Below are 49919 nucleotides of genomic sequence, written 5' to 3' on the forward strand. Positions count from 1 at the left end.
CCCCGCGGCACCGGTGCTGTTCCTGCTTCTGCACATCCTGGCCAGCCTGCTGTTCTTCCCGCGCTCCGTCATGGCGATGGTCGCCGGGCTGGTCTTCGGCGTCTGGTGGGGCGGGGTGCTGGCGGCGGCGGGCAGCGTGATCGGCGCCTCCACCGGCTTTCTGCTGACCCGCTACGTCTGCGCCGGGCTGGTCCCCGCCCTGGATGGCGCGCGCTGGGGCGACGCCCTGCGCCGGCTGGAGACCGGCGGCTGGCGCGCCGTCGCCATGCTGCGGCTGGTTCCCGTGCTGCCGCACAGCGGGGTGAACTACGCGCTCGGGCTGACGCGGGTGCGGCTCGGCGCCTACGCCTTCGGGTCGCTGGTCGGGCAGTTGCCGATGACGGTCGCCTTCGTGCAGTTCGGTGCCGCGGGCGACCACGCCCTGGCCGGCAAGCCGGACTGGATCGCGCCGACCGTCATCGGGCTCAGCCTGCTCATCCTGTCGGTTCTGCTGCCCAAGGTCGGGCCGAAGCTGCGCGAGAAGTTCGGCGCCGGGCGCGCCTGACGGCCGGGTTTCACCAGAACGGTCCGGCGCGATCTCTTGCGGAGACACCATGAACATCGTCTTCATTCACCAGAACATGCCCGGCCAGTACAAGCATCTGGCTGCCCGTCTGGCCGCCGATCCGGTGAACCGCGTCGTCTTCATCACCAAGCGCACCGACCGGGACATTCCGAACGTCCGCCGGCTCTCCTACCAGCCCAGCCGCAAGCCGCGGGAGAACGCGCACCCCTATCTGGTGTCCACCGAGAACGCGGTGCTGCACGGCCAGGCCGCGGCCCGGCTGCTGATGGGCCTGCGCGAGGAGGGCTTCCGCCCCGATGTCATCGTCGGGCATCCTGGCTGGGGCGAGACGCTGTTCGTCAAGGACGTCTTCCCCAACACCCCCTACCTGAACTACTGCGAGTTCTTCTACCGCGCCCAGGGGCTGGACGTCGGCTTCGACCCGTCGGTCCCGGTCAACATGGACACGGTGCTGCGGCTGCGCATGCGCAGCACGCCGCTGCTGCTGGCCCTGGAGGCCTGCGACCGCGGCATTGCCCCGACCGCGTGGCAGCGCGACTCCCACCCGGCGGCGTTCCACCCGAAGATCGAGGTGATCCACGACGGGGTGGACACCGCACAGCTCCTTCCCGACCCGGGCATCCGAGTCACGCTGGGGAACGGGACGGTGCTGACGCGCGAGGACGAGGTGCTGACCTACGCCGTGCGCAACCTGGAGCCCTACCGGGGTTTCCCCAGCTTCATGCGCGCCCTGCCGCGCATCCTGGAGGCGCGGCCCAAGGCCCATGTGCTGATCGCCGGCGGCGACGAGGTCAGCTACGGCTCGGCGCCCCCTGGCGGGAAGAACTGGCGGGAAACCATGCTGGCCGAGGTGCCGCCGGACCCGGCGCGCGTCCATTTCCTGGGGCACCTTCCCTACGACCAGTACCTGTCGGTCCTGCGGCTGTCGCGGGCGCACATCTACCTGACCTATCCCTTCGTCCTCTCCTGGTCGATGGTGGAATCCATGGCGCTCGGCTGCGTGGTGATCGGCTCCGACACCGCCCCGGTGCGCGAGGTCATCCGTCACGGCGAGAACGGGCTGCTGGCCGATTTCTTCTCCCCCGAGGACATCGCCGCCAAGGCCATCGCGGTGCTGCAGGACCCTGGCGCCTTTGCCCCGCTGGCCCGCGCCGCGCGGGAGACGGCGGTCGAGCGGTTCGACCTGTCCCGTTGTTTGGAGCGCCAGATCGCGCTGATCCGCGCGATGGCCTGAGGACGGGCCTGAGGCGGAGAAACCACACTCCGTGCGGCAATATTTTCCGGGCGGCTGGGCAGAAGCCGCCGGCCATGGGGAGGATTTTGCCGGGTGACCGGCCCGGAAAGGCTTTTTTGCGCCCGCGAAACGCGGCACCCGCGCCGGGCGTGGCGGACGGACGGAATTCCCGTCATTGTTTTGATTTTGAGATAATTTCCAAACGAAGACATGGAATTGGCGTGGGCCCGCGCGGGGCGTGGCATGACCCTTGCGATGGTGGGGTTACCGATCCGGCGAACCCGAACACGAGTGCCTGCCATGTCCATGACCGCAGTCCAGCCGATGCCGGCTGCCTCGGCGACCGCCCTGGAGGCGGACGACGTTTCCAACATCCCGCGCCGCGGCGGTTTCGCTTGGGAAGCCGTGAAGACCCTGATCGCCGTCGCCGTCTTCGCCGCGATGCTGCTGCCCGTGGCCTTCCCGTCGAAGGCGAGCCCGCAGGGCCGGCTTCAGCAGGCCTCCTCGGAGGACATGGCGCCGCCCGCCGTGAAGGCCGTGGCGAAGGCCGACGCCCAGAAGGCCGTACGCAAGCCGGTGGCGAGCAACTGAGTTTCTGACGGCGTTTTCCCCACGACAAAGGCGTCCGGTGCCATCACCGGACGCCTTTGTCGTTCCTGCCGGACCGCTCAGAGCGGCCGGGCGCCGTTGCGGATGCCGGTGCGGATGATGGTGCCGACATGCTCGCCGCGCAGCGCGGCGGTCAGACGGCCCGGAACCAGCCCGTTGACGACCTGCACGCGCTCCAGATGGCGGGCGTTCGCCATCACCTCCAGCAGCGCGCCGTCCAGCGGCAGCGTGCCGCCCCGCTTGGCCAGTTCGGCGGCGGTGGTCTCGCGCAGCAGTTCCGCCGTTCCGCCCTCGGGGCCGTTCGGGTCGGTGGTGTGGATGCCGTCCACGTCCTCCACGATGGTCAGCCCGGCGGCGCCCAGGGCGTCGGCCAGCAGGAAGGCGCCGGTGTCGGCCCGGTGCTGCGGGATGCGCGAACCGGGGAACTCGTGGTGGTGGTAGGGCGGGAAGGCGCTGCCCACCACCGCGCGGGCGGCGGAGAGATGAACCGCGAGCTGGTTCGCGATGGTCCCGTGCTCGACATAGGACACGCCGTCCGGCGAGAGCAGGGCCGCCAGGATGTGGCCGTTCTGCCCGGCCTCGGTCGCGGCGAGCGGGGCGAGCGAGCCGACCGGCAGGCCGAGGTCCAGCCCGACGCTGTACAGATGGCGTGCGCGGATGCCGGCGCCGGTCAGGATCAGCAGCCGGTGCTCCGGCAGGACGCTGCGGATCTCCTCGACGATCGGCAGGATCGCCTCGTGGCCGCGGTCCATGATCGACCGCCCGCCGATCTTCACGACCTGCAGCCAGGGCAGCAGGCGGATCGGGCGGACGCCGGCGACCGGGGCGGTCAGGCTGCCGTCGAGCAGGGTCTGGCGGGCGAGCGGCGAGGCCACATGCTTGATGCTGTTGGTGATGTCAGACATGGGATGTGGTCCTTCAGCACGCGGTGATGATGGTGCCGACATGCTCGCCGGCGAGCGCACGGGTCAGGTTGCCGGGGACGAGGCCGTTGATGACCTGCACCTCGCGGACGTGGCGGGCGTTCTTCAGCAGGTCGAGCACCGGGAATTCCAGGATCGAATCCTGCAGCCCCTTCGCCTTCATCTCGTCCACCGAGATTTTCGGGATGAAGGTGGTGTTCTTGGAGGTCTTCGGGTTCCCGGTGTAGAGCCCGTTCTCGTCCTTCACGTAGATCATCGCCTTGCAGCCGAACTGCTCGGCCACCAGAAAGCAGCCGGCGTCGGTGCGGTAGGGCGGAATGACGCCCTCGGCGGCGGGGCGCATCCACAGCTTGTAGGGCGGCATGCCGCTGAAGACGACGGCGTTCACTTCGGCCAGGAATAACGGTACCGACGACAAGCCGGCGCCGTCCACCGCGGAGATGCCGTGCTTGGCGAGGAGCTGGCCGAGCATCGCCGCATTCTGGTCGGCGACCGAGCCGCCGAGTTGCGAGAGCAGGCCGGCCGGCAGGTTCAGCCCCGCCGCGATCGAGTAGATGTGGCGGGCGCGGGTGCCGGCGCCGGTCCCGATCAGCAGCTTGTGCTCCTTGCGGGCGGCGACGATCTCGTCGACCAGCGGGTAGACGGCGGCGCGGCCGCGGTCGATGACGCTCTGCCCGCCGATCTTGAGCACCGTCGCGTTCGGTAGGATGCGGAAGTCCGCCGCGGCGTCCGCCGCCGCCAGAAGCTGCGCGTCGGTCAGCGACCGCTGCATGAGGAGCGCTTCAAGCTCCGCTGTCGTGCTGGTCATGAGGGGCTGTTCCCTTTCGGTTCGAAGGCGTGCCGGTGCGTTTCCGCCCTGCCGATCCCGCAAAACGGCGTATCGGAGACTGACTTTTGTATTAAGCGTTGTCGGAACCGTGAGCCCTTCCCGCGGTCGCGTCAACCCGAAAAATGAAAAGATCGTTGTTTTTCATGGCGTTATGAAGGGCGCGGTGATAACGCCGATGCATCGCTCATAAATTCCTGATTCAGCGGTCCGTTCCGTCTGTCGAGGACCTGCGCGCGGGCCCGACTGCAGGGTCCGGCTATAGGATCCGGCTACAGGGTGATGAACGCGATGTAGGAATCATTGCCGGCCATGCCGGTGGTGACGGTCATCGCGCCCACCGACTTGCCGGTGAAGGTCATGCTGGCGTCGATGGTGCCGTTGCCGTCGATGTCGCAGCGGACCGTGGCGCCCTTGTAGCCCTCGGCACCGCCCATCTCCTCCCAGGTCAGCCGGGACTGGCCGGGCACGAAGCCCCAGAGGGTTGCCCACTCGCCGCGCTCCAGGTCGACGATGGTGGACCAGGTGACCTCGCCCCCGCGGCCATCCACGAAGAAGGTGTCGTGGCCCGGCCCGCCGATCAGCCAGTTGGAGCCCGATCCGCCGTCCAGCACGTCGTCGCCGGCGCCGCCCCAGGCCGCGTCGTTGCCGCCCATCAGATGAATGAAGTCGTTGCCGTCCGACCCGCCGACCACCTCGTCCTCGTCGGTGCCCAGGAAAGCCCATTGCAGGTTCGCCACCGGCCCCTCGTAGGCATAGGCGGCCACGGCCTGCTGCACCCCGCCGACGGTCCGGCTGAAGGGGACGAACGGCCGCTCCGGGGCGGCGTCGGGAAGCGGGGACGAGGCGGGCGGAGCGACCGGCGACGTCGGCAGCGCGCCGCCGTCAGGCTCGAGGACCGGCGGTGTGGCGGGGGTTCCGTTGTCGGGCACCGGCACCGGGGCGGGCGGCTGGTTGGTCTGGGGATCGGACGGGGGCAAGGGGGTGATGTCCCCGCCGCCCTCCTGCGGGGGCACCGTGCCGCCGCCGGAGACGATGCCCATCAGCGTCCAGGCGAGATCCTGGAGGCCGGCGGTGAGCGCCGGGGACAGCGGCAGCAGGCTGTAGTCGTGGTTGTAGGCGTCGGCGAACAGCGGGTCCCCGGTCCGGTCGTTCGTTCCGTAGGCGCCGACCTGATGCAGGAAGTTGGCGTCGATGGCGTTCTGCCCGGCCGACAGGATCGTCACGTAGCCGCCGAGCGGCGTCGTCCCCGACACGAGGTTGCCGGTGACCGTGTTGTTCGCCGGAATGCCCGCCGCGCCCGCCAGGGGCACCCATTCGATGCGGATGAAGCTTTCGCCGTTGGCGCCGAGCACGCTGACGTTGTTGGTGACGGTGTTGTCGTGCCCGCCATGGATCATGACGGCGGCCCAGGCGGTGTCGCGCAGGAAATTGCCTGTCACCGTCACGCCGCTGGTCAGGTCGTCCAGATAGATGCCGTAGCCCTTGTAGTCGCGCAGCCACTGGCCGGTGCTGGTGGTGGCGATGCCGCCGGTGTGCTCGACCCGGTTGCCCTCGATCCGCGTGCCGGTGTTCAGGTTCGACCGCCCGAGCAGCTCGATGCCGCCGGAATCCGCCGTCTCCAATCCCGTGTTGCGCACGCGGTTGTAGAGGATGGCGTTGTTCAGGCTGATGGTCGCGGTGTCCCAGTTCTTGACCGAGATGCCGTAGCGCGCGCTGCGGTCGATGTCGTTGTGGGAGATCACCGTGTCGCTGATCCCCGACGCCATGATGCCGCCGGCGTATTTGCGCACCTCGCCGATGTTCTGGATGCGGTTGCCGGTCACCGTGTTGCCGATCGACTGGCCGGTCAGCGCGATGCCGTTGATGCCGAGATGGTCCAGGTAATTGCCGCTGACCAGATTGCGGTCCGATCCCTGGGTCAGCCGGATGCCGGTGCCGACGTTCACGAAGCTGTTGCCGGCGATGGTGTTGACGTCGCCGTTGAGAACATCGAGCGCGTTGCCGTCCGTCGTCGTGTTGGCGAAGGTCAGCCCCTGCACGGTCACCCCGTTGGCGCCGTTCAGCCGCAGCAGCGTGCCGAGCCGGGCGACCTTCACCCCGGTTCCGGTGAAGTCCTCCCCCGCCTTGATGACCAGCCGCCCGTCCGAGGCGCGGTAGGCGAACTCCCCAACCTGGTCGACATGGGCGCTGTTGCCCAGCAGCTTGAAGGTCGAGCCGTCGCGCATGGTGAAGGGCGCGTCGGCGGTGAAGGTCAGGGTGCGCGTCACCGTGTCGATGCCGGCGACGGTCAGGATCGCGTCCTGGAGCCGCTCGGTGTCGAAGACCTGGACCCGGCTGCCCGGCACCAGATCGGCGGTCGTGACGTCGCCCGCCCGGTAGCGCAGCGCGTTCTTGCTGGCGCCATAGGCGCTCGCGTCGGCGACGAACCAGCCGGTGGTCGGGTCCTGCGGGTCGTAGGCGCCCTTGGAGGCCAGCCGGTAGCGCACGCCGTCGACGGTGACGTCCAGCCCCGGTGCCGCGGACAGGGGCGCCGACCAGACGCCGTTGCCCTCGTAGGTGAAGCCGGTGACCCGCTCGCCGCCGCTGAGGACCGCCTGCTCGCCCGGATAGCCGAGGATGCGGACCCCGCTGTCCGACGCGCCGAGGTTGAGCGTGCCCGCCAGATTGTAGGAGCCCTCGCGGACGTAGGTGGTCTTGACGGTGCCGGCGCGCATGGCCGCCTGCGCCCGCTCCAGGCTGGCGAAGGGGCCGTCGGTGCCCTCGGCGTTCGGTTCGGCCAGACGCCCGGACCAGCCGTCGTTGCCGGTCTTCGCCACGTAGAAGGCGTCGCCCTGCGGAGCCGGCGCGTCCGACGCGCCGCCCTGGAAGACCGGGGCGGCGACCGCCAGGGTGACGGAGCCGTCGTTGGACGGCGCGGGGGTGGCCAGGGTCTTGCCGTTCACCGTCACGGTGCCGAGGGTCAGGTCTCCCACCGGCAGGATCCGCACCGTGTGGGCAACGGACGGGTCGAGGGTCACGCCGAAGGTGAAGCGCCCGGCGGTGCCGGACGTGACCTCCGCCTCCCCGACCAGGGTGCCGTCCACCAGGACCTTGACGCGCACCGGCCCGGTGGCGGACGCGCCGCGCGCCGCCTCGACGGTGATGGGGATGGGCCGGGTGATCACCTCCTCCGGCTTGGGCGGGGGGCGGACCAGCGGACCGCCGAACATCTCCTCGCCCAGGCCGAAGGACAGAAGTCCGCCCCAATAGAGCCCGACCTGGCCGGGGACCACGTCCTTCCCGTCCACCACCCCCTTGTCGTAGGTGGCCCGCGCGTCGGTGGATTTGACCTCCTGCCCGTCGACGAGGATGGAGCCGACGAAGAGGTTGCGGTCCACCCCGTTCACCACCCCGTCGTTGTCGTACCAGATCGAAATCCGGTGGGCCTGGTCGGGATCGACCGTGGCGGTGAAGCGGTAAGGGGTGCTGGAGGTGGCGGCGACCCATGCTTCGCCGATCATCACGCCATCGACCAGCAGTCGGAAATGCGGCGCCTGGCCGGCGGACACGCCCCAGGCGTTCACGACGATCGGGATGTCGATGGTCCGTTGCGGGGACGTGGACATGCGGGATCCTGAAGCCTGCGGGCGGAGAAACCGCCCGTCCCGAGGGTTGCGGATTGCTCCCTCGCGCTCCAAAGCTGGCATACCACTATCGATTGGGTGTGTGACATTGGTCCCAGAATGGCCACAGCCAAGGCACTGGTCACAGCCCATGCGGGAAGGCTTGCCCAGGCTCGCGGAGCGGCGGTAGATAGCGGTTCCCCTCCCGCCTCCTGCACCGAGCCCCCATGACCCTGCCGCCGACCTTCGACGCGGATGCCCTCGCCCGCTACGCGGCGGCGGACGTCATCTTCCTGGCCCAGGACGGCTTCCGGCAGCCCTCCGCGCGGGTGCGCTGCTACAACTTTGCCAAGGCGCTGCGCCAGCAGGGGCTGCGGGCGGAGGTGCTGTCCTTCTTCGACCATCTGGGCGCCGCCGATCAGGCCGGCGCCCTGTCCACCATCCCCGAGGAGGAGAAGATCCGCCTGAACCTGGAGGCGCACCGGGTGCTGGCGACCAACCCGCGGGCAATCCTCTATGTCCAGAAGGTCGGCTATCACACGCTGGCGGCCGCCCTGGCGGCGGAGCGGGGCGGCAACCGGATCGTGCTCGACTACGACGACTACGAGCTGGACATGCAGCCCTTCCGCCGGCTGGAGCCCTGGTTCCCCAGCCTGCGCCCCGACCAGCTCTTCCACACGGTCGCCAACCGGGCCGGCGCCTGCGTGGCGGCCAGCCACCGGCTCCAGGCCCTCCTGGCGCCGCTGAATTCGAACACGCACCTGATCCACACGGTGGCCGACCAGGATCTGTTCACCGCCGACGGACGGGACGCGCCGCGCCGCCGCTTCGGGGACCGGGTGAACATCCTCTATTCCGGCGACTTCTGGGGCGACATCCCCATGAAGGACGTGCTGTTCGCGGTGGACGCCTTCGCGCTGGTCCCCCGCGCCGTGCGCGACCGCGCCTGTTTCCACATCATCGGCTTCGGGCGGGCCTGGGAGGAATTGAAGCGGCGCCTGAGGGAGCGCTTTCCGGACCTGCCCAACCTCGAACTGCACGAGTTCATCCCGCCGACCGAGATCCCCGCCGTGCTGCGGGAGATGGACATCGGCGTGCTGCCCTACTCGGCCAACGAGTTCAACGTCGCCAAGAGCCCGACCAAGATGTTCGAGTTCCTGCTGGCCAAGGTGGCGGTCTGCGCCACGCCGGTGGGCGAGGTGACGCACTGCCTGGAAAACGGCGTGTCCGGACTGCTGGCCGAGGGGATGGAGGGCTACTCCGCGGCGCTCGCCCGGCTGATCGGCGACGACGCCTTCCGCCGGGACGTCGCCGAGGCCGCGCATCGGGTGGCGATGGAGCGTTTCTCCCTCCAGGGCATCGCCCCCCGGCTGGCCGCCGTCGTCCGCGGCCTGCTGGAGCCGGAGCTACGGGCGGAGGCCCAGCCGGTGACGACGCTGGAGGATTTCCTGGCCGCCCGCCTCGCCCGGCCGGTCCCGCCGGCCCCGCGCGAGGTGCATCTGATGCGCCGCGACCTGGAAGCCCTGCTGGCCACCGAGAACCTGGAGACCGCCGACCCGCGCCGCTGGAGCGGGCCGCTGGTCGCCGCCCTCGACTGGCCCGGCCTGACCAGCGTGGAGCGGGTGGCGCCGGACCGCGTGGCCGCCCTGAAGACCGCGGCGGCGCGCCACCGCAACGCCGCCCGGCTGCGCCCGGAAATCCTCCTGCCGGCGCGGGAGCGGCCCCCCGGCCCTCCGGCGCTTGGCAAGCTCGCCGCGGCGGAGGATTGGGACGACCCGAATTGGCGGCCCTGGGCGGTGCGGGTGCGGACCAACGTCTCGACCTTCCAGGCCCTCTACATCGACGACGCCGACGCGGAGCGCCGCCGCGACGAGGACGCCCGCAACAACATCGACAATTTCTTCAAGCGCAGCCGCGGCACCTGGGAGCGCGCTCAGTTCCTCTACGGCCTCGACCGGCTGGGGCTGCTGGAGCGGAGCCCGCGCGCCCTGGTGCTGAGCGCCGAGGTGGACGGCTTCTACCTCATGCTGACCGAGTTGGCGCGGGCCGTCGGGGTGGTCGATGTCGGGCCAGGGGCGGCGGCCCATGCGGAGCGGGTGGGGCGCGGCGACCGCGACCCCTGGCTCGCCAAGCCGCGCCGCTTCCACCGCGACCGCATCGCGATCCATCACGGGATGCCCGGACGGGATCTGTTCGCCGACGCGCCGTGGGACGCCGTCGTCCTGCCGCAGAACACGCTGCCGCGTCTGGCGGAAGAGGGCAAGGCGGCGGAGGTGCTGGCCTGGATCGACCAACGTCTGGCGCCGGGTGGGGTTCTGGCCTTCTCGGCGGAGATCCGGCTGAATGGGCGTCCGGGCGTGCCGGGGCTCACCCCGCGTCAGGCCGAGGACCTGGGAGACGCCTTGTCGGACATCGGACTGGAACTGCCGGGGCCGGTGGACCTGTCGCTCAGCGACGCCACGCTCGACCGCTTCGTGACGACCGGCGTCCCGGGCTCCGCAAACCCGAACTTCGCCGCCCGCACCGGCGAGGCCCTGCACGTCACCGCCGTCTGGTTCGCCCGCAAGCAGGCCGCCACCCCGGATGGCGGGTGGGAGAGGCTGGCCGGGCTCCTGGCCTGACCGGCTTCTCCGTCTGGCTTCACTCCGCCGGGCCTTACTCGGCCAAGACAGGCGTGTCGTCGTAGAGATCGCGCAGGGCTGCGGCGGGAATTCCCAGCCGCGTCGCGTCCTGTCGCATCGCCGTACGGGAGGAGACGATGCGCGGCGTCAGGAAGACCGGCCCCGCGAAGCCGGGCAGGGTGGCGGGGGCCTCCACCGGAGCGCCGTCCAGCGACTGGCCGGCCAGCTTGCCGTCGAACAGCCGCACGCGGCCCTCCGTGATGAGCGGCTTCAGCGCCGGCACCTGCCCCAGCGTCTCGAAGAAGTCGGTGCCGATGCCCCACAAGGCCACCGGCCCGTCGGCCGCCGCTTCGGTCACCGCGGCACCCAGCGCACGCCATTGGCGGATGAGGTAGTCGGAGCTGCTCTTGGCCTTGTCGGCCCCGATGGCGAGGTCGCCTTCGGACAGGCGACGCATCTTCTCGCCGCCGTCCGGCACGTAAAGATACTGCTCGTCGAGCGCCGCCCCGGCGTAGCGGTCGAGATGGCCTTTCTCCCGCAGGGTGGACATCGGCGTGCCCTCGATCTCGCCGCAGCCCGTCTCCTGGAAGGTGTCGAGCGGCAGGCTGGCGATGTAGGCCTTGGTGTCCTGCATCTGCTCGCGCGTTTCGCCCGGCAGGCCGTAGGTGAAGGTGCCGTGCACCGTCATGCCCAGACGCTTGATCTCATGCACCGCGGCGCGCGCGGTCTCAAGGTTCAGGCGCTTGTTGACGATGTTGTCGTTGACCCACTGGTTGCCGCTCTCAAAGCCCAGCTTGACGCCGAAGCAGCCGCTGTCGCGCATGGCCTGCCACGTCTCCAGCTTGATGGTGTCGGCGCGGCACATGGCCGACCAGGGCAGGCCGATGCGGGTCATCACTTCGCAGATCCCCAGGACGTGCTTGTCGCCGAGGTTGAAGGTGTCGTCGTCGAAATAGATGGACCGGTAGCCGTAGCGCCCGACCAGATCGCGCAGCATCCCTTCCACATAGTCCGGCTCGTAGAAGCGGACCGAGCGTTTGCCGGTGCCGTCCGGGTCGTTGCCGGTCATGGTCGCCGGCCAGACGCAGAAGATGCACTTGTAGGGGCAGCCGCGGCTGGCCCAGACCTGGAGCTGTGGCGCCTTCTGCCCGGCGGGGTTCACGTCCCAATAGCGATGGGCGATGACCTCGTCGAAGTAGGGATAGGGCGCGGCGTTCATCTCCGCCACCGTCAGCAGTTCGTGGGGAAGAACACCCGACGCGCCGTTCAGCACGCGCACGCTGCCCTTCTCGTACTCGCCCTGGATGACGGCGTGGATGGGGAACTGCTCCATCACCGCCTCGCCCTTGGCGGACATGGCGCCGGTCAGCACGATCTTGGTGTCGGGCAGGATCTCCTTGACGCGCCGCACGATGGTCTGGTCGTGGTCCCAGCAGGGCGTCGCCGTCTCGATGAAGATGTACTCGTACCGCTCTTCCCGCAGATGCTGGAAATAGCTGTCGTAGGATTCGCGCAGCGCGACGGAATCGCGGAAGACGACCTTCGCCCCGGTGGCCTTGGCGGCGTAGGTCGCGGCGTAGCCCATGAAGAAGGGATAGGGCAGATACTCCCCGAACACGAAGTTGCCGGGCGCGGAGTGTGCCTGGTTGGTGTGCGGCCACCGTGAACCGGCGCGCACGCCGCTGAACCAGGCGGAGGCCGGGGCGTCGTCGCCGGCGAACTCGAACCGCTTGACCCACCAGGGCGGATTGCTGAACAGGACCTTCATCGCGCTTCCTTCCACCGCTCCCCGCGGATCGTCATTCTCGGGCCAACCGTCACTGGCCAGCCGTCACGGGCGGGCAAACCGGTCGGTCATTTCGGCATGCATCTCGGCCAGGATACCGTCGATATCGCGGGTCAGCGACCAGTCCGGATAATGCTCCTGGAAACGCCGGATGTCGCTGATCCACCAGATGTGATCGCCGATCCGGTTGGTTTCGTCGTAGCTCCAGGCCATCGGGCGGCCGGTCAGCTGCTCGGCCTTGGTGATGGCCTCCGCCATCGAGCAGTTGGAATGGCGCCCGCCGCCGATGTTGTAGACCTCGGCACTGCGCGGCTTCTGGAAGACATGCCAGAAAGCGTTCACCAGATCGAAGGAATGGATGTTGTCGCGCACCTGCTTGCCCTTGTAGCCGAACACCCGGTAGGGCGTGCCGGTGACCGCGCATTTCACCAGATAGGCCAGGAAGCCGTGGAGCTGGGCGCCGGAATGGCCCGGCCCGGTCAGGCAGCCGCCGCGGAAGCAGGCGGTCTTCATGCCGAAATAGCGCCCGTATTCCTGCACCATCACGTCCGCGGCGACCTTGGAGGCGCCGAACAGGCTGTGCTTGGTCTGGTCGATGCTCATCGCCTCCGGAATGCCATGGGCGGCCCAGGGGTGGGACGGGTCCAGCTCCCAGCGGCTCTCCAGTTCCACCAGCGGCAGGGCGTTGGGCGTGTCGCCGTAGACCTTGTTGGTCGAGGTGAAGATGAAGGGCGCGTCCGGGCAATGGCGCCGCGCGGCCTCCAGCAGGTTCAGCGTGCCGTTGGCGTTGACCGAGAAGTCGGTGAAGGGCTCCCGCGCCGCCCAGTCGTGCGACGGCTGGGCCGCCGTGTGGATCACCAGCGCGATGGATGCTCCGTAGCGCGCGAACAGCGCGTCGATGGCGCCCTGGTCGCGGATGTCCGCGGTGACGTGCGTGTAGGACGGGTGACGCTTCTCCAGCCGCTCCCGGCTCCAAGCCGTGCTCGCCTCGTCGCCGAAGAAGTAGCGGCGCATGTCGTTGTCCACCCCGACGACGTCGAACCCCTTCTCCGCGAAGAAGCCGACGGCTTCGGCGCCGATCAGGCCGGCGGACCCAGTGACGATGACGACGGACATGAGGGAATTCTCCTCGGGGAAAGTGGAGCGGAGGACCGCCAAGCGCCGTCTATAACAGAATCGGTTCCAGGATGCGCCGGTTGGCGTCCAGCCAGCCGAACAGCTCGTCCATGATGACGCCGGGTGTCTGTCGTGGGCGCCAGCCGGTCGCTTGCGTGACGTCCGCGTTGTCGGTCACGTACCAGGGGATGTCGGCGGCGCGGGTTTCCGGGCTGGCGGCGATGGGAATGCTTCGGCCCGCCCGCTCCGCGCAGAGCGCGGTCAGCTCGGCCAGCGAGACGCTCACCTCCGGCCCGCCGCCCACGTTGAAGACGCGGCCCTTGAACCGGTCCATGCCGGCCACCTGCACCGTCAGCAGGTCGTACAGGTCGGTGACGTGCAGCATGTCGCGCACCTGCAGCCCCTTCCCGCCGAAGCCGCTGTAGGACAGGGTGCCGCCATACAGATGCCGGGCCGCCCACAGCACGACGACGCCCTGGTCCACCTTGCCCATCTGCCAGGGGCCGGTCAGCACACCGCAGCGGTTGATGACGGCGCGCAGGCCGTACATGGCGCCGTATTCCTCGATCATCAGTTCCGACGCCAGCTTGGTGGCGCCGTAGATGGAGCGGCTGCCCGGCATCGGGAAGTCGGTCGCGATGCCCGCCGCCGACCAGCCCGGCCCGGCGGCGCCGTCCGGCAGGACCAGCCGCGTGGCGCCGCGCTCCAATGGCAGCCGGCGCAGCGGGTCGATGGGATAGACGCGGCTGGTGGACAGGAACACCATGTCGGCGCCGTGGCGCCGCGCCGCTTCCAGACAGTTCACCGTGCCGACGAGGTTGGTGTTGATGACGTAAGCCGGGCTGCCGTCATAGCCGGCGTGCACCGACGGTTCGGCGGAGCATTCCAGCAGCAGGTCGAAAGCGCCGAGTTCCTCCAGATCCTCCGGGTTGCGCACGTCGCCGTGAGCGAAGCGCACGCCGCCCGCGCGCAGGCGTTCCAGGGCCAGTTCGGAACCGCGCCGGCGCAGGTTGTCGAAGACGACGACCTCGGCTTCGGGCTGGTCGCGCTTGAACAGAAGGGCAAGGTTGGAGCCGACGAATCCCGCCCCGCCGGTGACGACGATCCTGCAGGGGCGTGTGGCGTTCATGATGGGGCGTTGTCCAGATATCTTGCGGCGGAATGGGTCGATGATCGAAGGGGGGCGGTTAACAAAGCCTCAAATCCTGCACCCCGCCGAGGCTTTCGCATCAGTCCCTCAGCGCCGCGGCCAGCCGTGTCCAGCCGCCGGGCACCGTGGGACCCGTCTTACGGCAGAACCAGACCACGGACGCATGGAGGGTGTCGCCGGTCAGCGCCACCAGATGCGGATTCTCCGCGCCGGGCGCTCCGGTCCGCACCAGCCGGTCGAGCGTCGCGTCGCTCAACGATGAATCGAAGCCGCCCAGCAGTTCGAAGCCTGTGTGCCGTTCGAACAGGGCCGCGAGTCCGTCGCCGGCCAGTTCGGGGCCGAGGCCCGCCACATCCGGACCACCGTCGAGGCGCAGCCGGCCCATGATGGCCAGAACGCCGCCGTCCGCCAGCCGCTCGTCCGCCCAGGCGAGCACATTGCCGGCCGCCGGATCGAAAATCGCGTCCTGGAGCAGGAGAACCGCGTCCCAGAGCCGTTCTCCGGTGGCTTCGGGATGGGCACCGGGCGGGCCGTGGTGGACGGCGATCCGGTCGCGGTGAAACAGACGGGGCTTCAGCAGCCAAGTGTCCATCTCGCCCGCCGCCGCGCGCTCCGCCCGCGCTGCGGCATCGGCACCGATGTCCAGCACGTCCACATGGGCGGCCCATTCCGTCAGGGCGAGATAGAAGCCGTCGACGGCGGTGCTGACGGCCAGCATCCGGGCCGTCCCGTCGAGCAGCCCCAGCCGGTCCAGCCCGTACAGCATATGCACGCGCTCCCAGGTTCCCCGGCTGCGCTTGAAGTAGCTGTAGACGTGGTTGAGCAGCTCGTCGTCCCGCAGCGCCTCGAAATCGGGAATGTTGTCGGCGGCGGTGACATGGAAGGTGCCGCAGTTCGTCTTGAAGCGCTGTGCCCAGGCGAACCAGACCGGGTCCTCCCAGTCCTCCGACGCGGCCAGCTTGCCAAGGCACGGCGGCCCGTCCGGCCGTTCCGTCGCGGCGATGCGCAGACGCGGGCGCAGGCGGCGGGCGTTGCGGTGGCGGAGCGCCGCCTCGCGGATGCGGGCCAGCGTCTCTTCAGGCACGCCTTCGCTCCGTGCGGCGCCCGGCCAATCCAGCAGGGCGAGCAGCGGCGCCGACCAGCGGCGCGGATCGACGGTGGCGAGGTCGGGAGCCGCGGCCGCAGCCTTCAGATCGCCGCGGGCGAGCGCCACCTCGCGCGAGGGCATCGCCAGCCGGCGGCCGAGGGCCTGCCGCATGAAGGCTTCGAGAGGCACGCCCGCCGGGCCGGCGGATGCGTCCGGCGCCATGGCCTGCCGGATGATGGCGGTCAGCCGGTCGCCGACGGCGTCCAGTGTGTAGTCGGCGAGCGCCCGTTCATAGGCGGCTTCGGCCACGGCCCGGCGTTTGCCGTCGTCGCCGATCAGAGTTGCCAACCGGTCGGAGAAATCCTCCAGCCCCTCGCCGAGCAGAATGGACGCGCCGTCCTCCAGGCAATGGACCGCCTCGCCGACCGGCGTGGCGCAGATCGCCACCTTGGTCAGCATGTACTCGAACATCTTGGTCGGGCTTTTCGAGGCGTTGAACGCGTTGTCGGCGTAAGGCAGGACGCCGATGTCCATCTCGTTGAGCACCGCACCGAACTCGCCCGGCGGGATGTGCTCGTGGAAGACCAGATTGTCCATCTCCGGGTGGCGCTGCCGCAGGCGGCGCTTCAATTCCTCCCAGGCGCGGCCGAAGCCGATGATGTGGAAGCGGGCCTTGCGACGGATGCGGCTCGGGACCAGGGCGAAGGCATCGACGCCGAAGACGATGTCCTTCATGGGGATGTCGCCCCACACGTCGCCGCACCACAGGATGTTCACGCAATCGCCGAAGCGTCGGCGCGGTTCGCCGCGGCGGTCGGGATTGAAGAGGTCGCGGTCCGCCACCGTGTGGACGAGGTGCGTGTTCGGATTGAACGGGGCGAGCAGGTCGAGGATGCGCCGGCTGGATGCCACGCAGGCCTGGGCCCGTTCGGCGAAGCGGGCGAGGAACTCCTCGGGCTTCAGCGACGGCAGCCAGGGCTCGATCCGGCGGAAGGGCTGGCTGCCCAGATCGTAATCGTCGTAGTCGAGCACGATCCGGTTGCCGTTGCAGCCCGCCGCCATCAGACAGGACACCGCGTGGTAGCCGGCCTTCTGCACGTAGAGCAGCGCCCGCGGGTTGTGCGACAGGATCTCGAAGGCAGTCAGATTCAGGCGGAGTTTCTCCTCCTCCGGCAGATTGGCCGCCAGCCCGCCTTGCTCGGTCGCGCCGAGATGATCGAAAAAGGACAGCACCTCCGCGCGCAGTCCGCGCTGGTTGACCAGCTTCGCGAAGCTGTAGGCGCGCACACGGGCGGGAGCGAGCTTGAAGCCGTCCTGAGCGACAAAAACGACGTCGGCGGCGTCGATGCGGGCGAGCCAGTCGGGATCGAGGAGAGGCTCTGACACCATGATGTCCGCTCGGGGGAAAGACAATCGAGGGAAGCGACCTTGGAGCAGCCCTTCACGGTGGGTCAAGGCCTTATCGGTGACGCGGCCTGGGCCGCGCTTCACCGGCTGCGGCGCGCCGGGTTCACGGGCGTGGAGGACGCGCCGCATGCGCGGGCCAGGCCGGGCGAATTGTGTCCTCCTCGCGGTCCGTTTCGCATATCGTTTCCCCGATCCCGCCCGCTTCCGGGCTTCCAGTGCGCCACTTCCAGGGTGTTCATGGCCGTTCCGTTCGTCATCGCCTCCGATCTGCCCCGGGATGCGCGCGTCTATGTCTACGGTTCGGGTGCCGGCGGGCAGGCCTTGGCGCGCTATCTGATCCGTTCGGGTCTGGATGTGGCCGGATACGTCGACTCGTTCCGCGAGGGCCGCGTGGACGGGCTGCCCATGCATCGCTTCGACCGGTACCTCGCGATGCGCCGGGCGGGGGATGCGCTGCTCATCGGCTCCACTTTCGTCGGCGAGATCGAGCGCCATCTGGTGGCGCACGGCATCACGGACGCTTTGGATGGCTCGCTCCTGGCGATGGCCCTGCTGGAGCAGAGCCGTATGGCGTCGCGCCTTGTGGACGGACGTGTCCGCCTGACCGTGCCGGAGGCCGGGTGATGGCCCGCCCTTCGCGCATCGCCTTGTTCGCTCCGGCCTCGCCCCTGTACGTCAACGTGCTGATGGGCCTGCGGGCCGGCTTTGCCGAACTTGGGGTGGACGCGCACGCCGGCTGGCCGCTGCCGGACGGGCGCCTGCTCACCGCTTTCCTCGGCAATTTCCGCCCCGACGCGATTCTGGAAATCAACCGCTGCCGCGACCAGATCACCGGCTGCGACGTGCCGTGCCGCCATCTCGCCTGGATGCAGGATTTCCAGTATGACGGGCAGTGGCTGCTCGACCGGTTCGGCGGCAGCGACCTTTTCTACTTCATGCTGCCGCCGGACATTTACGGGATCGATCCGGCCACGCTGCCCGCTTGGCGGTATCTGTGGCCGGGCGTGAACCCGGACATTCATCGGCCGAAGCCCACGGAACCGCTCTGGGATCTCTCGCTGATCGGGCACATGTACCCGCCGCCGCCCGAGGCGGTGATGCAGGCCGCCGTCGAGGTCGATGGGCAAGTGGTGGGAACCTTCGCCGCATTCGCCGACGCCTTCCTCGCGTCGTCCATCGGCTATGCCGACATCCGTCTGGGCGCGGTCCACGGATTTCTGGTGGACGAGTGCGCGCGCCGCGGCGTGACGCTGTCCCCGAAGGCGCTGGATGCAAACGCGCTGTTCCTCTTCGACGAGGTCCTGTTGCGCATCAAGGACCGTCGCGCCGTGGCCGACGCCATGCTGCGCGTCTCCTCCAACGTCCGTTTCTTCGGCAACCTCGGCTGGATCCTGTGGCCGGATTATGCCCGCCGGTATGGCGGAGAACTGGTCGATCCGCACGATCTTGCCGCCGCCTACCGGTCGTCGCGGCTGACCGTCAACAATTCGGCGTGGCCGCTGCATTTCCGCACGCTCGACGCCATGGGCTGCGGGTCGGCGGTCATGATCAACCGGGTCCGCCGTCCGGACGTCGACGAGCATTTCCACACCGACTTCCAGCCCGGCACGCACTATGTCGACTACGACGCCACCGACTTCGGGGACGCGGCGGCCCGCGCCCTGCGCGACGACGCGGCCCGGATGCGCATGGGCGCCGCCGCGGCGGAGGTGATCGCGCGCAAGCATTTGTGGCGCCACCGGGCCGAACAGATCCTGGCGGACCTGGACGCGTTGTAGCGGCGGTTCAGCGTCCGACGATGCCGCCGGCGGGGCTGAAGATCCGCTCGGCCACGGTGAGGTCGCTCGGCTGATCGACTTCGCACCAGGGATCGGCGATGGGGACCGCCTGGATCTCCACCCCGCGGGACAGCAGGCGGGACAGCAGGCCGGTCATGTCGAGCCGGTCGGCCTCCGCCGCCGGAAGTCCGCCCAGATAATCCGTCACCGTCCGCCAGCCGGCCGGCGTCAGGCGGAGCAGGCCCATGTATTGGCCTTCGACCTCCGCGAGGGACTTCGGGCGGGCGCCGATCTCGACCAGCCGTCCGCGCGCGTCGACCCGGAACGTCTCCGCGTCGTCCAGCGGGTCGGCGAAACGACGGCTCCACAGCGACAGCCAGTTCGGGTCGTAGGTGATGGCGATGTCGCCCGGCGCTGCCATCAGCCTGCGGACGCTGCCGGGGCTGTAGACGATGTCGGTGTAGCTGACGACGCAGGGAGCGGCGGCAAGCCAGTCGTCCGCGCAGGCCAGCGAGGCGACCATGTTGGTCTGCTGCCAGCGGTCGTTGGTGAAGAAGCGCGACACCGGCAGTTCCTGCCGGTCCCAGAAATCGGCGAGATAGCCGCGAACCACCGCGATCTCTCCGATCCCGGCGGCCGTCAGCGCCTCGATCTGCCACCGCACCAGAGGACGCCCGTGCAGGGAGACGTAGCATTTGGGGTGGGTGTCGGTGGCGGTGCCAAGGCGCGAACCCCGGCCGGCGGCGAGAAGGATGGCTTTCATGGCAGGGCCAGCAGGTTGCGGAACAGGGCGATGTCCCGTGGATCGAAGGGCAGGGTCCGCTCCGGATGCCACATAACGGCGGCCAGGGGAAGCGTGGGGTGGCGCATTGCTTCGATCAGGCCGTCGGCGCTGCGGGCCTCCACGATCCAGGGTCCGGGGGCCCTGGGCAAGCCGTAGCGATGGAAGCTGTTGACCGTGCGCCCGCCCCAGCGTCCCTCGATCGGGTGCGGCGTGCCGATGTGCCCCGTGGCCTCGGCGAACACGCCACCGAAGGCGCAGGCCAGGGATTGGAAGCCCCGGCACACGCCGGCCAGAGGAAAGGCGCCGCCACTGGCCCGGCGGATCAGCTCCTGTTCGACGGCGTCGCGTTCCGGCGCCGTGCCCCCCAGCGCCCCCGGATCGCCGCCGCCGGTGAGAATGACCCCGGACAATCCTTCCGCCAGGGCTTCCACCGTCTCCAGATGGTTCGGCAGCGGCAGGGCCACCGCCCCAAGCGCCTGGACGAAGCGCACCCAGTTCTGGTCGAGCTGGTCGCGCCGCTCGTTCCAGTCCGCCACCTCCTCGACCCTCTGGGTCAAGCCGATCACCGGCAGGGGCATGCGCGTTCCTTTGTCGGTTGGGGCTGTGCGCATCAGCGGCTCACATCAGGATCGTCACCTGCCGTCCGGCGCCGTCGATCTGCAGCCGGCGGGCCCGCGACCAGGATTGGTAATAGGCTTCGCCGCACCCGATCACCGCTGGCAGACCAAGCTCCTGCGCCCGGATCGCCATGTGGGAGTTGATGCCGCCATACTTCGTGATGAAGCCGGCGATGCCGCAGGTGAACAGCCAGTCGTAACCGGGGTCGGCGGCGGGGATCAGGACGATGCGGTCCCGCAGCGCCGCGTGCCCGGCGTCCGCCAGGGCGACGGGGGCTGAAACGCGCTTCTGGGTGACGAAGTTGGGCGCGGTCGTTGGCAGATGGAAGCTCCATGCGTCGCCCGGCTCGGTGACGAGAGGGGGCAGCACGATTGTGTTCGTGCGGGCATGGCGCTCGCGGCCTTCCGCGATGGAGCGCGCCAGCAGGCCGTGTGCCTCGTCTGCCCCGCCGGCCAAGCGGGCAACCGTCCCGATGTCGGCGAAGGACAGCGCCTCGCGGTCGAAGCCCAGCCCGGCCCCCCACTCCGCGAACAGCTCCATGGCGTCGCTGAGGTTGGCGGTGAAGATGAACTTGGCGTATTCCCGCCCCTCGATCGCCGCCTTGAGGAAATCGAACAGGCCCAGCAGGGAGTCGTCCAACCCGTGCTGCTTCATCAGCCCTTCGATCCGCCGGAACTGCTCCAGGCTGAGGCAGAAGGTTTCGGCCGGTTGCGGCTGCGGTTTGTCCTGGTTCGACCAATCGAAATACAGATCCGGCGCGGCGTCGTAGCGGGGCGACGTGATGTCGTAGGTGCCCGGTCGCAGATGCCCGTAGCGATCCAGGAAGGCGGGTTTCGACAGCCGCTGGAAGTCGCGTCCCATCTCGCTCGACACGGTTTCCAGCGAACGCATGAACTGGCTGCGCTCGGCCTCCGAGAAGACCCCGATATCGACCAGCGAGCGCAGGAGCTGGACCGCGATGAAGCCGGCCCGCGCCAGCCCGGCGAAGGGCAGAGTGCCGTAGCGTTTGCAGTCTTCCAGCAGCCAATAGATCTTGTGCAGGCTGTCGAGGTTGCTGTCCAGGATCGTGCGGCGCCGCGTGGCCAGTATGTCCAGCTTCGCCCGGTCCTGCCGCCACAAGCCCTGCCCATGATGGATGATCCGGTGGGTGAGGCGGCGAAGGCTGTCGGACAGCGTGCCGATCTCCGTCTCGGTGAAGCCGGAGGACGCCAGCCGTTCCAGCCGTTCCGGAAGATCGAAGGTGTAGCAGCTGAACACGATGTCGAACTCGACCTTGTCATGGCAGGCCGGGTGTTCGATGAGGGTGGTGAGGTAATGGTCGGTCAGCCGCTCCGCCAGTTCGTCCGGCAGGTCCTTGGGCAGGAAGGAGTTGAAGCTGACCCGCACGTCGATGAACGGCACGCCCTGGAAGCTCTGCAGCAGGGGGAAGCTGCGCAGGTTGCGGTAACCGTAATTGTCGCGCTGATAGGCCCAGATGGCGTCGGTCACCATCTCCTTGTAGAGCGACAGGGCGAGCGGCCTTGGCCGGACACCGATGATCTCGGCGGGGTTCCAGTCCGGCATCACCCCGTAAACCGTGCGTTGGCCGAACAGGAAGGGATGGCGTGTCTGGCCGGCGGTCACCTTGGCGGCGATCCGCTCGACCCAGGCGGCGTGTTCGGCGGGGTTCGGCCGAGGGACCCGCAGGACGAGGGGACGGACTTGGAGCAGCACCACCGATCCGTCGCCCTGAACGGCGAATTCGACGTCCAGCGGCAGGCCGGAGAACAGGTTGCCGAGTTCCTGCAGCAGGGCCGCAACTCCCGACAGGGCGGCGGGCGGACACGGAGCCGCGTGGTGGATGTAGCAGGTGCGCAACCCTTCGCCGTCGCCGCTCGTTACGGCGTCGGTGCGCTGACCCTCGCTGTAGTTGACGACGTGATAGGGACCGCCGCCGTTGGGGTCGCAGGTGAAGGCCACCCCGGCCATGACCACGTCCTCGACCATCGGCTGTACGAAGAACTCATGGAGGCCGGGGGCTTCGGCCATCGAGCAGGCGACGTCCGCGCAAGCCTCGGCAAGATCTTCGGGGCGAACCTGGAGCCGGGTGGTGAACGCACCGGCCATGGAGCCGTCGGCGGCGTCCTCCTGTGCGGCGGATGATCGGACGGCCATGAGGGACCAGCCCTTGGCCTTGAGGACGGCCAGGATTCGTCCGGGCTCGCGCAGCCATTCCGTCAGCGGCACGATCTCCAAGGGTGGGATCTTGGCGCTTTGCAGCTGGCCGGCCAAGGCTGCCAGCGTGCCCGCCTTGGACCGCGCCAGCCAGGGGGAACGGCTGGGCTCGTTGGAGCCGCTTCCATCGGTCCGATCCCGATGGATCGGGCCGTGATGTCTGGCTTTCGCTGCGGTCGTGGTCAGGTCTGGCATTGGGACGTCCGGTGATGCGAGGCGTGGGGGCTCCATCCCTGTGTCCGGGGCAGCAAGGCACGTGTGGCGATCGCCTGCGGCATGGTGGGGCGCTGGGCATGTCCGAACGCCGGCAGGATGTCGTCGAGGAGCCAGTCACCCATGGATCTGCCGTGTCCAGCATGGCGCGCACGGGCTTTTACCATGAAGAACGTCCGGTAAATCATCCGTAAAGAGAATCCGCAGTGGCCGTCGAGACGGCGATCATCTTGTGGATCTTGGCCTTTCAGAGGACGGAACCGGGGAGTGGAGGAGGAATCTCGATCCGGAATGCCGCCTTCATCCGGATCAGCCGCTCGCGGATGGTGTGTGCCTGCGCGGGGGGCATCGGGCAGAACAGCGTGGCGGATGATGGCACCTGCTCCATGGCCAGCACGGGGCGCCCGAGAAAGTGGGTCCCTTGCATGACGGGGTCTTCGTCCACGAAGAACGAAACCTCGCTCTTGGTCTGTGAGGCCAGCCACGTCGCCGCGACCGATGTTCCGAGCAGGCCGACCGGCCCGGACGCGGCCAAATGCTCGACGGCTCCACCCACGGCATGAAGCCAGGAGACCATCCGCTCCACGGTGGCCAGATCAGCCATCGGTTCCCCGGTCAAGCGGGTTTCCGGCACGGCCGGGGAAGAAGCGGCGACCGCCCTTTTTGTCAAGCCGGCCACGACGGAAAGCTCCTTGGGAATCCAGCGATCCACATGCAGGATCTGCAACCCCGCGTTTCGGACCACGCGGCTCAGCGTGTCGGCCGTGAAGTGGGAGCAGTGGTCCGCAATGGTCAGGTCGAACGGGTTTTCCGTCAGCGAGGGCACCTGAACGAGCAGGCGTCCTCCGGGAGCGAGAAGACTGGCGGCTTGGCGCAGAAAACCGGCGGGATCGGCGACATGCTCCAGCACATGGACCATCGACACCACGTCGAAGGTGGCATCCAAGGCGTTCAGAGGCCCTGCGTGGAACAGCGCGACGCCGGGGATGGCGAGGATGCGGTCGCGGACACGGTCGTCCTGCTCCGCCCCCGCCAGACTCCAGCCGGGGCGGAGCTGCGCGGCCGACTGAAGCAGCGGACCCGTGCCGCAGCCGATGTCGAGCAGGCGTCCCCGCTCCGCAGGCTGGTCCCACGCGATGAAGCGTTGCAGAAGCGCGCCCGAGCGGCTGCGCAGGGTGTTGTCCTGGCTGTCGCGGACGGCATGGTCGGTTCCGCCCCGTTGGTGGAACATGGCGTAGGAGCCGTAGATCTCGGCCATCTCGGTCCGCCAGGCCGCGTCGACGCCGGCCTGCACGGTTCCGCAGATGGGGCACACGCCAAGCCGACCTCCGGACGGCCATGGGCGGCAGTCCGAGGTGGTGCGCGCCAGGGACGCGAATGCCTCGACATCCGCGATGTCTGCGGCGGCGCAGACGTGACAGCACAGAGGAGCGGCGATGGTCATGGCGGTGCGAGGGCGTCCAGGGCGTCGAAGGGGGACGGGGCGGCGATCCCGTATGTCTGTTCAAGGCGCGTCGCGTCCAGGCTCGTGTGCCGCGGATTGGCAATCAGGATCACCCCGGCCTCGTCCGACCGGCAGGGGCTGACGCGGTCTCGCGGCACGCCCAGGCGTTCTGCGATGTGGAACGCAGCGTCGGCATAGGTGATGTCGTGGGTTGCCGAAACTTGGAAGAGCCCTCCCTCGCTCCCATGGCCCACCGCAACGAGGGCTTCCACCGCATGATCGACGCGGATCGGCGCCATGCGCAGATCGTCGAACGGGTGGATGGTGCGGCCGGCGGCAAGGTCGGCGGGCCAGTTGCCCAAGACCGGCATTCCGGAACGGATCACCTTGGTCAGCCGCAAGGTCGCCGCGGACGCTCCCAGGGCGGCGATGCCATCCTCCGCGAGAGCCTTCTGCCGCCCATAGTCACAGGCGGGCTTCCGTGGCGCGTCCGCTGCGGCGCGGGGAGCGAGGCCATCGAGAACGAGGCTGGTCGACAGGAACACGACGAAGGCACCGGCATCGGCAAGCCGGCGGGCCAGAAGAAGGGTGTTGTGCCGGTTGATCCGATCCGCCGTTTGCGGATCGTCGCGGCACCCGGCGAGGCCGGTCATGGCCGCGCAGAGATAGGCGATGTCGATGGTCCCCGGTGGCGTCCAGCCGGACAGATCGGACGCAAGGTCGAGCGGGATGCAGGCGCCCGCGGTGTCCGCGACCGGCCGGCGGCGCGAGGTTCCGGTGACCTGCATTCCCTGCGCGCGGAGCCGCGCGGCGAGCGCGGAGCCCACGCCGCCATCGACTCCGACCACGAGGATGCGCTTGCCCATGGATTTCCTTCACGCAGACGGATTCTGCGGGCTGGCCACGCGGGTCAGTTCCGGATGAAGCGGAACCAGTCGCGGGTCGCCTCGGCGATGCTGTCCTTGTCCCACACCGGCGCATCGCGCCAGTAATCGAGATTGTCCAGAAGCCGCGCCACCCCGTCCTCGATGCTGACCTGGGGGCTCCAGCCCAGCTCGGCGCGAATCCGGCTCGTGTCGGCGAAGGTGCAGTCCGGTTCACCGGGGCGTTTGGGCAGATGCTCCACGCGGCCATTGCCGAGAAGCTCGACCAGCCGGTTGACGCTGACCGAGGTGCCGCTCCCGACATTGTAGACGGCTCCGGTGTGGCCCTTTTCGGCGGCGGCAAGGAAGGCGGAAACGACGTCGGTGACGAAGGTGAAGTCGCGCGTCTGGGTGCCGTCACCGACCACGGTCAACGGCTTGCCGGAGAGCATCTGCGCCAGGAAAACGCCGAACACCGCGCCGTAGGTGCCGCTCGTGCGGGCGCGCGGGCCATAGACGTTGAAGAGGCGCAGGGAGGTCACCGGCAGGCCGTAGACCTGTGCCCAATGCAGGAGCTGCTGTTCCCCCATGTACTTCGTCAGCGCGTAGGGATAGCGCGGATTCGGGGGGGCCGATTCCGGCGTCGGGTAGACGTCCGGGATGCCGTAGCACGACGAGGACGCGGCGTAGAGCAGACGCGTCACGTTGTTGGCGCGGGCGGCTTCGGCGATGGAGAAGCAGCCGTTCACGTTGGCGTCGAAATAGCGTTCCGGATTCTGGACGGACGGCACGATGTCGGCCAGGGCCGCCAGATGGAACACGCGTTCCGCACCGGCGAGCAGCCTCGCCATCTCCGCACGGTCGGCTACGTCGGCCTGCACGAATCGGAAGGCCGGATTGCCCTCGTGGGCGGCCAGATTGGACAGCCGCCCGACCGCCAGATTGTCGATGGCGAGGACGCTCCGTCCTTGCGCGACAAGCGCGTCCACCAGATGGCTGCCGATGAACCCGGCCCCGCCGGTCACCACGTCGAAACGACTCATTGTCTCATCTTCCTTCCGCCGTCGGCCGGGGGCCGCCGTCTGACTGTATATCGGATTTCCGGCTGGCTGTGGCGTCGCGCGCTTCCGCCCGACCGTTCATCCGGTTCGGTTCGCCGTCTCGCTCGGCCTCTTCGGCCCGACACAGACGGCCAGCAGATAATGCGCCATCGGGAAGAAGCCCGTATGCACCACCTCGTCGTTCATGGAGAACATGAAGACCGTGTGGAAATGCTCCAGCATCGTGTGACGCAACGCCTCGCCAGTCTTGCAGTTCACGTGCCCGGCCTTGCTGTCTGCGGATGCGTAGGCCTGACTTTCCAGGGACGGCATGCCGGCGATGAAGACGCCCTGGCCGGTCAGGGACGCGATGACGTTGCCGAGGTAGACCTGTTCCTGCACGGGCGGGATGTGTTCGAGCACATCCAGGGAATAGGCGGCGTCGTAGGTGCCGGGAACCGGACCCGACAGGATGTCGTGGACGAAGGCTCCGCTCACCCAGGGCTCGGCCATGCGGGCCTTGGCGTCTTCGATGAACAGAGGGTCGAAATCGGTGATGGTCAGGTCGCCGACTTCGTTCTGCACCAACCGGGAACAGAAGCCATCGCCGCACCCGATCTCGACAACCCGCCGCTGCCCTTTCAGCATCTTGGCGACGAACTTGTAACGGGCCAGCGTGAAGACCAGCCGCTTCGGGTCCTGATGCCAAACCTGATTGTTCATGATGCCCAGGCGGGCCAGCCCGATCCGTTCCCGAAGTTCGAAAAGGCCTTGGTTCACCGGATCTTTGGCCTGCATGGACGTGATCTCCGTTTTCAGGGTTGGTGGTGGCGGATGGAGCGCACCCCATGGCGGCGCGCTTCTCCCGTCCCGTCGTCTTTTCCGTTCGTGGGGCCGCCGCTTCAGGTGGAAGGCGGGGGCCATGCACCAAGGGTACCGGCAGGGATGGCCGCGGATTCCAGGATCGTCCGGACCGCCCGCGCCGGAGTCATGTCCGCAAAATTGTCGATCAGGACATCCGGCGCCTTGGGCAGTTCCGGAGCGAGATCGAGACCGACAACGTCCGTGGTGTTCCGATAGACGTCCTTGGTGTCGCGCCGCTTCAGCTCCTCGATGGGGACGCGGAGATAGACTTCGCAATAGCCCGGGATATGCTCGCGGTTCCACGCCCGCACGGCGTCGAACATGGAAATGGTGGCGCAGACGACGTCGATGCCTTGGCTGGCGGCTTCCCGGCACAGCCGGCCGTAGCGGTGGGCCAGATCCAGACGGTCGGCCCTGGAGTAACGGTCCCCACCGGCGACGATGCTGCGCAGCACGTCGCCGTCGAGGTAGAGAACCGGGCGGCCCAGAACCCGCAACCGGTCGGCGAGACCCCGTCCGATGGTTGTCTTACCGGCGGCCGACAACCCCGTGATCCAGAACACCGCGCTGCGTGGCGGTGCGAAAGTCGGCTCAGGCGGCACCAAAAGACACTCCGGCTCCGGCATGGACGCGGCGAGCCCGGGGAATGCCCCGGAAAGCCTCGACGTCAGCAAAGGGCGCCAATGGTAAACTTCGGGTAAAACCATCCGCGGCGATGCGAAAAGCCTCAGGAATGGGGGGCTTGTCGTGCATCCGCCGCGATGCTTTCCAGAGTGGCGAGCAGATAAGGACTGGCCCAGCGGTAAACGCGCGCCCAACTCCAGGCAAAGACGGGGTGCAGGGCGAGCAGCCGGCGCAACTCGCTCCGCGCTTTTTCCTCGTTCCCCGCGCGATGCCAGGCGATCGCCCGGTGCAGGCACACCAACCCGTTGTCGTCCGCTGCATTGTGGTAACGGAGCGCCTCGTCGATGCGGCCGATTTCCTGCAAGGCAAGGCCAAGTCCGCTTCGCAGGAAGGCGTTGTCGGGCTCGATACGGACGGCTTCGCTGTAATGGGCCAGGGCGCCTTCGACGTCGCCCTGCGCCAAGCTGACCAAGCCGCGCGTGTTCGGCAGCAGGCCGATCCTGGCCTCCTCCGGCGAGCGTTCCCGCAGGGGAGCCAGAGCGCCGCCGGTGTCGCCCAGCGCGACGCGCGCCATGGCAAGCATGGCACGGAAGAAGACGTTGCCGGGATCAAGGAGCATGCTGCGAGAGAAGCAGCGCTCTGCCTCCTCCATGGAAGACAGAGCGAACAATTTATACCCGAGCCACTGCAACGCCGTTGTCCGGGCAGGATCGAGCGTCAGAATATGACGGGGAATCGCAATCGATTCAGAGAATTCGCTTTCCGTGTGTACGGTGTTGGTTTTCTCCAGCGCTTCGATGAGGGAAAGTTCCCAAGCCGGATTGGTGTGGAGAGCGCAGGCCTTGCCGAACGCCTGGACGGCCTCCCGGGCATCCGGGGTGGATTCCCCCAAGTCAGCGTAGGCGGAGGCTGGATAAAGCGGGTCGCCGGCACGGGCAGCCCGCTCGATCCGCTCGGCTTCGTCGTGGCGCCCGATCTGGTGCAAGAACTCCGTCAGGCGGAGCGACGCCAAGGAAAAATCAGGTTTTTCGCTCAAGGCTCTTTGAAGCGCTTCGAGCGCGGCCTGGTGGCTGCCTTCGTTCCACAGCGCGATCGCCATGTGGAGGTGGTAGCCGGCGAAGGTCGTCTGCCGGATGTTGCGCCGCCATGCATCCACGTCGATGGCCGGAGCGATGGCCGCCGGATCGTGCCTGTCCTTCGGAACGAACGGATGGTCAGATGGCATGATGTCTCCGGCAGACGGCAGAATCGACTCGAAAATCGGCTCGAAAAACTGCCATGGCGAGAGACCGAACACAAGCGGGTAGAGTGTGCGTTCCTCCATGGAAACTGCCTTCAGGAAGGCCAAAAATCCCTGTATTCATACATTGTTAAGCGTCCCCGAATTAGCCTCTTGCCACCACTTTCCAGGCAAAGTGGCTGATTTTGTAATAGCCGAATTCTTTTGGAAACACGATGACGGACGCCACGCGCAGGCATGGAGACTATACAGGTCTGGCCCAGGACTACGATCGGTTCCGGCCAGGCTACGCTCTTTCTCCATTGAAGGCCTTGCTCGCTCTTCTCGACAAGCCGGTTGCGGATGTCGATGCGGCGGATGTCGGCGCGGGCACCGGGATCTGGACGCGAATCCTGGCTGGCCAAGGGCTGCGCAGTCTGACGGCCGTGGAACCGAACGACGACATGCGGCGTGTCGGACGGGACAGCTCGGCGGGGTTGTCCATCGAGTGGCGCGCCGGCCAAGGGGAAGCCACCGGACTGACGGACGGCAGCCGCGACCTGGTAACCATGGCGTCCTCGTTCCATTGGGTGGATTACGACGCGGGGATGAGCGAATTCCGTCGCATCCTGCGGCCGGGCGGGCGTTTCGCAGCCTTGTGGAACCCTCGCTTGATCGAGGCCAGCCCGATCCAGGTGGACATCGAGAACCACCTCTCCCAGCTTTGCCCCGGCATGAAGCGGGTTTCGTCCGGCCGTTCGGGTCTGACCGACCATCTGACCGACCGGCTGGCTGCGACACCGGGCTTCAGCGATGTCGTGTACATGGAGGCCCGTGACGTCATGACCCGGACTCCGGAGGAATATCTGGGGGCGTGGCGCTCCGTGAATGATGTCCAGGTCCAGCTTGGACCCGAGCGTTTCGAGGAGTTTCTCGGCTATGCAGCCGAGCGGATCCGTGGCTGCGCCATGATCGAAACGGTTTATCTGACCCGGCTTTGGACCGTCCGGAGGGACTGAGAGGGACGGGTCGTTTCCCTGCGCCGGAGCGGCCTGTCCTCACAGCCGTGCTTTCCCATTTCCCGTGGACAGAAACGATGATCGCCGCCGAAATTCATCAACCTTCCGGTCTCTCGCATCTGGGCCCCGTGTTCATCTATGGCACAGGGGCCGCCGGCCGTTGGATGAAGGCCGCCTGTGATGAAAGCGAAGGGACGACGGTCGAGGGGTTTCTTGACACCTTCCAATCCGGAACGTGCGAAGGGCTGCCGGTTCTCCATCCGCAGGCGCTCCGGCAACGCCCGGCAGACGGCTTCACCGTTGTCATCGCCAGCATGTATGCGCAGGAGATCCTTCAGGTTCTGGTGGAGAATGGAATTCGCAACGCCGTCAACGCCTATCCTTGCTTCACCCACGCCAAGCTGCGGACCGTCTCCGACATCGAACAGGTTTCCCGGCAACTGGTCGAGTTTCTGATTCGGGAGCGTCCGGGGCGGCGGATCGCGGTGTTCGGTCACCGTCAGTCGGCGATGGAGACGGTCGCCGGCTTGCAGGCGAGCGAGGCCGCTTCCCGGCTGGTCGCTCATTACGACGACGAGCACATCGCCATCGACCCGCTCAACCGGCGCCGCGACCGGGCCTACGACGATTATGCCGCCGGGCGGGACTTTGACTGTGCGGTCCTCGTCATGCCACAGGCGCCATGCCGGGACACCATCCGCTATCTGGTCGACGTCTGCGGGCTGCCGGTCGAGCTTCTGGTGCCGACGAACGTCACCGACGGCGCCACCCTGGAACGGGACGAGCGTTATCCTCTGGTCGGGACGGTCCCCCGGAATGCGGAAAGGGCTCTTTCGTCGCCGATGGTTCTGGTCGTTCCGCCATGCGCCGGGACACACCGTCTGATGCCGCCCATGCAAGCGATCCTGCAGCATTACGGGTGGCTTGAGCGGAGTTACATGTCTCTGATCCAGAACACTTATTATCTCAGCCGTTATCGCGCGCCCGCCCCGGTTCCTCCGTTCGAACGCCTGGACGAGTTGCACACCCAAATCGCCAAGGACGCCGCGGAGACCGTCCACGCGTTCGCGCGCCTGCTCAACCATTGGGAATTCATGTGGGTGCACGATGCGGGGTTGGACCTCACCAGGTTCGCCGACATCGGCGGCCCGGTGGTCGTGCTCATGCGCGATCCACGTGATATCATCAATTCTTATTACTTCCGGTATTTCAAAGATTCACCGGAAACGCGAGAGCAGAACTTCCTGACTCTGCTCGATGGCGTTACGTTCATGGGCACTCCCAAATATCATTTCCGATGGCCTTCCGCAAAATATTGGACGGACAGCTATCTTGATGTCTTGGGGAGGGAGAACTATCACATCCTTCGCTTCGAGGATTTGCACAACGACCCCGTCCGGACATACCGGCGGCTTCTGACGGATCTTGGTCTGGACCGCGATCCGATCACACCCATGAGTGATGCGAAACTCCGTGACTGCATCAAGCTCGGAACGTTCGAACACCAGACCGGTGGGCGCGCTTCACGGGGGGAGGACCGTCGCGAGATCGTTTTGCTGCCCAACGGGATCGAGACGTCTTGCCGGAAAGGGGTGACCGGCGATTGGCGCAACAACTTCACCCCACGGGTTGTGGAGCGCTTCAAAGAACTGACCGGCGACGCCCTGGTGCGCCTGGGCTACGAAGCGGACGCGGACTGGCACCTCTGACGTCCGCCCGCCCGGCTCCGCAGGGACGAGCCCGCGGAGGAGTCGTCAGGGCTTGCTGCCGCCGAGAATGATCGACTCCCCCATTCTCCAGTGGAATGCGCGCAAGGCGGGCAACCGTCAGCCTCAGCTGTCCGCCGCCACCGTGCTCCATGGCACGATGACGAAATCGACCGGTTTCTCTCCCGACTTTTCCAAATTGGAAAGCAGGATTTCCAGGTATATTTCCTGGCCGTTGAGGAATTCGGTGATGCCGTGCTGGAGCAAGGTCCGCGCGATGTCTTTCAGGTACATCGAGGTGATGATGATTGCATCATCCGGACGCCGGACGCCCTTCAAGTAATCGTCGAGGCGATGGACCGGCAGACCTTCGACCTCACCGGCCGTATGGCTGTCGATGAATCCCCGGATGTTGGTCAAACCGTAGCGATGGGCGTGGGCCAGGACGCTCCGTCCGCATTCGCCGGAGCCATAAAGGTAGATGGCCGGAGCGCCTGCCACTTCCCCGAAGCTGCGCAGAAGCGGAATGTCGATGCGGTAGTCTTCCAACGCGGCCCGCAGCATTTCGATAACCTGGGCGGCATCCTTGCCGATTTCCGTCATGGCGGCCTCGGTGTAGGCCCGGCCTTTGAACAAAATAGGCCGATCGACGAAGGTCCGGTGGAATGCGTTGGTCGAATGCTGCCCCCACGACAGAAACTTCTCCATCGAAAAGGCTGCGGAGGTGTCGAGAAGGGTTTTTTCGTGATCCGCGCGGCTGATTTCGATCAGGCAGGCCTCGTCGGAGTCCTGGATGACATGAATGCGCTCCAGCTGGGTGCCGGCCCGCTCGATGTAATCGCCGTCGATGGTCCCGAGGAAGCTGTCCGTCTCGGTGCTCGCCTTGACCAGGATGGGATGAAGATGCCAGCAGTGCGCCAGAATTCCGGCCGGCGGCACAAACCAGAACGTCTGTGACGGCCACTGGGAGCAGAAGCGTTCCGCCCCCCAGGTCAGAACCTGGGTGTAACGATGAGGAAATTCGAACGCGCAGTCGGTCAGATCCGCGGCGTCCATGTGGATCGTGCCGTCGGGACGGCGGTAGCGGGCGCGGATCGCCGGCAGGGCCGTTTCCTTGGTCACCCGGATGCCGCTGATCAGGACCATCTCCATTCCTTCCAGCATCCGCTTCTCGATGGCGGCGAAGGAACCGTCCGACAGGATGGCGTCAGGAGCCAGGAAGGCCAGGAAGGCATTGTCCCTGGCGGCCTCCTGGATGGCACGCTTGTGGAGCGACCCCATGAGGTGCCGGACCGACGCCGTCTTGATATGCGCGTTCTGTTCGGGGTGGATGACGTGGATTTCGGCGGGCATGACTTCCGCCAGCCGCTGGAAGGCTGGCGATGCCTGAATTGTCTTGGCGTCGTCTGCGGTCGTGTAAATCTTATAGGTATAAGCCTGCCTGTGTTGCAAGGCCGGCAGGTTGTTGTCGGAAAGCTGGCTTGGAAGCACCACATCAATAAAGACGTCTGTATAGCTCTCGCCCCAAACCGCCATGATGAAGTGCAGATTTGGAATGCTCATCATTTTTTCCTTCCCGGAATGGACATGGATGTCCATCAGACAAACTCGATGTGACGACTGTCGACATTTATATACTCATTCAGAACCAAATTCTTGCGGTGAGCTACGCAATGATGGCGGCATTGAAGAGCTGGATTGATTTCGGCAAGGCGCTTCCTGTTTTCATCGGAGTACCAGAATTCCCGGAAGCTCCGGCCCCGCAATGATCCGAGATGTCCGGATTCCGTATAGGCTTTGTCCTGGCAGGTGTAGACACTGCCATCGGCGCCGATCACCGTCAGGAACTGCAGGAAGGGGCAGCGCGTGTAGCCTTTCTCGAAACGGTCTTCCAGCTCGTGATAGTGGTCGACGATCCGGAAGGTGTCGTCATCGAGACGTTTCGCCGCCGCCAGCTGTTCAGCGACGATGGCGTGAAGGCGGCGGTGGTAGGCGTTGTTTTCCTCGCGATCGTTGGAAACGACCGCGCCGCTGACTTTGACGTGACTGACGCCAACATCCTTGAGAATCCTGCAAACCTCGGCAAGGTGGGGGGCGTTGGTCTCGCTGACGATGAAGCTCACGCCCAGGACGCAGTCGGCTTTCCGGGCGGCGAAGGCGCGCAGGTTCGACAGCAGCCGCGTGAAGCTGTCCGCCGCAACGCCACGGGCGTCGGCATAGCTCTGATCGTCCCACGCATCGAGCGATACGCGCACCCAAGCCCCATGGGCGGCGAAGGCGTCGGCCATCGCGCCCTTCAGGTTCGAACCGTTGGTCAGGGTCGCGACCTTGATGCCGCCTTCGGCCAAACGCCGGACGACATCCGGCAAGCCCTTGTAAAGCAGCGGCTCTCCGCCGCCCGAGAAGGTCACCGCGCGCACGCCCATCTCGATGATGTCGTCCACGATCCCGTGCATCATGTCGAGCGGCAGGACATCCTCGGTGCTCATCGCCTCGCCCAGCGTCAGGCTTTCGACGCGGTAGGCGCAGTACCAGCAATTGTGATTGCAGCGGTTGATCGGCTTGATGCGGATGTGCACCGGTGCGGCCAGTCCCTCATGGGTCAGGGCATCCAGCTGAGGCCGAAAGCGCAGGAATTTCAAATTGCTGTAAAGCTGCGTCATGTTGTGTCCAAGACCGATGCGAGCCTGTGGAGCGTGCGCTCCGCTTCGTTCGCGTTACGCGGCAAACCGCCTGCTACCAAGGCGCCTGTTTTGTTTATGAACAATCAATCCCTGTCTCGGTGAGGCGCGCCGGCCGCACCGGCTGCCTTCCTTGCATCGGCGTTCATCAAGCCCAGGATGTGATCGCGCATCCGCTCGACCGGCACGGCTTGGCGTCCGGTGCAGCGCAAGCATTCGGAATCGAGATCCTGCCCGGTCAGCAGCTGCTGCCGCAGGCGTCGATACGCATCGCTGCCGATGATGTCGTCGATCGAGACCCCATTCTCCAGCTTTCCCATCACCAGGCCACGCTGGCAGCAGGAATAGGCTTCGCCTTTGGGGTCGAAGTAGATTTCCGCCCAAGGGGCTTCGCACATGCGGGTCATGCCGGGTGGAACGTCGTCCATGACATCCCCGGGCATCACGAATTTTCCCTGGATTCCCGAACGGACGATGTCCGCGCTTGGCTGTGCACCGGCGATCTTCGGCGCTCCGCCGTCCTGGAAGAAGTTGTAGCCCCGCCAATAGGTCACGACCCCGGCGTCGATCAGCCGCCGCTCGATCTCGTTCTCATGCATGGAGCCGATCACGATCTGGCCGCCATCGTCGGGCTGTGCCTTGTAGTCGTCGAACTTCAGAACGACTTCGTTGTCGACCGCGCCGGACCGCGCACTGTCGATGTATCCGGCAAAGCGCAATTCCGGATGGGCACGCAGCCAGTTCCGCAGCGTCCGCCCGGCCTCGCCGGCACCGTAGATGTAGACGGGGCGCGCCGGGTCCAGATCATCGAAGGAACTGAGCTTGCGCGTCAGCTCGACGTACCGTTCGATTCCATAGTCCTCGATCAGCCGCCGCTCGACCCGCTGGGTGCCGCCGATCGACAGCTCGACGCCGTGCCGGACGGCGAGGCGTCTGGCCCTTTCCAGTGTGCCGGCGGCCTGGATGAAATCCTGCGGTTCCATGTCGTAGATGCTCCGGGCAACCCCGGACGTGCCCTCGAAATAGGCGACGTCGTTGAAGTTGATGCTCCGGATGCCGCTGGACACCGCCATGGCGACCAAGTCAGGGATGCCCGACACGATCTGGTCCGTCAGAACGCCCGTCCACACGATCTTGGGCATGGGAAGATCATTGGCCAGCACATAGGACCGGACAAGATGCGTGTTGTAGAGGATCGTTCGTGCGTCGACGGCTTTGCGGATCTGCTTCAGAAGTTGAATGTCGATGGTGTCGATGCTCATCTGCAGCTCGCTGAAGCGTGCGACGACCTCGACCTCCTCCGGTTTCAGAATCCGCGAGAAACTTGAGACCAGCGTGATGTAGAGCCCCTGATCGAGAAGCGGCCGGCAATGGTCCTCCCAGCCTTGGACCAGCAGCGTTTCCCCATAGTAACCGATGTCGATCCTCTCGATGTCGTGAGATCTGACATAGTCAACAATTTTCCGAATCTGATCGTCTGATGATTCGGCGTGGAAGCTCTCTGGATGCGTCCCTTGCGGGCAATAGACGCAACGCAAATTGCATCTGTTAGTAAAATTAAAGGCAATATGCTTCAGCGAAGGAGCTGGGTTCAGCAAGTCAATATGACTAAATTCAGCACTCTTCACATTAAGCATCATCGTGTCCATTCTTGGTTTATTTCCAATCTCAGCAGGCTGTGGCTGGGCACGATCGCCTTGTCTAAAGTGAATCTGGAAGGATTCCAGGTGGCCTGTTCTTGTCCTTTTATCAAGGAAATGCAATGACGTTAACAGAGCCTTTGTTAAGAATCGGTTTCCTGGCGATTCCGCCTCTTACAACCTGTCCGCGGACGCCTCCAGAATTTCCAAGGACGCGAGGCGTGCCGCCAAATCACAACCGTTTTCACCTTTTGTATACCGTCTGGCGGGTACGTCTTGACCGATTGCGCAATAACCGTTACCGCGGTCCGGCGGTGGGTGAAGCAAAGGGGGCTGGCGGGATCGGCCCTCACGCCTCCGCGGGGCTATGGCGAGGCATGCCGCGGTTCGGTCTCGTTCGCATAAGGGTCGGAAGTCATGATTACGTCGAGCGACGATAGCGGAACGATGCTGGCCGAGGATGCGCCCCGGTCATCCCGCAACAAGGTCCGGACCCTGGACGAGGTCGCCGTGCTGGCCGCCGAGGCGCGCCGGCAGGGACGCAGCGTCGCCCTTGCGCATGGCGTCTTCGACCTGCTGCATCTTGGGCATGTGCGTCACCTCGAGGAGGCGCGGCGGCACGGCGACCTGCTGATCGTGACCATCACCGCCGACCCCTTCGTGAACAAGGGGCCCGGACGGCCGGTCTTCTCGGAACTGCTGCGCGCGCAGATGGTCGCCGCGCTCGAACATGTGGACTATGTGGCCGTCAACCCGGCCCCGACGGCTGTGACCGTGCTGTCCAAGGTGAAGCCGTCGGTCTACGTCAAGGGATCCGACTATGCCGACGCGTCGTCCGACGTAACCGGGGGGATCGTCGACGAGCGGAACGCCGTGGAAAGCTGTGGCGGGCGCATCGTCTTCACCGACGACATCACCTTCAGCTCATCCTCGCTGATCAACCGCTACCTCGGCGTCTATGACGCCGAACTGCAGGCCTATCTGGAGGACGCCCGCGACCGGAACATGCTGGAGCGCACGCTGGAGGTCCTGGAAAGCGTGCGGGACAAGCGGGTCCTGCTGGTCGGCGACACGATCATCGACGAGTATCGCTACGTGGTGCCGATGGCGAAGTCGCCGAAGGAGAACATGATCGCGACCCTGTACCGCGATCACGAAACCTTTGCCGGCGGCGTCATCGCGGCGGCCAACCATGTGGCGGCCTTCTGCGCCCAGGTCGACGTCGTCACCTGTCTCGGTGAGCACAGCCGCTACGAGGACCTGATCCGCCAGACCCTGAAGCCCAACGTGTCGCTCCGCGTCGTCGACCGACCCGGCAAGCCGACGACGCGCAAGACGCGCTTCGTCGAAACCGGCTACATGCGCAAGCTGTTCGAAGTCTACGAGATGGACGACGCGCCGCTGGACGCGGACGAGGAACAGCGGCTCGTCCACATCCTCGAGCGGCACGCCGGTGACTACGACGTCGTCATCGCGACCGACTTCGGCCATGGGATGCTCACCCCGTCGGCCATCGACGCCCTGTGCCGCCACAGCCGTTTCCTGGCGGTGAACACGCAGACCAACAGCGGAAACATGGGATACAATCTCATCACCCGCTATCCGCGCGCCGATTTCGTCTGCATCGATGCGCCCGAGGCGCGGCTGGCCATCTCGGACCGCTTCAGCGACATCGCCATCATCGCCAGCCAGAAGCTGCCGCAGCGCATCGCCTGCGGCCGTGTCATCATCACGCATGGGAAGCACGGCTGCGTGACGTTCGACGGTGCCGAGGGCGACGGCGCGGAGGGCGTGCACCGTATTCCGGCCTTCACCAACACGGTGGTGGACACGGTCGGGGCGGGCGACGCCTTCCTGGCCGTGACGGCGCCGCTGGTGGCCACGGGAGCCCCGATGAGCGTCATCGGCTTCATCGGCAACGCCGCCGGCGCCATCAAGGTCGGCATCGTCGGGCATCGCCGCTCGATCGAGAAACCGGCTCTGGTCAAGTTCCTGACCGCCATCCTGAAATAGAGGCCCGGCATGCGCGACCGCATCGACGCCTCCTCCGCGGCCAGATGCGCCCATGATCGGGCGGCACGCTGATGTTTGCCGGGAGCGGGTGCAGCGCCGCCATCGCCAACCATATGGCCGTCGATCATTCACAGAACGGCGGCCTGCGGCCCCCGGCCTTCAACGACGGCGCCACCCCGCTGCGGCGCAGCGGGAACCTGAATCTCTCCATCGCCAACGACCAATACGGCTCTGTCAAGATCACCCATCTGTCGCTCCTGCACGCCATGCCCGACTTGGCGATGGGCTGGACGGCGGTGGATGTCGAAGCCGTGGTGTAAGCAAGGATCGAACCATCATGACCGAACGAACCTGGCACGTGCTGGTCACCGGCGGAGCGGGCTATGTGGGCAGCGCCCTGGTGCCGAGGCTTCTGGACGAGGGTCACAGCGTCACCGTGCTGGACCTCTACATCTATGGCGACGTGTTCGCGGGTCTGAAGAACCATCCCCGCCTGACGGAGATCCGCGGCGACCTGCGCGATCCGGAGACCGTCGCCCGCGCCCTGCGGGGCTGCGACGCCGTGATCCATCTGGCCTGCATTTCCAACGATCCGAGCTTCGATCTCGATCCCGCGCTCGGCCGCTCGATCAACTACGAATGCTTCCGTCCCCTGGTGCGGGCGGCGAAGGAGGCCGGCGTCGAGCGATTCGTCTACGCCTCGTCCTCGTCCGTCTACGGCATCAAGGAGGAGGAGAACGTCACGGAGGATCTTCCGCTCCAGCCGCTCACCGACTATTCGAAGTTCAAGGCCCTGTGCGAGGAGGTGCTGCAGGAGGAGCGCGCGCCGGGCTTCACCGTCCTGACCGTCCGCCCGGCCACGGTGTGCGGCTACGCTCCCCGGCTGCGCCTCGACCTGTCGGTCAACATCCTGACCAACCACGCGATCAACGCCGGCAAGATCAAGGTCTTCGGCGGCAGCCAGAAGCGCCCGAACATCCACGTCGCCGACATGGTCGAGTTCTACGTGCGCTCCCTGGCGTGGGACGCCTCGGCCATCGACGGCAAGGTGTTCAACGTCGGCTACGAGAACCACACGATCATGCAGATCGCGGAGATGGTCCGCGACGTGATCGGGGCATCGGTCGCCATCGAGGTGACGCCGACCGACGATCTGCGCTCCTACCACATCTCGTCCGACAAGATCCGGCGCGAACTCGGCTTCACCCCGGCCCACAGCATCGCCGACGCGGTGCGTGGACTGAAGACCGCCTTCGACGCCGGCTCCGTGCCCGACAGCATGTCCGACCCACGCTACTTCAACATCAAGACGATGCAGCAGATCGCCCTGAAATGACCGGACGCGCCCCGCTCATCGGCCTCGATTTCGACAACACCATCGTCCTGTACGATGATGTGTTCCGCGGCATCGGGGAAGACACAGGACTCCTGCCGCGGGGGTTCGCCGGCGGCAAGGCGGAGGTGCGGGCGCATCTCCGTGCTCTGCCCGATGGCGAGGCGCAATGGACCCGGCTCCAGGCCAAGGTCTACGGACCGGGCATCGCGCGTGCCATCCCCGCCCCCGGCCTGTCCGGCTTCCTGGCCGCCTGCCGGGCGGCCGGTGCCGGTGTCGCCATCGTCAGCCACAAGACGGAGTTCGCCGCCGCCGATCCCGGCGGGGTCAGCCTGCGCGCCGCGGCATGGTCCTGGATCGGGGCACAGGGGCTGACCGATCCCGCCCGCGGGGGCATCGATCCCGGCCTGATCTTCTTCGAGGACAGCCGGACCGCCAAGATCGCCCGGATCGCGTCCCTGGGCTGCCGCTGCTTCGTCGACGATCTGGAAGAGGTCTTTCTCGAACCGGACTTTCCCGCGGAGGTCGACCGGATCCTGGTCAAGCATGGCGCCCGGCATCTTCCGGCCGGTCCGTTCCGGGCGTTCCGCGCGTGGGAGGAGATTGCCGATGCCGTCTTCGGCAGCGCCGCGGCTTGAGGCCATGCACGACCCGGCCGAAACGGCGCGGGTGCTGGCCGGTCCCATCCGGTCCATGGAGCGGCTGCCCGGGGGCGGCAACAACCGCATTTACCGCGTGGAAACCGCGGGCGGCGCGCATGCCCTGAAATGCTACGGAAGCACCGAACGGCTGGCCCGCGAATATGGGGGGCTGTCGTTCCTCGCCGCCATCGGGAGCGGGCCGCTGACGGTGCCGCGTCCCGAAGCGGCCGCCCCGGGCCATGGAGCCGCCCTTTACGAGTGGATCGACGGAACGGCGGTGTCCCGCGTTCCGGACGGGCGCAGGGAGGACGATGTGGCCCGGGCCGTCGCGTTCGCCGCGTTTCTTGCCGGACAGCGGAGCGCCGAGGGGGCGGTGGCCCTGGCCGAGGCCGCGGAAGCGTGCCTGTCGCTCACCGGCCTTCTGGACCAGATCGAGAGCCGTTTCGCCCGGCTGTCCGACGTGGACGACATCGCGCTCGGACACTTCCTGCGGGACGACGCGCGACCGGTCATCGACCGCGCCCGGACCCGCGCCCGGACCGGCTACGCGGCGGCCGGCCTCGACCCGTCCATTCCGCTGGAGCCGGCGCTGCGGACGCTGTCGCCCTCCGACTTCGGATTCCACAACGCCTTGCGCCGCCGCGACGGCAGCCTTGTCTTCCTGGACTTCGAGTATTTCGGCTGGGACGATCCGGTGAAGCTCACCGCCGATTTCCTTTGGCACCCGGCCTTCAGCCTGGCGCCGCAGGAGCAGGCAGACTGGCACGGCGGAATGGATGCCCTCTTCGCCGCCGACCCGGCCTTTGCCGCGCGCTTGCGGGCACAGCTTCCGCTGTACGGCCTGCGCTGGACGATGATCCTTCTCAACGAATTCCTGCCCGAACGGTGGGAGCGCCGCCTGTTCGCGGGAACTTCGGCGGGATGGAGCGAGGCCAAGGCGGCCCAGCTGTCCAAGGCCCGCCTGTGGCTCCGCGAGGCCCGCCGCCTGACCGACGGCCCGGATGGCGACGTCCGGTCTTCCTTTCCCCTGCTTGCCGACCGATGAGCGCCATGGACGAACGATCACGCTACCTGAGACGACGGATCATTGACGCCTTGGAAGGAGGAGGACGCGGCCACATCGGGTCCTCCCTGTCCCTCGTCGAGATCCTGCGGGTCCTTTACGACGACGTCCTGCGCGTCCGCCCGGACGAGCCGGGCTGGCCGGACCGTGACCGCTGCATCCTGTCGAAGGGCCACGGCTGCCTGACTTGGTACGCCGTGCTGGCCGACAAGGGGTTCTTCCCGCAGGACGAGTTGCTTCGCCAGTGCCACCCCGGGGCGATGCTCGGCGGCCATCCCGAACGGGCCCACATTCCGGGGGTGGAGGCGTCCACCGGATCGCTGGGCCACGGCCTGTCGATCGGCATCGGCATGGCCCTGGCGGCCCGCCTGCAACGGCGCCCGTCGCGCGTCTTCGTCATCACCGGCGATGGCGAACTGGACGAGGGGTCGATCTGGGAAGGGGCCATGTCGGCGGCCAAGCACCGGCTGGACCATCTCACCGTTCTCGTCGATTACAACAAGCTGCAGTCCTACGGCTTGGTCAAGGACGTGCTGGACCTGGAGCCGCTGGCCGACAAATGGCGGGCGTTCGGATGGGCGGTGCGCGAGGTCGACGGGCATGACGTGGCGGCGCTGCGCGAAACGCTCGGCCAGTTGCCCTTCGCCGCCGGCCAGCCTTCGGTGGTGATCTGCCACACGGTGAAGGGCAAGGGGCTCGACTTCGCCGAATTCAATCCGGATTGGCACCATAAGGCCAAAGTGGGCGCGGCCGATGTGGCGTCCATGCGGGAAGCACTGGAGCGCGCGGAATGAGACAGCACGCCGTCAACATGGTGGACACGCTGGCCCGCCGCGACAGCCGGGTCGTGTTCATCGGTTCCGACCTCGGTCCCGGCGTGCTGAAGGGCATGAAGCGGGACATGCCCGAGCGCTTCTTCATGGAAGGGGTGGCCGAGCAGCACATCATCGGCATGGCCGCGGGCATGGCGATGGAGGGGTTCGTCCCCTACGTCAACACCATCGCGACCTTCCTCACCCGGCGCTGCTTCGACCAGCTGGCCATCGACGTCTGCATGGAGAACCTTCCGGTGCGCCTCATCGCCACCGGCGGAGGCACCGTCTATGCGCCGCTCGGCCCCACCCATCTTGCTTTCGAGGACATCGCAATCCTGCGCGCTTTGCCCAACATGACCATCGTCGCCCCCGTGGACGAGGTCGAGATGGTCAAGCTGATGGACGCGAGCCTGGATTGGCCCGGTCCCCTCTACATCCGCGTCGGCAAGGGCAACGAGCCCATCGTCACCGCGCAGGACACCCCCTTCGCCATCGGCAGGGCGCTGGAGATGCGTCCGCCGGAGGAGGTCACCTTCATCGCCACCGGGATCGTCACCGCCAAGGCCCTGGCCGCGGCGGAACGGCTTGAGGCCGCGGGCATCCGGGCGGGCCTGATCCACATGGCGACGGTGAAGCCGCTGGATGCCGCCGCCGTGCGCCGTGCCGCCGTCGCGGCGCGCCTCGTCGTGACGGTGGAGGAGCACACGCGCATGGGCGGCCTCGGCAGCGCCGTCGCCGAGCTGATGGCGGAGGAACCGACCGGCGCGCGCCTGCTCCGTCTGGCGCTGCCGGACGCCTTCCCCGAGGGCTATGGCGGCAACGACCACCTGATGCGTCTGGCCGGCCTTCAGCCCGACCAGATCGCCGACCGCGTGATGCGCGCGCTGGAGCCCGCGGCATGACGCCGTCCTTCGACTTCCTGACCGCGGAGGAGCGCGCGCTCGGCGACCGCTTCCGCCGGGACGGCTTCATCGTCGCCCCGGCGGAGGACCGGGCGGCGCTGGACGCGATCCGTGACCTGATGGTCGGTCTCGCCCGCCATCGCCTGGGCATGGATGAGGGCGCCGAACGTCCCGATCCGCCCGGCCGCCTGCTTGACCGGATCGGCGATGTCGTGCCGGTGGAGGAACTCAACGCCTTCCGGCTGGCCATGATCGGCGGCATGAACGCGCAGCCTTGGTTGCGCGCCGCCTATTTCTCGGTCGCCCGGCGCACCCTGTCCGCCATCGTCGGCAGCGAGCTGTGCATGCAGCGCCGTGTCAATCTGTCGATCCAGTTGCCGGACGACGACAGCTCGCTGCTTCCCGTGCACGCCGACACCTGGTCGGGCGACAGCCCGTTCGAGGTGGTGCTGTGGATTCCCCTGGTGGACTGCCATGGCAGCAAGAGCATGTTCCTGCTTCCCCCAGGCCCCAACGCCGAGCTCGAGCGCAACCTGCACCGCTTCGCCGCCCGCAGCGTGGACGAGATGTTTGCCGCCATTGAGCCCGACCTGACCTGGATGGACGTCCCGTACGGGCATTTTCTCCTGTTCAATCAGAACCTTGCCCATGGCAACCGGGTGAACCGGGAAGCGGACGCGCGCTGGTCCATGAACTGCCGCTTCAAGGGGGTCTTCACGCCCTACGCCGACAAGAAGCTGGGCGAGTTCTTCGAACCCATCACCCTGCGGCCGGCAAGCCGTATTGGACTCGACTACGAGATGCCGGCGGGTTTCCATGAATGAGCGCCCGGAAACCCTGCGCTCGGGATACCGGGGCTACATCGGCTCGCGACCCGTCCTCGGGAGCCGCATCCCGCAGCATGTCCAGAATCTGGTGATCCGCGACTACGCGGCGCGGTCGGGGCTGACCTTCAAGCTGTCGGCCACCGAATACGCGATGCCGCATTGTTACATGATGCTGGAACAGGTGCTGGCCGAACTGCCCGGACTGGACGGCATGATCGCCTATACTCTGTTCATGCTGCCGGAACGGCGGGGCCGCCGCCAGGAGATCTACCGTCGGATCCTCGATACGGGCGCCTGCCTGCACACCGCCGTGGAAGGGCTGGTCCTGGCCAGTGAAGCCGACATCGGGCGGCTGGAAGACATCTGGAGCGTCCAGCAGGCGCTCACCCACATGGCTCCGGTGAGGTTCTGACCATGGCCCGCATCGACTTCATCCAATCCCTGCACAGCTCGACCCGGCGCAACTACGTCCAGCGCGTGGTCGAGCACGACAAGGCCGAATGCGCCGAAGTCGCCCGCCGGTTCGACCGCGACTATTGGGACGGAGAGCGCCGGTTCGGTTATGGCGGCTACCGCTACGACGGCCGCTGGCGCCCGGTCGCCGAGCGGATCGCCGCGCATTACGGGCTGAAGGCCGGTGACCGGCTGCTCGACATCGGGTGCGGCAAGGGCTTTCTGCTCTACGAGTTCACCCAGGTGGTGCCGGGCATCGAAGTGGCGGGCATCGATGTCTCCGAGTATGGCATCGCCAACGCCAAGGAGGAGATCCGGCCTTTCCTCCAGGTCGGTGACTGCCGGTCGCTGCCGTATCCGGAGGGCTCCTTCGACGCGGTGATTTCGCTTGGCACCTTCCACAATCTGCCGATCGAGGGAGTGTTCCAGGCGCTGTCCGAAATGCAGCGGGTCGGGCGCGGCGATCGGAAGTATTTCATGGTGGAGAGCTTCCGGGACGAACGGGAAAAGGCCAATCTGCTGTACTGGCAACTGACCTGCCTGTCGTTCCACAGCCCGGAAAGCTGGGCCTGGATCGCGGACGGCGCCGGCTACACGGGCGATCACGGCTTCATTTTCTTCGATTGATCGCCTTGCTGTGCCCGGTCGGGGCGATCCCATTAACCGCTCCCCAGCGGCGACCGGGCGTGTATAAGACAGCCACCCCCATTCCGCTCTCCAAGGAACCGTCGCCATCATGACCCATTCCCGCCGCATCTCGGTGATCGGGCTCGGCTACGTCGGCCTGCCGGTGGCCGTCGCGTTCGGGCGGACGGGCGCACCTGTCGTGGCCTTCGACATCGACACGCGCCGCATCAAGGCGCTGCGGAAGGGGCACGACCACACAGGCGAAGTGGCGGACGCGGATCTGGCCGCGGCCAACCTGCAGCTGACCGACGATCCGGCGGGCCTGGCGAAGGCCGATTTCCACATCGTCACCGTGCCGACCCCCATCGACGACGCCAAGCGCCCCGATCTGCGCCCGCTGCTGGCCGCCAGCCGCACCGTCGGGCGGCATCTGAAGCGCGGCGACGTGGTGGTTTACGAATCCACCGTCTATCCCGGCGCCACCGAGATGGACTGCGTGCCGGTCCTGGAGGCGGAATCGGGGCTGATCTACGGACAGGACTTCACGGTCGGCTATTCGCCGGAGCGCATCAACCCCGGCGACCGGGAGCACCGGTTCGAGACGATCACCAAGGTCGTCTCCGGTTCCGATCCGGAGACGCGGGCAATCGTCGCGGCGGTCTATGGCAGCGTGGTGAAGGCCGGCGTGCACGAGGCCGCCTCCATCGCCGTGGCGGAGGCCGCCAAGGTGATCGAGAACACCCAACGCGACGTCAACATCGCGCTGATGAACGAGCTGGCGGTGATCTTCCACCGCATGGGCATCGACACCCGCGATGTGCTGGCCGCCGCCGGCACCAAGTGGAATTTCCTGGCGTTCCAGCCGGGCCTCGTCGGCGGCCACTGCATCGGCGTCGATCCCTACTACCTGACCCACCGGGCCGAGCAGCTCGGCCACAACCCGGAGGTCATCCTGGCGGGCCGGCGCATCAACGACACCATGGGCCAGTATGTGGCGCAGGAAACGGTGAAGCGGCTGCTGCGCGCTCGGGACGGACGGCCCGGCCCGCTGCGCGTCACTGTGCTGGGGCTGACCTTCAAGGAGAACGTGCCCGACATCCGCAACACCCGCGTCGTGGACATCGTGGCGGAACTGCGCGGCTTCGGCGTGGAGGTGGCCGTGCACGACCCGCTCGCCGCGGCGGACGAGGTCGCGCACGAATACGGCCTCGCCCTGACCCCGCGCGGGGACCTGCCGCCGGCCGACGCCGTGGTGTTGGCCGTCCCGCACGCCGCCTACCGGGCCGAAGGCTGGGGTCTGGTGTCCAGCCTGCTAAAGGACGGCCGCGGTTTGGTGATGGACATCAAGGGCCTGCTCGACCGCGCATCGGTGCCGGACGGCGTGGAGCTGTGGCGGCTGTAAGACCGCTCACCCGGGAAGCGAACGCTCCCAGGCGAGGGCGTTGCGGACGATCTCGTCCAGCCGGTCGTGCTTCGGGACCCAGCCGAGCCGCTCGCGGATCCGGTCAGCCCCGGCGACCAGTTGCGGCGGGTCGCCGGGACGCCGGTCGGCGAAGGTGGCGGGGACCGTCTCGCCGCTGACCGCCTCCAACGTGCGCACGACCTCCAGGACGGAGGCGCCGCGCCCGTAGCCGCAGTTCAGCGTCAGGCTCTCGCCGCCGCCGCGCAGGTGGAGCAGCGCCAGGACATGAGCCTCGGCAAGGTCGCTGACGTGGATGTAGTCGCGGATGCAGGTGCCGTCCGGGGTCGGATAATCGGTGCCGAAGATCGACAGGGCCGGCCGGCGGCCGAGCAGGGCCTGGCAGGCGACCTTGATGAGGTGGGTCGCGGTCGGCGTCGCCTGGCCGGTGCGGCCCGCCGGGTCGGCGCCGGCCACGTTGAAATAGCGCAGGATGACGCTGCGCAGGCCATGGGCCGGCTCGGCGTCCCGCAGCATCCGCTCCGTCATCAGCTTGGAGGCGCCATAGGGATTGATCGGGGCGGTCGGCGTGTCCTCGTCGATCGGCACGCGGTCGGTGGCGCCGTAGACGGCCGCGGTGGAGGAGAAGACCACCTTGTCGATCCCGAACCGCGCGCAGGCGTCGAGCAGGGTGAGGCTGCTGACCGTGTTGTTGCGGTAGTAGGCGAGCGGTTTCTCCACCGATTCGGGTACCACGATCGACCCGGCAAAGTGCATCACAGCGTCCACGTCATGCGCGCGAATCACCCGGTCCAACAGGTCGGCCGACCCGACGTCCCCCTCCACCAGGGGCACGGACTCCGGCACGGCGGCGCGGCGGCCGGTCGACAGGTTGTCGATGGTCACCGCGGGAATCCCGGCGTCGGTCAGGGCATGGAGAACGTGGCTGCCGATGTAGCCGGCCCCTCCGGTCACCAGGACGCGGCGCGGAGCCGCCGGTTGGTCGAGCATGCTGGGCACTTCCTTATCCCGTGTCGTCCGGACAGCGCCGTCGGCCTTCCCGGCGGCGTGCTCCGGAGCTAGGCGAGAGGGGAAGGCCTGTCAACCTGACCGGAATGGCCGCGGCCAGTCGGACCGGCCGGGGCGGGGCGTAAGCGGGTTGCTCCCTTCGTCGCCCTGCGCAGGAATCGGAGCAAAGCGGAGCGAATCACGCCCTCCCGGAAGCACCGGTTCCCAAGGACGGCGGCCGGAAACAGGCATCCGCCGCCGCCACAACCCAATGCGTCAATTTTAACATGGGACTTGGTGCTCGGACCGCAAAGGCCATAGCCACCTTATGGACTTATGCATCCTTTCGTTCATATTTTAAAAATGAAATATTATCTTTGGGTAACGCTGCGCTGTGACATAGGTAACCCGATGGTGGTCCCCATGACCACATGTTCCATTCCGCACTTGCAAAAAGGGATTACCAATGGTATCCGACCCTTAGGCATAAGTTTTATTCGGTTTTGCGGGGGGTCCTTACTATGTCCACGGTCACTACGGTCACAGGTGGTATCACCAATGCCGCCGCTCCTTCCACGCTGGCGGGTGCCATTCTGAAGAACACGAGCTTGGTTGATTCCACCAAGCTCAACAGCAACGCGATCGTCAACGCCACCGTCGGCGGCGTTTACGCTCTGTCGAGCGTTTCGGGCGGCGCGGTCATCGCCTCCGACAACACCGCTCCGGTGACCCTGATCGGCGGCGCCGGCAACAACCAGCTGCTCGTCGCCAACGACAAGGCCGGCACGATCCTCCAGGCCGGCACGGGCACCAACCAGACCATCGTCGGCGGCGCCGGCGGCCAGCTCCTGGGCACCTCGACGGTCGCCGGCGGCTCGGCCACCATCCTCGGCGGCTCGGGCGCCGACACCGTCGTGGCCGCGGCCGGCAACAACGTGCTGACCGCCGGTGCGGGCAACAACCTCATCGGTCTCGTCGGCGGCAACAACCAGGTCTTCGCGGCCGGCAACGACACCGTCATCGCGGGCGGCGGCAACGCCACCATCGGCGCCGGCGCGGGCAACGCCGTGATCAACGTGGTCGGCGGTTCCAACCTGGTCATCGGCGGCTCGGGCAACTCGACCATCGCGTCGGCGGCCGGCAACAACACGCTGTTCGGTGGCTCGGGCAACACCACGATCGCCGGCGGCGGCGGCAACGACCTGCTGATCGGCAGCACCTCCAAGACCGGCAACGCGGTCCTGGGCGGCTTCGCCGGCAACGACACCCTGATCGGCGGCGTCGGCAACGACACGCTGTTCGGTGGCGAGGGCAACGACGTCTTCGTGTTCAGCACCGTGTTCGGCGGCGGCAAGCACGTCATCGGCGACTTCAAGGCCGGTACCGACCTCATCGCGGTCCAGGGCTACGGCATGTCCGCGGCGCAGGTTGCGGCGAAGGTCACGGTGTCGGGCGGCAGCTCGATCATCTCCCTGTCGGATGGCACGCAGATCACGGTTGCCGGCGTCACCAACCTGAGCGCCAGCAACTTCGCCGTCTGATAAGAGGGCCCCTGCACGCCCCTGATGGACCTGCCGAGCAATCGGCAGGTCCATTTTTATGCCGTTTTTGTTCCGTGCCTTCTCCTTGAGCGGCTTGCATCATCAAAGCCTCCGGGAGACATGCCGAGCCGTCCAGGCACCGCCTTCAGCGACACCATCCCAGGCGCCTCGTCGCCGTCGGACGGATGCGGAACCGGCGGGGACTCCGGCCATCGTCGCCATTCCGTTCACGGGCCAGGGCCTGACGTCATGATCAATCTCCGTTCTGCCGGTGCGCAGGTTCCCACGCGGCGAAACGGATGAGTTCCCCAAAGACGCCGAAGCCCGATTCGGGCGCTCTGGAACGCGCCATTGCCGACGGCCGCTGGGCCGAGGCCGAGCGGGAAGCCCGTGCCCTGCTGCGCGACGACCGGAGCCACATCAACGGCGCCACCGGGATGGCCCGCTGCGCCGTCGCCCGCGGCGACCTCGGCGAAGCCCTGCGCTGGGCCGAACGCAGCGCGCGCTTCGCGCCCAACGACATCGCGCTCAAGGCCTTTCTCGCCGCCCTTCTGGTCGCGGCGGACCGCTCCAGCGACGTCCCTCCCCTGCTGGAGGCGGTGGCCGAGCGGGCGCCCACGCCGACGGCGTCGATCGTGCTCGGCCAGGCCCTGGCCCGGCTCGACGCCATGGACCGCTTCATCCCGCTCGTCGAGCGGTTGCTGCAGCGTTTTCCCGTTGGCGTCGCGCCGCTGCTGGCCGACCTCGCCGACCACGCCGCGCGATCCGGTGCCGCCATGGGCTGGGCATCGGCCGACCTCGGCCTGCGCATCGTCGGGGCACTGCGCCCGGACCGGACGGGGGCGGGCAGCGTCCTGCGCATCGCTTCGGACCGGGGACCTTGCCTTGTGCTCGACGGCCCGTCCTTCCTGCAGCGCCATGGCCAGCCCGACCCGGCGGCCGGCCTCGTCCGCTTTTCCCTGCCCCTGGGGCCGGAGACCGAGGGCGAAACCCTGTCCGTCACGCTGGACGGCCGGCCCCTCCTCGGCGCACCGCTGCAGCCGCGCCGCTGCGCCGCCGTCGAGGGCAGCGCCGTGCTGGAGGACGCCCCGGACGGCACCACCCGGCTGTCCGGCTGGGCCTGGTGCCCGGGCGACCCGCCGCAGCGGGTGGCGGTGCAAGTCCGTGATTCCGCCGGCCACTCCATCACGCTGGCCACCGACCAGCCCATGGAGGCCGCTCACGCCTTCGGGATCGAGGACGGCGACTACGCCTTCACGCTCGATCTGAACGGCAGCGGCTTGGCCGTCGGCCCTCTGCGGGTGACCGCCGGGCCGGGGGAGGTTCCGCTCGCCGGCAGCCCTCTGCCCTGGCCGGGACCCGGCCGGCCGCCGTTCCGGCCGTCGCCGGTCGGCCCAATCCCGGCCCGTCCGCCGGGAGGCTCCTCGAGGGGACGGCCCGCCGACCCCGTGGTCGACGTCATCATCCCGGTCTACCGCGGCCGGGAGGAAACGCTGGCCTGCCTGCGGTCGGTTTTCGCCGCCGCGCGGGAGGACGGCACCCCGCACGAGGTCATCGTCGTCGACGACGCCGGCCCGGAGCCGGATCTTTCCCGCGACCTCGCGGCGCTTGCCGGCGAAGGGCGGATCACCCTGCTGCGCAACGAACGCAACCTCGGCTTC

At 67.3% G+C, this 49919-nt stretch carries 41 protein-coding genes (1 of these 41 only partly in view); 21 read left to right on the top strand and 20 right to left on the bottom strand.

Features of this window, described 5'->3' with window-relative positions:
* From ACWPN5_RS31610 to ACWPN5_RS31620, 3 genes are all read left to right on the top strand, one after another.
* Positions 1-544: the 3' portion of a TVP38/TMEM64 family protein gene (locus tag ACWPN5_RS31610; protein WP_200479714.1), read on the top strand. The gene continues 149 nt to the left of window position 1, outside the view; 544 of the gene's 693 nt are visible here — the last part of the coding sequence; its start codon lies beyond the left edge, outside the window; its stop codon occupies positions 542-544.
* A 49-nt stretch (positions 545-593) separates the two neighbouring features.
* Positions 594-1799: a glycosyltransferase family 4 protein gene (locus ACWPN5_RS31615; protein WP_492299523.1), complete on the top strand. Its 1206-nt coding sequence runs from the start codon at positions 594-596 to the stop codon at positions 1797-1799.
* 300 nt (positions 1800-2099) lie between these two features.
* Positions 2100-2390 carry a hypothetical protein gene (locus ACWPN5_RS31620; RefSeq protein ID WP_145689731.1) on the top strand — a complete coding sequence of 97 codons (291 nt, stop codon included), beginning with the start codon at positions 2100-2102 and terminating at the stop codon, positions 2388-2390.
* 77 nt (positions 2391-2467) lie between these two features.
* Here the strand turns inward: ACWPN5_RS31620 and ACWPN5_RS31625 are convergent, their stop codons facing one another.
* From ACWPN5_RS31625 to ACWPN5_RS31635, 3 genes are all read right to left on the bottom strand, one after another.
* On the bottom strand, positions 2468-3313 hold the full coding sequence (locus ACWPN5_RS31625) for an amino acid kinase family protein (protein WP_492299524.1): 846 nt from the start codon (positions 3311-3313) through the stop codon (positions 2468-2470).
* A 13-nt stretch (positions 3314-3326) separates the two neighbouring features.
* The gene (locus ACWPN5_RS31630) at positions 3327-4139 is read right to left on the bottom strand and encodes an amino acid kinase family protein (RefSeq protein ID WP_145689727.1); all 813 of its coding nucleotides are present in this window, start codon (positions 4137-4139) and stop codon (positions 3327-3329) included.
* A 290-nt stretch (positions 4140-4429) separates the two neighbouring features.
* On the bottom strand, positions 4430-7765 hold the full coding sequence (locus tag ACWPN5_RS31635; protein WP_492299526.1) for a carbohydrate-binding domain-containing protein: 3336 nt from the start codon (positions 7763-7765) through the stop codon (positions 4430-4432).
* A 224-nt stretch (positions 7766-7989) separates the two neighbouring features.
* On the opposite strand from ACWPN5_RS31635, the gene ACWPN5_RS31640 reads away from it, so the two are divergent.
* Positions 7990-10383 (top strand): glycosyltransferase, encoded by a 2394-nt coding sequence (locus ACWPN5_RS31640; protein ID WP_492299528.1) that lies wholly within the window; start codon positions 7990-7992, stop codon positions 10381-10383.
* Between the two features lie 34 nt (positions 10384-10417).
* Here ACWPN5_RS31640 and ACWPN5_RS31645 read toward each other — a convergent pair whose 3' ends face one another.
* The 4 genes from ACWPN5_RS31645 to ACWPN5_RS31660 form a co-directional block, all read right to left on the bottom strand.
* Positions 10418-12151 (bottom strand): B12-binding domain-containing radical SAM protein, encoded by a 1734-nt coding sequence (locus ACWPN5_RS31645; RefSeq protein WP_492299530.1) that lies wholly within the window; start codon positions 12149-12151, stop codon positions 10418-10420.
* Between the two features lie 63 nt (positions 12152-12214).
* A complete protein-coding gene (locus ACWPN5_RS31650) occupies positions 12215-13285 on the bottom strand; it encodes an NAD-dependent epimerase/dehydratase family protein (protein ID WP_492299532.1) in 1071 nt (356 codons plus the stop codon).
* A 49-nt stretch (positions 13286-13334) separates the two neighbouring features.
* Positions 13335-14414, bottom strand: a complete 1080-nt coding sequence (locus tag ACWPN5_RS31655; RefSeq protein WP_145689717.1) for an NAD-dependent epimerase/dehydratase family protein — start codon at positions 14412-14414, stop codon at positions 13335-13337.
* A 100-nt stretch (positions 14415-14514) separates the two neighbouring features.
* Positions 14515-16911 (bottom strand): glycosyltransferase family protein, encoded by a 2397-nt coding sequence (locus ACWPN5_RS31660; protein ID WP_492299534.1) that lies wholly within the window; start codon positions 16909-16911, stop codon positions 14515-14517.
* A gap of 255 nt (positions 16912-17166) precedes the next feature.
* On the opposite strand from ACWPN5_RS31660, the gene ACWPN5_RS31665 reads away from it, so the two are divergent.
* Together ACWPN5_RS31665 and ACWPN5_RS31670 are read left to right on the top strand one after the other, a co-directional pair.
* Positions 17167-17553, top strand: a complete 387-nt coding sequence (locus ACWPN5_RS31665) for a hypothetical protein (protein WP_145689712.1) — start codon at positions 17167-17169, stop codon at positions 17551-17553.
* Positions 17553-18707 (top strand): glycosyltransferase family protein, encoded by a 1155-nt coding sequence (locus ACWPN5_RS31670; RefSeq protein ID WP_492299535.1) that lies wholly within the window; start codon positions 17553-17555, stop codon positions 18705-18707. The genes ACWPN5_RS31665 and ACWPN5_RS31670 overlap by 1 nt, the downstream gene beginning before the upstream one ends.
* Before the next feature lie 7 nt (positions 18708-18714).
* Here ACWPN5_RS31670 and ACWPN5_RS31675 read toward each other — a convergent pair whose 3' ends face one another.
* The 9 genes from ACWPN5_RS31675 to ACWPN5_RS31715 all read right to left on the bottom strand — a co-directional run bounded on the left by ACWPN5_RS31675 (position 18715) and on the right by ACWPN5_RS31715 (position 28695).
* Positions 18715-19470, bottom strand: coding sequence for a phosphocholine cytidylyltransferase family protein (locus ACWPN5_RS31675; RefSeq protein ID WP_145689709.1), 756 nt, complete (start codon positions 19468-19470; stop codon positions 18715-18717).
* Positions 19467-20069, bottom strand: a complete 603-nt coding sequence (locus tag ACWPN5_RS31680) for a gamma-glutamyl-gamma-aminobutyrate hydrolase family protein (protein WP_186466192.1) — start codon at positions 20067-20069, stop codon at positions 19467-19469. The genes ACWPN5_RS31675 and ACWPN5_RS31680 overlap by 4 nt, the downstream gene beginning before the upstream one ends.
* A gap of 40 nt (positions 20070-20109) precedes the next feature.
* The gene (locus ACWPN5_RS31685; RefSeq protein WP_492299538.1) at positions 20110-22518 is read right to left on the bottom strand and encodes a PEP/pyruvate-binding domain-containing protein; all 2409 of its coding nucleotides are present in this window, start codon (positions 22516-22518) and stop codon (positions 20110-20112) included.
* Between the two features lie 265 nt (positions 22519-22783).
* A complete protein-coding gene (locus ACWPN5_RS31690; protein ID WP_492299539.1) occupies positions 22784-23980 on the bottom strand; it encodes a class I SAM-dependent methyltransferase in 1197 nt (398 codons plus the stop codon).
* The gene (locus tag ACWPN5_RS31695) at positions 23977-24846 is read right to left on the bottom strand and encodes a sugar nucleotide-binding protein (protein WP_145689701.1); all 870 of its coding nucleotides are present in this window, start codon (positions 24844-24846) and stop codon (positions 23977-23979) included. The genes ACWPN5_RS31690 and ACWPN5_RS31695 overlap by 4 nt, the downstream gene beginning before the upstream one ends.
* Before the next feature lie 44 nt (positions 24847-24890).
* Complete coding sequence (locus ACWPN5_RS31700) at positions 24891-25886, bottom strand: SDR family oxidoreductase (protein ID WP_145689699.1); 996 nt, start codon at positions 25884-25886, stop codon at positions 24891-24893.
* Between the two features lie 96 nt (positions 25887-25982).
* Entirely contained in the window at positions 25983-26681 is a 699-nt protein-coding gene (locus tag ACWPN5_RS31705; protein WP_145689697.1) for a class I SAM-dependent methyltransferase, read from the bottom strand.
* A gap of 104 nt (positions 26682-26785) precedes the next feature.
* Positions 26786-27454 carry an adenylyl-sulfate kinase gene (locus ACWPN5_RS31710; protein ID WP_492299541.1) on the bottom strand — a complete coding sequence of 223 codons (669 nt, stop codon included), beginning with the start codon at positions 27452-27454 and terminating at the stop codon, positions 26786-26788.
* A gap of 20 nt (positions 27455-27474) precedes the next feature.
* The gene (locus ACWPN5_RS31715; protein ID WP_145689693.1) at positions 27475-28695 is read right to left on the bottom strand and encodes a tetratricopeptide repeat protein; all 1221 of its coding nucleotides are present in this window, start codon (positions 28693-28695) and stop codon (positions 27475-27477) included.
* A 131-nt stretch (positions 28696-28826) separates the two neighbouring features.
* On the opposite strand from ACWPN5_RS31715, the gene ACWPN5_RS31720 reads away from it, so the two are divergent.
* Both ACWPN5_RS31720 and ACWPN5_RS31725 read left to right on the top strand, forming a co-directional pair.
* Positions 28827-29609 (top strand): class I SAM-dependent methyltransferase, encoded by a 783-nt coding sequence (locus ACWPN5_RS31720; protein WP_145689691.1) that lies wholly within the window; start codon positions 28827-28829, stop codon positions 29607-29609.
* Between the two features lie 77 nt (positions 29610-29686).
* Positions 29687-31318, top strand: a complete 1632-nt coding sequence (locus tag ACWPN5_RS31725) for a sulfotransferase domain-containing protein (protein ID WP_200477127.1) — start codon at positions 29687-29689, stop codon at positions 31316-31318.
* Between the two features lie 123 nt (positions 31319-31441).
* Here the strand turns inward: ACWPN5_RS31725 and ACWPN5_RS31730 are convergent, their stop codons facing one another.
* The 3 genes from ACWPN5_RS31730 to ACWPN5_RS31740 all read right to left on the bottom strand — a co-directional run bounded on the left by ACWPN5_RS31730 (position 31442) and on the right by ACWPN5_RS31740 (position 35645).
* Positions 31442-32914 (bottom strand): hypothetical protein, encoded by a 1473-nt coding sequence (locus ACWPN5_RS31730; protein WP_145689687.1) that lies wholly within the window; start codon positions 32912-32914, stop codon positions 31442-31444.
* A complete protein-coding gene (locus ACWPN5_RS31735) occupies positions 32914-33978 on the bottom strand; it encodes a radical SAM/SPASM domain-containing protein (protein WP_145689685.1) in 1065 nt (354 codons plus the stop codon). The genes ACWPN5_RS31730 and ACWPN5_RS31735 overlap by 1 nt, the downstream gene beginning before the upstream one ends.
* A 104-nt stretch (positions 33979-34082) precedes the next feature.
* Positions 34083-35645 carry a radical SAM protein gene (locus tag ACWPN5_RS31740; RefSeq protein ID WP_492299544.1) on the bottom strand — a complete coding sequence of 521 codons (1563 nt, stop codon included), beginning with the start codon at positions 35643-35645 and terminating at the stop codon, positions 34083-34085.
* 408 nt (positions 35646-36053) lie between these two features.
* Here ACWPN5_RS31740 and ACWPN5_RS31745 point away from each other — a divergent pair, with 408 nt between their 5' ends.
* The 11 genes from ACWPN5_RS31745 to ACWPN5_RS31795 all read left to right on the top strand — a co-directional run bounded on the left by ACWPN5_RS31745 (position 36054) and on the right by ACWPN5_RS31795 (position 45712).
* On the top strand, positions 36054-37649 hold the full coding sequence (locus tag ACWPN5_RS31745; RefSeq protein WP_247888477.1) for a PfkB family carbohydrate kinase: 1596 nt from the start codon (positions 36054-36056) through the stop codon (positions 37647-37649).
* Positions 37650-37720: 71 nt separating this feature from the next.
* A complete protein-coding gene (locus tag ACWPN5_RS31750) occupies positions 37721-37969 on the top strand; it encodes a hypothetical protein (RefSeq protein WP_145689681.1) in 249 nt (82 codons plus the stop codon).
* 17 nt (positions 37970-37986) lie between these two features.
* On the top strand, positions 37987-38985 hold the full coding sequence (locus ACWPN5_RS31755) for an NAD-dependent epimerase/dehydratase family protein (protein ID WP_145689679.1): 999 nt from the start codon (positions 37987-37989) through the stop codon (positions 38983-38985).
* Entirely contained in the window at positions 38982-39620 is a 639-nt protein-coding gene (locus tag ACWPN5_RS31760) for a hypothetical protein (protein WP_145689677.1), read from the top strand. Before ACWPN5_RS31755 ends, ACWPN5_RS31760 begins: the two co-directional genes overlap by 4 nt.
* The gene (locus tag ACWPN5_RS31765) at positions 39592-40668 is read left to right on the top strand and encodes a phosphotransferase family protein (RefSeq protein WP_492299547.1); all 1077 of its coding nucleotides are present in this window, start codon (positions 39592-39594) and stop codon (positions 40666-40668) included. The genes ACWPN5_RS31760 and ACWPN5_RS31765 overlap by 29 nt, the downstream gene beginning before the upstream one ends.
* Before the next feature lie 5 nt (positions 40669-40673).
* Positions 40674-41480: a transketolase gene (locus tag ACWPN5_RS31770; RefSeq protein WP_145689668.1), complete on the top strand. Its 807-nt coding sequence runs from the start codon at positions 40674-40676 to the stop codon at positions 41478-41480.
* Positions 41477-42403, top strand: coding sequence for a transketolase family protein (locus ACWPN5_RS31775; RefSeq protein WP_200477131.1), 927 nt, complete (start codon positions 41477-41479; stop codon positions 42401-42403). The genes ACWPN5_RS31770 and ACWPN5_RS31775 overlap by 4 nt, the downstream gene beginning before the upstream one ends.
* Entirely contained in the window at positions 42400-43227 is an 828-nt protein-coding gene (locus ACWPN5_RS31780) for a sporadic carbohydrate cluster 2OG-Fe(II) oxygenase (protein WP_145689664.1), read from the top strand. Before ACWPN5_RS31775 ends, ACWPN5_RS31780 begins: the two co-directional genes overlap by 4 nt.
* On the top strand, positions 43220-43642 hold the full coding sequence (locus tag ACWPN5_RS31785; RefSeq protein ID WP_145689662.1) for an LIC12192 family sporadic carbohydrate cluster protein: 423 nt from the start codon (positions 43220-43222) through the stop codon (positions 43640-43642). The genes ACWPN5_RS31780 and ACWPN5_RS31785 overlap by 8 nt, the downstream gene beginning before the upstream one ends.
* Positions 43643-43644: 2 nt before the next feature.
* Positions 43645-44310, top strand: a complete 666-nt coding sequence (locus ACWPN5_RS31790; protein WP_200477132.1) for a class I SAM-dependent methyltransferase — start codon at positions 43645-43647, stop codon at positions 44308-44310.
* A gap of 109 nt (positions 44311-44419) precedes the next feature.
* Positions 44420-45712, top strand: a complete 1293-nt coding sequence (locus ACWPN5_RS31795) for a nucleotide sugar dehydrogenase (RefSeq protein ID WP_200477133.1) — start codon at positions 44420-44422, stop codon at positions 45710-45712.
* 6 nt (positions 45713-45718) lie between these two features.
* On the opposite strand, the gene galE is transcribed toward ACWPN5_RS31795, so the two are convergent.
* Positions 45719-46720 (bottom strand): UDP-glucose 4-epimerase GalE, encoded by a 1002-nt coding sequence (gene galE / locus ACWPN5_RS31800; RefSeq protein WP_145689656.1) that lies wholly within the window; start codon positions 46718-46720, stop codon positions 45719-45721.
* A 605-nt stretch (positions 46721-47325) separates the two neighbouring features.
* On the opposite strand from galE, the gene ACWPN5_RS31805 reads away from it, so the two are divergent.
* A complete protein-coding gene (locus ACWPN5_RS31805; RefSeq protein ID WP_247888683.1) occupies positions 47326-48258 on the top strand; it encodes a calcium-binding protein in 933 nt (310 codons plus the stop codon).
* Between the two features lie 299 nt (positions 48259-48557).
* Positions 48558-49919: glycosyltransferase (locus ACWPN5_RS31810; RefSeq protein ID WP_492299549.1), on the top strand; the 1362-nt coding region annotated here is incomplete at its 3' end.

This window comes from Azospirillum sp. UENF 211521 (genome assembly GCF_058780535.1).

Excerpts from the sequence above, each read along its gene's own strand:
- ACWPN5_RS31665 (WP_145689712.1), top strand. The coding sequence starts at position 17,167 with ATGGCCGTTCCGTTCGTCATCGCCTCCGATCTGCCCCGGGATGCGCGC.
- ACWPN5_RS31770 (WP_145689668.1), top strand. The coding sequence starts at position 40,674 with ATGGACGAACGATCACGCTACCTGAGACGACGGATCATTGACGCCTTG.
- ACWPN5_RS31685 (WP_492299538.1), bottom strand. The coding sequence starts at position 22,518 with ATGCCAGACCTGACCACGACCGCAGCGAAAGCCAGACATCACGGCCCG.
- ACWPN5_RS31730 (WP_145689687.1), bottom strand. The coding sequence starts at position 32,914 with ATGGACATCCATGTCCATTCCGGGAAGGAAAAAATGATGAGCATTCCA.
- ACWPN5_RS31745 (WP_247888477.1), top strand. The coding sequence starts at position 36,054 with ATGATTACGTCGAGCGACGATAGCGGAACGATGCTGGCCGAGGATGCG.
- ACWPN5_RS31625 (WP_492299524.1), bottom strand. The coding sequence starts at position 3,313 with ATGTCTGACATCACCAACAGCATCAAGCATGTGGCCTCGCCGCTCGCC.
- ACWPN5_RS31660 (WP_492299534.1), bottom strand. The coding sequence starts at position 16,911 with ATGGTGTCAGAGCCTCTCCTCGATCCCGACTGGCTCGCCCGCATCGAC.
- ACWPN5_RS31645 (WP_492299530.1), bottom strand. The coding sequence starts at position 12,151 with ATGAAGGTCCTGTTCAGCAATCCGCCCTGGTGGGTCAAGCGGTTCGAG.
- ACWPN5_RS31615 (WP_492299523.1), top strand. The coding sequence starts at position 594 with ATGAACATCGTCTTCATTCACCAGAACATGCCCGGCCAGTACAAGCAT.
- ACWPN5_RS31680 (WP_186466192.1), bottom strand. The coding sequence starts at position 20,069 with ATGCCCCTGCCGGTGATCGGCTTGACCCAGAGGGTCGAGGAGGTGGCG.
- ACWPN5_RS31735 (WP_145689685.1), bottom strand. The coding sequence starts at position 33,978 with ATGACGCAGCTTTACAGCAATTTGAAATTCCTGCGCTTTCGGCCTCAG.
- ACWPN5_RS31690 (WP_492299539.1), bottom strand. The coding sequence starts at position 23,980 with ATGACCATCGCCGCTCCTCTGTGCTGTCACGTCTGCGCCGCCGCAGAC.
- ACWPN5_RS31715 (WP_145689693.1), bottom strand. The coding sequence starts at position 28,695 with ATGGAGGAACGCACACTCTACCCGCTTGTGTTCGGTCTCTCGCCATGG.
- ACWPN5_RS31740 (WP_492299544.1), bottom strand. The coding sequence starts at position 35,645 with ATGGACACGATGATGCTTAATGTGAAGAGTGCTGAATTTAGTCATATT.
- ACWPN5_RS31710 (WP_492299541.1), bottom strand. The coding sequence starts at position 27,454 with ATGGTTTTACCCGAAGTTTACCATTGGCGCCCTTTGCTGACGTCGAGG.
- ACWPN5_RS31720 (WP_145689691.1), top strand. The coding sequence starts at position 28,827 with ATGACGGACGCCACGCGCAGGCATGGAGACTATACAGGTCTGGCCCAG.
- ACWPN5_RS31760 (WP_145689677.1), top strand. The coding sequence starts at position 38,982 with ATGACCGGACGCGCCCCGCTCATCGGCCTCGATTTCGACAACACCATC.
- ACWPN5_RS31705 (WP_145689697.1), bottom strand. The coding sequence starts at position 26,681 with ATGCAGGCCAAAGATCCGGTGAACCAAGGCCTTTTCGAACTTCGGGAA.
- ACWPN5_RS31750 (WP_145689681.1), top strand. The coding sequence starts at position 37,721 with ATGTTTGCCGGGAGCGGGTGCAGCGCCGCCATCGCCAACCATATGGCC.
- ACWPN5_RS31675 (WP_145689709.1), bottom strand. The coding sequence starts at position 19,470 with ATGAAAGCCATCCTTCTCGCCGCCGGCCGGGGTTCGCGCCTTGGCACC.
- ACWPN5_RS31725 (WP_200477127.1), top strand. The coding sequence starts at position 29,687 with ATGATCGCCGCCGAAATTCATCAACCTTCCGGTCTCTCGCATCTGGGC.
- galE (WP_145689656.1), bottom strand. The coding sequence starts at position 46,720 with ATGCTCGACCAACCGGCGGCTCCGCGCCGCGTCCTGGTGACCGGAGGG.
- ACWPN5_RS31755 (WP_145689679.1), top strand. The coding sequence starts at position 37,987 with ATGACCGAACGAACCTGGCACGTGCTGGTCACCGGCGGAGCGGGCTAT.
- ACWPN5_RS31650 (WP_492299532.1), bottom strand. The coding sequence starts at position 13,285 with ATGTCCGTCGTCATCGTCACTGGGTCCGCCGGCCTGATCGGCGCCGAA.
- ACWPN5_RS31795 (WP_200477133.1), top strand. The coding sequence starts at position 44,420 with ATGACCCATTCCCGCCGCATCTCGGTGATCGGGCTCGGCTACGTCGGC.
- ACWPN5_RS31780 (WP_145689664.1), top strand. The coding sequence starts at position 42,400 with ATGACGCCGTCCTTCGACTTCCTGACCGCGGAGGAGCGCGCGCTCGGC.
- ACWPN5_RS31700 (WP_145689699.1), bottom strand. The coding sequence starts at position 25,886 with ATGAGTCGTTTCGACGTGGTGACCGGCGGGGCCGGGTTCATCGGCAGC.
- ACWPN5_RS31635 (WP_492299526.1), bottom strand. The coding sequence starts at position 7,765 with ATGTCCACGTCCCCGCAACGGACCATCGACATCCCGATCGTCGTGAAC.
- ACWPN5_RS31640 (WP_492299528.1), top strand. The coding sequence starts at position 7,990 with ATGACCCTGCCGCCGACCTTCGACGCGGATGCCCTCGCCCGCTACGCG.
- ACWPN5_RS31765 (WP_492299547.1), top strand. The coding sequence starts at position 39,592 with ATGCCGTCTTCGGCAGCGCCGCGGCTTGAGGCCATGCACGACCCGGCC.
- ACWPN5_RS31670 (WP_492299535.1), top strand. The coding sequence starts at position 17,553 with ATGGCCCGCCCTTCGCGCATCGCCTTGTTCGCTCCGGCCTCGCCCCTG.
- ACWPN5_RS31790 (WP_200477132.1), top strand. The coding sequence starts at position 43,645 with ATGGCCCGCATCGACTTCATCCAATCCCTGCACAGCTCGACCCGGCGC.
- ACWPN5_RS31695 (WP_145689701.1), bottom strand. The coding sequence starts at position 24,846 with ATGGGCAAGCGCATCCTCGTGGTCGGAGTCGATGGCGGCGTGGGCTCC.
- ACWPN5_RS31620 (WP_145689731.1), top strand. The coding sequence starts at position 2,100 with ATGTCCATGACCGCAGTCCAGCCGATGCCGGCTGCCTCGGCGACCGCC.
- ACWPN5_RS31775 (WP_200477131.1), top strand. The coding sequence starts at position 41,477 with ATGAGACAGCACGCCGTCAACATGGTGGACACGCTGGCCCGCCGCGAC.
- ACWPN5_RS31630 (WP_145689727.1), bottom strand. The coding sequence starts at position 4,139 with ATGACCAGCACGACAGCGGAGCTTGAAGCGCTCCTCATGCAGCGGTCG.
- ACWPN5_RS31655 (WP_145689717.1), bottom strand. The coding sequence starts at position 14,414 with ATGAACGCCACACGCCCCTGCAGGATCGTCGTCACCGGCGGGGCGGGA.
- ACWPN5_RS31785 (WP_145689662.1), top strand. The coding sequence starts at position 43,220 with ATGAATGAGCGCCCGGAAACCCTGCGCTCGGGATACCGGGGCTACATC.